The 57671-nt window shown below is 51.2% G+C and carries 51 protein-coding genes (1 of these 51 cut by a window edge); 25 read left to right on the top strand and 26 right to left on the bottom strand.

The genetic code is table 11. The annotated features are described in order from the left end of the window. Positions 1-196 carry the beginning of a YaiI/YqxD family protein gene (locus OGY01_RS12175; RefSeq protein ID WP_045440426.1) on the bottom strand. It extends 260 nt beyond the left edge of the window, so the window shows 196 of its 456 coding nt (coding positions 1-196); its start codon is at positions 194-196; its stop codon lies beyond the left edge, outside the window. A gap of 148 nt (positions 197-344) precedes the next feature. On the opposite strand from OGY01_RS12175, the gene proC reads away from it, so the two are divergent. Then, the gene (gene proC / locus OGY01_RS12170; protein ID WP_048221961.1) at positions 345-1154 is read left to right on the top strand and encodes a pyrroline-5-carboxylate reductase; all 810 of its coding nucleotides are present in this window, start codon (positions 345-347) and stop codon (positions 1152-1154) included. 15 nt (positions 1155-1169) lie between these two features. On the opposite strand, the gene adrA is transcribed toward proC, so the two are convergent. From adrA to OGY01_RS12145, 5 genes are all read right to left on the bottom strand, one after another. Further along, positions 1170-2285 (bottom strand): diguanylate cyclase AdrA, encoded by a 1116-nt coding sequence (gene adrA / locus OGY01_RS12165; protein ID WP_286493383.1) that lies wholly within the window; start codon positions 2283-2285, stop codon positions 1170-1172. A 91-nt stretch (positions 2286-2376) separates the two neighbouring features. Further along, positions 2377-2697: a phosphate starvation-inducible protein PsiF gene (gene psiF / locus OGY01_RS12160; protein ID WP_045440421.1), complete on the bottom strand. Its 321-nt coding sequence runs from the start codon at positions 2695-2697 to the stop codon at positions 2377-2379. 130 nt (positions 2698-2827) lie between these two features. Continuing rightward, a complete protein-coding gene (phoA, locus tag OGY01_RS12155) occupies positions 2828-4243 on the bottom strand; it encodes an alkaline phosphatase (protein ID WP_286493165.1) in 1416 nt (471 codons plus the stop codon). 106 nt (positions 4244-4349) lie between these two features. Continuing rightward, the gene (locus OGY01_RS12150; protein ID WP_045440415.1) at positions 4350-4592 is read right to left on the bottom strand and encodes a sigma-S stabilization anti-adapter protein IraP; all 243 of its coding nucleotides are present in this window, start codon (positions 4590-4592) and stop codon (positions 4350-4352) included. A gap of 210 nt (positions 4593-4802) precedes the next feature. Further along, complete coding sequence (locus tag OGY01_RS12145) at positions 4803-5999, bottom strand: multidrug efflux MFS transporter (RefSeq protein WP_286493163.1); 1197 nt, start codon at positions 5997-5999, stop codon at positions 4803-4805. A gap of 300 nt (positions 6000-6299) precedes the next feature. Between OGY01_RS12145 and ddlA the strand changes: the two genes are divergently transcribed. Then, entirely contained in the window at positions 6300-7394 is a 1095-nt protein-coding gene (ddlA, locus tag OGY01_RS12140) for a D-alanine--D-alanine ligase (RefSeq protein WP_286493162.1), read from the top strand. A gap of 154 nt (positions 7395-7548) precedes the next feature. On the opposite strand, the gene OGY01_RS12135 is transcribed toward ddlA, so the two are convergent. Beyond that, the gene (locus tag OGY01_RS12135; protein WP_045440413.1) at positions 7549-7767 is read right to left on the bottom strand and encodes a DUF2754 family protein; all 219 of its coding nucleotides are present in this window, start codon (positions 7765-7767) and stop codon (positions 7549-7551) included. Between the two features lie 261 nt (positions 7768-8028). Here OGY01_RS12135 and OGY01_RS12130 point away from each other — a divergent pair, with 261 nt between their 5' ends. Then, positions 8029-8352, top strand: coding sequence for a DUF2755 family protein (locus OGY01_RS12130; protein WP_045440411.1), 324 nt, complete (start codon positions 8029-8031; stop codon positions 8350-8352). Here OGY01_RS12130 and OGY01_RS12125 read toward each other — a convergent pair. Together OGY01_RS12125 and sbmA are read right to left on the bottom strand one after the other, a co-directional pair. Further along, positions 8337-9440 (bottom strand): DUF1615 domain-containing protein, encoded by a 1104-nt coding sequence (locus OGY01_RS12125; RefSeq protein WP_286493161.1) that lies wholly within the window; start codon positions 9438-9440, stop codon positions 8337-8339. The two genes, OGY01_RS12130 and OGY01_RS12125, sit on opposite strands and share 16 nt — an antisense overlap. Positions 9441-9453: 13 nt before the next feature. Then, positions 9454-10674, bottom strand: coding sequence for a peptide antibiotic transporter SbmA (gene sbmA / locus OGY01_RS12120; RefSeq protein WP_045440405.1), 1221 nt, complete (start codon positions 10672-10674; stop codon positions 9454-9456). 375 nt (positions 10675-11049) lie between these two features. Here sbmA and ampH point away from each other — a divergent pair, with 375 nt between their 5' ends. Beyond that, positions 11050-12207 (top strand): D-alanyl-D-alanine-carboxypeptidase/endopeptidase AmpH, encoded by a 1158-nt coding sequence (gene ampH / locus OGY01_RS12115; protein WP_045440403.1) that lies wholly within the window; start codon positions 11050-11052, stop codon positions 12205-12207. A 156-nt stretch (positions 12208-12363) separates the two neighbouring features. Further along, entirely contained in the window at positions 12364-13338 is a 975-nt protein-coding gene (gene hemB / locus OGY01_RS12110) for a porphobilinogen synthase (RefSeq protein ID WP_045440399.1), read from the top strand. A 77-nt stretch (positions 13339-13415) separates the two neighbouring features. Here hemB and tauD read toward each other — a convergent pair whose 3' ends face one another. From tauD to tauA, 4 genes are read right to left on the bottom strand one after another with little or no spacing between them, the layout of a single operon-like run. After that, on the bottom strand, positions 13416-14267 hold the full coding sequence (gene tauD / locus OGY01_RS12105) for a taurine dioxygenase (RefSeq protein WP_045440398.1): 852 nt from the start codon (positions 14265-14267) through the stop codon (positions 13416-13418). Beyond that, on the bottom strand, positions 14264-15091 hold the full coding sequence (tauC, locus tag OGY01_RS12100) for a taurine ABC transporter permease TauC (RefSeq protein ID WP_045440395.1): 828 nt from the start codon (positions 15089-15091) through the stop codon (positions 14264-14266). The genes tauD and tauC overlap by 4 nt, the downstream gene beginning before the upstream one ends. After that, a complete protein-coding gene (gene tauB / locus OGY01_RS12095) occupies positions 15088-15855 on the bottom strand; it encodes a taurine ABC transporter ATP-binding subunit (RefSeq protein WP_045440392.1) in 768 nt (255 codons plus the stop codon). Before tauB ends, tauC begins: the two co-directional genes overlap by 4 nt. An 11-nt stretch (positions 15856-15866) precedes the next feature. After that, positions 15867-16829 (bottom strand): taurine ABC transporter substrate-binding protein, encoded by a 963-nt coding sequence (tauA, locus tag OGY01_RS12090; RefSeq protein WP_045440390.1) that lies wholly within the window; start codon positions 16827-16829, stop codon positions 15867-15869. Positions 16830-17084: 255 nt separating this feature from the next. Between tauA and OGY01_RS12085 the strand changes: the two genes are divergently transcribed. The 6 genes from OGY01_RS12085 to fbpC all read left to right on the top strand — a co-directional run bounded on the left by OGY01_RS12085 (position 17085) and on the right by fbpC (position 24883). Next, on the top strand, positions 17085-17714 hold the full coding sequence (locus tag OGY01_RS12085) for a response regulator transcription factor (RefSeq protein ID WP_048221969.1): 630 nt from the start codon (positions 17085-17087) through the stop codon (positions 17712-17714). Further along, positions 17714-19255 (top strand): MASE1 domain-containing sensor histidine kinase, encoded by a 1542-nt coding sequence (locus tag OGY01_RS12080; RefSeq protein ID WP_048221970.1) that lies wholly within the window; start codon positions 17714-17716, stop codon positions 19253-19255. The genes OGY01_RS12085 and OGY01_RS12080 overlap by 1 nt, the downstream gene beginning before the upstream one ends. A gap of 88 nt (positions 19256-19343) precedes the next feature. Further along, a complete protein-coding gene (uhpC, locus tag OGY01_RS12075) occupies positions 19344-20648 on the top strand; it encodes an MFS transporter family glucose-6-phosphate receptor UhpC (RefSeq protein ID WP_048221971.1) in 1305 nt (434 codons plus the stop codon). Beyond that, complete coding sequence (locus OGY01_RS12070; RefSeq protein ID WP_045440378.1) at positions 20645-21676, top strand: ABC transporter substrate-binding protein; 1032 nt, start codon at positions 20645-20647, stop codon at positions 21674-21676. Before uhpC ends, OGY01_RS12070 begins: the two co-directional genes overlap by 4 nt. Positions 21677-21746: 70 nt before the next feature. Next, on the top strand, positions 21747-23825 hold the full coding sequence (locus tag OGY01_RS12065; protein ID WP_045440374.1) for an ABC transporter permease: 2079 nt from the start codon (positions 21747-21749) through the stop codon (positions 23823-23825). A gap of 11 nt (positions 23826-23836) precedes the next feature. After that, positions 23837-24883 (top strand): ferric ABC transporter ATP-binding protein, encoded by a 1047-nt coding sequence (gene fbpC / locus OGY01_RS12060; RefSeq protein WP_045440372.1) that lies wholly within the window; start codon positions 23837-23839, stop codon positions 24881-24883. Positions 24884-24914: 31 nt separating this feature from the next. Here the strand turns inward: fbpC and mmuM are convergent, their stop codons facing one another. Both mmuM and mmuP read right to left on the bottom strand, forming a co-directional pair. After that, positions 24915-25847: a homocysteine S-methyltransferase gene (gene mmuM / locus OGY01_RS12055; protein ID WP_286493160.1), complete on the bottom strand. Its 933-nt coding sequence runs from the start codon at positions 25845-25847 to the stop codon at positions 24915-24917. Next, on the bottom strand, positions 25834-27237 hold the full coding sequence (gene mmuP / locus OGY01_RS12050) for an S-methylmethionine permease (RefSeq protein ID WP_045449469.1): 1404 nt from the start codon (positions 27235-27237) through the stop codon (positions 25834-25836). The genes mmuM and mmuP overlap by 14 nt, the downstream gene beginning before the upstream one ends. 407 nt (positions 27238-27644) lie before the next feature. Here mmuP and OGY01_RS12045 point away from each other — a divergent pair, with 407 nt between their 5' ends. Together OGY01_RS12045 and OGY01_RS12040 are read left to right on the top strand one after the other, a co-directional pair. Beyond that, the gene (locus tag OGY01_RS12045) at positions 27645-28148 is read left to right on the top strand and encodes a GNAT family N-acetyltransferase (RefSeq protein WP_200012145.1); all 504 of its coding nucleotides are present in this window, start codon (positions 27645-27647) and stop codon (positions 28146-28148) included. A gap of 164 nt (positions 28149-28312) precedes the next feature. Then, a complete protein-coding gene (locus tag OGY01_RS12040) occupies positions 28313-29101 on the top strand; it encodes a hypothetical protein (protein ID WP_200012143.1) in 789 nt (262 codons plus the stop codon). Between the two features lie 162 nt (positions 29102-29263). On the opposite strand, the gene OGY01_RS12035 is transcribed toward OGY01_RS12040, so the two are convergent. Further along, positions 29264-29740, bottom strand: coding sequence for a cold-shock protein (locus OGY01_RS12035; protein ID WP_045440360.1), 477 nt, complete (start codon positions 29738-29740; stop codon positions 29264-29266). A gap of 87 nt (positions 29741-29827) precedes the next feature. Then, on the bottom strand, positions 29828-30073 hold the full coding sequence (locus OGY01_RS12030; protein ID WP_045449467.1) for a DUF2543 family protein: 246 nt from the start codon (positions 30071-30073) through the stop codon (positions 29828-29830). 396 nt (positions 30074-30469) lie between these two features. Between OGY01_RS12030 and OGY01_RS12025 the strand changes: the two genes are divergently transcribed. Together OGY01_RS12025 and OGY01_RS12020 are read left to right on the top strand one after the other, a co-directional pair. Continuing rightward, complete coding sequence (locus tag OGY01_RS12025; protein ID WP_286493159.1) at positions 30470-31246, top strand: MBL fold metallo-hydrolase; 777 nt, start codon at positions 30470-30472, stop codon at positions 31244-31246. Positions 31247-31264: 18 nt separating this feature from the next. Continuing rightward, positions 31265-32215 (top strand): GlxA family transcriptional regulator, encoded by a 951-nt coding sequence (locus OGY01_RS12020; protein ID WP_045440355.1) that lies wholly within the window; start codon positions 31265-31267, stop codon positions 32213-32215. Here OGY01_RS12020 and OGY01_RS12015 read toward each other — a convergent pair. Further along, the gene (locus OGY01_RS12015; RefSeq protein ID WP_045440353.1) at positions 32212-32820 is read right to left on the bottom strand and encodes a class I SAM-dependent DNA methyltransferase; all 609 of its coding nucleotides are present in this window, start codon (positions 32818-32820) and stop codon (positions 32212-32214) included. The genes OGY01_RS12020 and OGY01_RS12015 overlap by 4 nt on opposite strands. A 175-nt stretch (positions 32821-32995) precedes the next feature. Between OGY01_RS12015 and OGY01_RS12010 the strand changes: the two genes are divergently transcribed. From OGY01_RS12010 to OGY01_RS11990, 5 genes are all read left to right on the top strand, one after another. Next, positions 32996-34075, top strand: a complete 1080-nt coding sequence (locus OGY01_RS12010) for a LacI family DNA-binding transcriptional regulator (RefSeq protein WP_200012134.1) — start codon at positions 32996-32998, stop codon at positions 34073-34075. Positions 34076-34228: 153 nt separating this feature from the next. Next, complete coding sequence (locus OGY01_RS12005; RefSeq protein ID WP_286493158.1) at positions 34229-37306, top strand: beta-galactosidase; 3078 nt, start codon at positions 34229-34231, stop codon at positions 37304-37306. 59 nt (positions 37307-37365) lie between these two features. Next, complete coding sequence (locus tag OGY01_RS12000) at positions 37366-38619, top strand: MFS transporter (protein ID WP_286493156.1); 1254 nt, start codon at positions 37366-37368, stop codon at positions 38617-38619. A gap of 29 nt (positions 38620-38648) precedes the next feature. Continuing rightward, positions 38649-39260, top strand: a complete 612-nt coding sequence (lacA, locus tag OGY01_RS11995; protein WP_045440344.1) for a galactoside O-acetyltransferase — start codon at positions 38649-38651, stop codon at positions 39258-39260. A gap of 225 nt (positions 39261-39485) precedes the next feature. Then, positions 39486-39758 (top strand): YceK/YidQ family lipoprotein, encoded by a 273-nt coding sequence (locus OGY01_RS11990; protein ID WP_045440341.1) that lies wholly within the window; start codon positions 39486-39488, stop codon positions 39756-39758. A 59-nt stretch (positions 39759-39817) separates the two neighbouring features. On the opposite strand, the gene prpE is transcribed toward OGY01_RS11990, so the two are convergent. The 4 genes from prpE to prpB all read right to left on the bottom strand — a co-directional run bounded on the left by prpE (position 39818) and on the right by prpB (position 45392). Beyond that, complete coding sequence (prpE, locus tag OGY01_RS11985) at positions 39818-41704, bottom strand: propionate--CoA ligase (protein ID WP_045440339.1); 1887 nt, start codon at positions 41702-41704, stop codon at positions 39818-39820. A 40-nt stretch (positions 41705-41744) separates the two neighbouring features. Continuing rightward, the gene (locus tag OGY01_RS11980) at positions 41745-43196 is read right to left on the bottom strand and encodes a bifunctional 2-methylcitrate dehydratase/aconitate hydratase (RefSeq protein WP_048221978.1); all 1452 of its coding nucleotides are present in this window, start codon (positions 43194-43196) and stop codon (positions 41745-41747) included. 38 nt (positions 43197-43234) lie between these two features. After that, the gene (gene prpC / locus OGY01_RS11975) at positions 43235-44404 is read right to left on the bottom strand and encodes a bifunctional 2-methylcitrate synthase/citrate synthase (RefSeq protein WP_045440334.1); all 1170 of its coding nucleotides are present in this window, start codon (positions 44402-44404) and stop codon (positions 43235-43237) included. Positions 44405-44513: 109 nt separating this feature from the next. Then, the gene (gene prpB / locus OGY01_RS11970; RefSeq protein WP_045440332.1) at positions 44514-45392 is read right to left on the bottom strand and encodes a methylisocitrate lyase; all 879 of its coding nucleotides are present in this window, start codon (positions 45390-45392) and stop codon (positions 44514-44516) included. A gap of 250 nt (positions 45393-45642) precedes the next feature. Between prpB and prpR the strand changes: the two genes are divergently transcribed. Further along, a complete protein-coding gene (gene prpR, locus OGY01_RS11965) occupies positions 45643-47238 on the top strand; it encodes a propionate catabolism operon regulatory protein PrpR (protein WP_225760566.1) in 1596 nt (531 codons plus the stop codon). 48 nt (positions 47239-47286) lie between these two features. Here the strand turns inward: prpR and yahO are convergent, their stop codons facing one another. Then, the gene (gene yahO, locus OGY01_RS11960) at positions 47287-47562 is read right to left on the bottom strand and encodes a DUF1471 family periplasmic protein YahO (protein ID WP_045440330.1); all 276 of its coding nucleotides are present in this window, start codon (positions 47560-47562) and stop codon (positions 47287-47289) included. A gap of 358 nt (positions 47563-47920) precedes the next feature. Between yahO and OGY01_RS11955 the strand changes: the two genes are divergently transcribed. The 4 genes from OGY01_RS11955 (at position 47921) to OGY01_RS11940 (ending at position 52059) form a co-directional block, all read left to right on the top strand. Further along, positions 47921-48553 (top strand): LysE family transporter, encoded by a 633-nt coding sequence (locus OGY01_RS11955; protein WP_045449464.1) that lies wholly within the window; start codon positions 47921-47923, stop codon positions 48551-48553. Between the two features lie 81 nt (positions 48554-48634). After that, positions 48635-50020, top strand: coding sequence for a diguanylate cyclase (locus OGY01_RS11950; protein ID WP_286493155.1), 1386 nt, complete (start codon positions 48635-48637; stop codon positions 50018-50020). Between the two features lie 229 nt (positions 50021-50249). Next, positions 50250-51344 (top strand): 4Fe-4S binding protein, encoded by a 1095-nt coding sequence (locus tag OGY01_RS11945; RefSeq protein WP_286493154.1) that lies wholly within the window; start codon positions 50250-50252, stop codon positions 51342-51344. 205 nt (positions 51345-51549) lie between these two features. After that, a complete protein-coding gene (locus tag OGY01_RS11940; protein ID WP_225760564.1) occupies positions 51550-52059 on the top strand; it encodes a hypothetical protein in 510 nt (169 codons plus the stop codon). 53 nt (positions 52060-52112) lie between these two features. On the opposite strand, the gene foxA is transcribed toward OGY01_RS11940, so the two are convergent. The 3 genes from foxA to OGY01_RS11925 form a co-directional block, all read right to left on the bottom strand. Then, positions 52113-54221, bottom strand: coding sequence for a ferrioxamine B receptor FoxA (gene foxA, locus OGY01_RS11935; protein ID WP_286493153.1), 2109 nt, complete (start codon positions 54219-54221; stop codon positions 52113-52115). A gap of 121 nt (positions 54222-54342) precedes the next feature. Beyond that, positions 54343-55326 carry a helix-turn-helix transcriptional regulator gene (locus tag OGY01_RS11930; protein ID WP_286493152.1) on the bottom strand — a complete coding sequence of 328 codons (984 nt, stop codon included), beginning with the start codon at positions 55324-55326 and terminating at the stop codon, positions 54343-54345. Between the two features lie 190 nt (positions 55327-55516). Then, positions 55517-57109 (bottom strand): methyl-accepting chemotaxis protein, encoded by a 1593-nt coding sequence (locus tag OGY01_RS11925; RefSeq protein ID WP_286493151.1) that lies wholly within the window; start codon positions 57107-57109, stop codon positions 55517-55519. Between the last annotated feature and the right edge of the window lie 562 nt (positions 57110-57671).

Raw genomic sequence — 57671 nt, 5'->3', positions numbered from 1 at the left:
TACACTGGCGCACAATCTCATTATCTGCGACGTCAAACCCGGCAGGAACACGTAAAGTACGGATTAAACGCGAAGGCGGGACGCGCAAACTCTGATTTGCCACCAGAATCAGCGGCATCTGCATACGTTCAGAAGCACGGTATAATATTTCTTTAATCACATTAGGACACGCATCCGCATCCACCCATATTGTCATATCACCTCCCGACTCATGTGCAATCGCGTATTGTCTCGTGCTTTTACTTTCCAGCAAAGTGCTGTTTCTCCTTCTGAACACATTCATTCCGCGCTAAGCTTACCTTTCCCAGGTAAAACAACGAATATCACGTATAGGGAGTGACACAATGGACAAGAAAATTGGGTTTATCGGCTGCGGTAACATGGGCAAAGCGATTCTTGGCGGCCTGATCGCCAGCGGCCAGGTTCTCCCCGGACAAATCTGGGTCTATACCCCTTCCCCCGAAAAAGTCGCCGCCCTGCACGACCAGTACGGCATTAATGCAGCACAATCTGCGCAGGAAGTCGCGCAAATTGCCGACATTGTTTTTGGGGCCGTGAAACCAGGCATCATGATTAAAGTGCTGAGTGAAATTACCTCCAGCCTGAGCAAAGATTCACTGGTCGTATCTATTGCGGCTGGCGTCACCCTCGATCAGCTCGCCCGTGCATTGGGTCATGACCGCAAAATTATTCGCGCAATGCCAAACACTCCGTCACTGGTTAATGCCGGTATGACATCTGTGACACCAAACGCGTTGGTTACACCAGAAGATACCGCTGACGTGTTGAATATTTTCCGCTGCTTTGGTGAAGCGGAAGTCATCGCAGAATCAATGATTCACCCAGTCGTTGGGGTCAGCGGTTCAGCACCGGCATATGTTTTTATGTTTATCGAAGCAATGGCGGATGCAGCTGTTCAGGGTGGCATGCCGCGCACACAGGCGTATAAATTCGCGGCACAGGCGGTGATGGGATCGGCCAAAATGGTCCTCGAAACGGGTAAACATCCTGGTGAGCTGAAGGATATGGTGTGTTCGCCTGGTGGAACCACCATTGAAGCTGTCCGTGTCCTGGAAGAACGCGGCTTCCGTTCTTCGGTGATTGAAGCGATGGTTAAGTGTATGGAACAATCGGAGAAACTCAGCAAATCCTGAGTGGATAACCGGACGTCAGGCCGCCGCTTCAGTGCGGTTACGTCCGGAATTCTTTGCTTTGTATAACGCCATATCCGCCGATTTTAACCATTCTCGATAATGTTCAGTCTCTGCGGTCAGGGGCGCCACACCCACGCTAATCCGCAGGGCAACCTGCGGAGCGCATGATAAGCGTAACTGGCTGAGCCGTTCGTGGACCCGCGACATTGCTGCAATAGCGTTGGCTGCCGGCGTTCCGCACATAATCACAGCAAACTCATCACCGCCAAAACGCCCTATGACATCACTGCCGCGTAATGTCATCTGCAATTGACGAGTCAGAGCGACGATAGCCTCATCCCCGACGTCATGTCCCCAGGTATCGTTGATGCTCTTGAAGTGGTCGATATCAATAATCAGTAACGTGGCATCACGCTGATAGCGACGACAATTATCAAATTCATTGCGCAGTAAAAATTCCCAATGGCGTCGGTTATACACCCCGGTCATACCATCCCGCGTACTCATCACCTGCAACCGACGTTTATGCTCCGCCAGCTTTATTACCGTTTGATAGCTGACCCAAGCAAACAGCAACGGATAAATAACCAGCACCGGCAAAGATAGCAATACGCTCAATTGTGTACTGCTAAAAGCAACGGAGATAGCCGTTAACTGCAACGTGACAAGGCATGAAACCACCAACAACACGGCACCCGCGATGAATAATCGCACACCACCTGCGCCCATCAGGTTGATGCAGATAATCATCAGCAGTGCCGTGGATGGCAGCAGGTTAACCCCCATAATCCCCGTCCACATACCCGCCAGGATCGCATCCGCTTTTAAATTAGTGAATTCACCATGTTGAGGATCTTCTGCTTTGCTCGCCAACTGCCACGCCAGGTGTGGCCAGACAAAGGCCCATCCCACCAACAACAGCCACCAGCCGCCGGTAATCGGCTGTGAAACTAATACAGAAGCAATGGGGAAAAACATTCCCCCCAGCCCTACCGCACGCGGCAGCCTGATCCGTCGGGCAAATCGCAGTCCGGAGCGCTGATGGTCATTTCGATGAAGTGATAATAACGCTTCATTCTGTACGACCTTTTTTTGATAGAAATTTTCATCATTCATCGTATTTGGGAATATTCTGAAACAAATTTCCCAAATTATAGGAAGGGGTCTGGCGGTGAAAGTATGATATTTCGGGTGAGCGATTTTCTCTGCTCACCCGTATGTATTACGCAGCTTTTTTCAGACAGGCACTCATAAACTTATTACGATCATCGCCTTTCAGAGACTGCTCTGTCGCCTGGACATTGCACTCACGCATTTTCTGCTGCTGTGGCGTCAGGCTCTTTTCCTCTGGAGCAGATTTACTGTTTTTCAGGCAATCACTCATGTACGTCTTACGGGCATCCCCTTTTAAGGTTTGCGCCGTCGCTTGCTGGTTGCAGGTGGTCATACGCTGTTGTTGCGGGGTTAATGTCTTCTCGGCAGCACCGACGGTAGTTAAGAAAATCAAACCAAATAGCAACGTAACCAGTAATGTTATTTTCATAGCACCATCCTTTTATAAGCATGCAACTCTAAACGCCGCCCTATTCTGAACGACAGCATGTAGGTATAAGTCTGGCTGCTAAACACAAAAAAACCACCCGACAGCAAAAGTATTGCCGCCGGATGTCTGCTTATTTAAGCCCTAATACGGCTTTCATGGTGTAGAACAGATCGGTTTGGTCGGTCAGACCGACAACATTCGCAGCATGTGGTCCATAGGCCGCAATACGCAACTGGCTGCCGGTATGCTCCTGGGATTCTTCCTCGGAGTTGCCGTAGCTTATAACCATTACCGCGCCATCTTTGGTGTTCAGCGCCTGGGTTAAACCCGGAGCCTTCGTATCCGGCGCAACAATCTGGCTGGAATGGGCGTGATCGGCGGTAACTACAACCAGGGTGTTGCCATCTTTCTTCGCAAATGCAAGCGCACGCTGCACCGCCTCATCCAGATCGACCGTTTCTCCAATCTGCCCACATGGGTTAGCGGCGTGATCCTGCTTATCGATTGACGCCCCTTCAACTTGCAGGAAGAAGCCTTTCTCATTTTTGCTCAACAGCTCAATCGCTTTATCCGTCATCTGTGCCAGCGTGGGCACGGTATCGTTACGCTTTGGGTTCGGCGCACAAGTCACGACGGGTTGATCAATGTTGCCGTGATATGACGCTTTCGGACCTTCCCAGCGTACCGGCATGTTGCCCTCGGAGAACAGACCCAGCAACGGTTTATCCTGATTGGCTTCAGTGATTGCTGCAAGCGTTGCGGCATCGCTCACCAACTGATATCCACGCGCCTGTGCCTGTTCACGCAGCGTTTTCCCCTGCCAGTCACCTGCTGCCGCGGTCTCTGCAAAGGTTTTTGCCCCACCGCCAAGCGTAACATCGGCGCGGGCGTTCAATAATTGTTCCGTGATCGACCCTTTACCACCTTTTTCCAGCGCATTGGTCGGGCATTTTTCAGCGGTTACACTCGGACCGTAGCATTTACGTGAGGTCACATGCGCCACCAGGGCAGCCGGAGTCGCATCCTGCAACTCAGCAGTAGAAACGTTGCCTGTCGCCAGACCTGCGGCTTTCGCCATTTCCAGAATCGTGGTGTGATTTTTTTCGTGAATATCAACACCCAACGCACCATTGTAGGTTTTAACGCCGGTCGTCCACGCCGTTGCTGACGCCGCAGAATCCGTTACATAATCAGGTTTACCCGTTTTTTTATCCAACGCGTAATGTGTGTATTGCCCGGTCAGAGGTAATGCATCAATACCTTTAAAAAATCCACCTGCGCCTTCGGCATAATTGCGAGCTGCTGTAATTTCTGAATCCCCCATGCCATCACCGATCAATAAAATAATATTCCGGGCAGGTTTATCAATCAGTGAATCACGCAGAGCCGCCGTTTGATCAGAGGTTAATCGGCGCGCCCCACCTGGCGTGGTGATATCCCCCTGAGCGGCACGATTATCCATAACCGGTACAGCAGATGATTCAGCATAAATAACCGGGGTAAACAGTAATGGTAACAGGGCAATAGCGAGTGCACTTTGTTTCACTTTATTTTCTCCATGTATAAATACAGTAAAATTAAAACAAAGTGACTATAAGTATTTGATGTGACACTTTTATGATGTCAGGGGGTAGTGAATTTCTGGAGATCGCTCAATACGTTTTTGGTAGGCTTTCACCCGGATTATGCAGAGTTGTCAAAAATGCCGGCATACGGCTTACGCCCGCCAGCGCCCCCTCAATTTGACGAATCAATATTTGCTGATCATTTTTCGCCATATTGCTTAGCATCTCCATGATAACCCACTCTAACGTTTCTACCTGGGCAGCCAGCTCCTGCGACTCTTCTTCTTTTTGGGCAAGCTTAAGTAGTAACTCAGTGACGAGATTTTTCATTTTCGTATTCCCTTTACAAAATATGGGTCACGTTAGCATTATGGCTCACGACTGCCTAGGGGATGAAAGTTGTATTTTTATAAATAATAAGACGTTTTGCGAAAACAATCACAACACAAAATAATGTGCAATGCCCCTTACTCCAGAACTATTCAATATTAAAGAGTAAGGGGATGAATAATCACACAGATATACAATACCTACGTGAGCTTAGTGCGCATGACGCCGGCGTCGTAACGCGATGGTCAGTTGCCAGATATTAATAAGTACAATACATGCGGTCGCGATAAAAACCCAGCGGAAACCCGCCATTGCCGATACCGTTGCGCCCATTAATGGCCCTGCGACGTTACCCAGATACATAAACGACTGATTATACCCAAAGATGCGACCGGTAATCTGATCGCTGGAATATTTGACCAGCAACGTCTGCACAGCAGGTAGCATCGCGCCATCGGCAAAACCAAGCAGGAAACGCAATATTCCCAACTGCAATGGCGTAGCAACCCAGGACATGGCGAAAAAGAGCACCACGGCGAAGATTAACGTCGCCATAAGAATTCGCTCCGTGCCAATTCGATCGCCCAGTTTTCCAAGTCGGGGCGCCGATATCAGCGCCGATACGCCAGGTACCGAAGCAATTAAGCCGCTGAGAAAAGCAATGTTTGTGCTGTCTGGCACCATAGATTTGATAAACAGTGCCAGAATGGGACCTATTGAGCCGTTACACAGCTGAATAACCATAGTGGTAAAAAACAGGCTAATCACCAACGCCGGATAAGGCAGTGAGGCGAAAACCGCCTTGCCGCTTAAACGTTCACTTTTTTTAATCGTCGGACGCACGCCCTCTTTAATTAAAAACAATGTGACCAGAAAACTTACTACCAGCAGCGCCGCAGTAATACAAAATACCGCCCGTAAGCCGATATGATCGGCAATAAACCCACCCATCAGCGGCCCGCCAATAACACCGCTAATTTGCGCCGTAGAGAGCGTACTCAGCGCCCAACCGCTGCGTTCACGCGGTACCTGTGACGCGACCAGCGCCATCGCATTGGGGATATATCCCGATGTTAACCCCATCACGCCACGGAGCAGGAAAAGCTGCCAGACGTTAGTCGCAAATGCCTGCAGTAAAATCGCGATGGCCATCCCTAACGAAGCGCGCAATAGCATTAATTTGCGCCCTTTGCGATCGGCTAAGCTACCCCACATCGGTGCAACAATGGCAGAAATAAGAAAAGTGACACTAAACGTTAAGCCGGACCACATCGACAGCGCTTCATGCGAGGTCACCCCAAGCTGGGAGATATAGAGCGGTAAAAAAGGCAGGATTTGACTGATCGCCAGTCCGGTAAAAAAGCACCCGAACCAAACGGAAATAAGGTTAACTCTCCAGGATTCCATAAGACTCATAACGATAAGCAGCTGAAAACTGCGAGCAGCTTAACAAATTACGTATCCAGACGGAGGTTCAGCGGTGCGATGTATCACAGTTTAGTATTTTATCTCCCCGCTCATCATAATTGTGATATCCATCACATCAAATCCACACTTTATACAGGTGATTATGCTTTAACCAGCGCACTCGTGTTTAAACAAATTTGTTCCCCTGTACTTCACGAAAACATTCTGCCAGAAGCCGAGGAATCCTGCGTTTTGTCGTGGTAATGTATGTGCTTTGCATTCATGGAATGGGTTTTTAAGATGGCAAAGTTGCGGGTAGGAATCGTATTTGGTGGTAAGTCAGCAGAACATGAAGTGTCATTGCAATCGGCTAAAAATATTGTCGATGCCATCGACAAGACTCGCTTTGATGTTGTGTTGTTAGGTATTGATAAACAAGGGCAATGGCACGTCAGCGATGCCGGTAATTATCTGCTTAATGCAGACGATCCGGCTCATATTGCGTTGCGTCCTTCACTAACCAGCCTCGCTCAGGTACCGGGTAAACAAGAGCATCAACTGATCGACGCGCAGAATGGTCAGCCGCTGCCAACGGTGGATGTTATTTTTCCAATCGTTCACGGTACGCTGGGAGAAGATGGTTCTCTGCAAGGCATGCTACGCGTAGCGAACTTACCGTTCGTCGGCTCCGATGTGCTTGGTTCCGCAGCCTGTATGGATAAAGACGTGACCAAACGTCTGCTGCGTGATGCCGGGTTAAACATCGCACCATTTATTACGCTCACCCGCGCAAACCGCCACACCATCAGCTTTGCCGAGGTTGAATCACGCCTGGGTCTCCCACTGTTCGTGAAACCTGCCAATCAGGGGTCATCCGTTGGCGTTAGCAAAGTCACCAGCGAAGCACAGTACAACCAGGCCGTCACGCTGGCATTTGAGTTCGATCATAAGGTGGTTGTGGAACAAGGGATCAAAGGCCGCGAGATCGAATGCGCGGTACTGGGGAACGATCACCCCCAGGCCAGCACCTGTGGCGAGATCGTTCTGAACAGTGATTTTTACGCTTACGACACCAAATACATTGACGACAACGGGGCAAAAGTTGTCGTTCCTGCAGCGATTGCGCCAGAAATTAACGATAAGATCCGCGAGATTGCGATTCAGGCATACCAGACGCTGGGCTGCGCCGGCATGGCCCGGGTGGATGTATTCCTGACTGATGAAAACGACGTGGTGATCAATGAGATCAACACGCTGCCAGGCTTTACCAATATCAGTATGTATCCAAAACTGTGGCAGGCGAGCGGTTTAGGCTATACCGATTTGATCACCCGTCTGATCGAACTGGCGCTGGAACGCCACGCTGCGGATAGTGCGTTGAAAACCAGTATGTAAAACTGACCATAATGCCTGATATACCCTAAATATTTCGGGTTACAGAAAGGCGGCCACGCCGTGAATCCCCAGGAGCTTACATCAGTAAGTGACTGGGGTGAGCCAGGAAAGCCAACACACCTGCAACTTGAAGTATGAGGGGTATAACAAAACGTTATTGGGTATCTTTCACATCATCAGCTTCCACACGACGGCGAATAATGAGTCCGGCGAGCCAAAAACTGATCACCCATGTGACCAGCCCTACCGCATAGGTTTGCCATCCCTTAGCTTCAAAACCCAGTAATCCCACCACACCATTCAGAATAAAGATAAGCCCAATGGCGAACGCATAGTAGTGCCAGTCACGGCGAATTTTAGCAGGCAGGTTCATAGCAGCTCCGGAGAAACACACATTAGGCGCATCCTCGCACATTTTCCCTGAGACGTCTGTGGCGTATGCGGAATTTCTTAAATGTCACAAAATTTCACTTAAGGTTAAAGATTTGTGACCATCTGCAAAAAACTTAAATCCAGGAATAATCCCTGGCTGAAATTACCATCATTCTGATATTGACAATGGCGATCACCTGTCAGACTCACTGTCAGTTGTTGGCATTACGTCGAAAGAAGCAGGTTATTTCCGGAGGTCTTTATGGCTGATTTTACGCTCTCTAAAACCCTTTTTAAGGGCAAGTATCGGGATACCTCCTCCCTGACCGGCAATATTGCGTATGCCGTATTTGTACTGTTCTGTTTCTGGGTGGGAGCACAGATTTTAAATCTGTTAGCTCACGCACCCGGAATTTACGAGCAACTGATGCAGCTACAAATGCAGGAAACCGGACGTCCACGAATCGAAATCGGTTTTGGCGTCGGTACGATTTTTGGCGTGATCCCCTTCCTGGCCGGAGGCTTGATCCTTGGCATCGTCGCTGGCTTTATGCGCTGGCGCCAACGCCATCATAAAGCAGACTGAGCCATACATTTCGCCCGGCGCTCGTCCACCCGTTTAGCAAACCACGCAGTGGTCAGGTTGCGGGTGATCTTCGGACTTTCCAGTTGAATACCCGGCAGCATTTCACGGGGTAACGCTTTGCCCACCTTCGCTTCAGCCAGCTTATAGACCTTCTCATAAAGCGCGGTCTCTTCAAAAGCAAGGCTGTCGCCCTTTTGCAGTTGACGCCGAATATCGCTCTCACTCATATTCAGCTTCCCAACCAGTTTACGTACTGCCAGCTCCGTTTTACCTGGATCTTTGCTGTCGTAGCGAATCAAGTCACCATCCAGTTCCAGCTTCACACCGCTGGCTTTACTGACAGCGTTCTGGAAAGCGGCATTCCGGCTGGCGTACCAGCCCGCATTAAAGTCAGCGAAACGGAAAACAGGTGCACTATAGTTCGCCGGATAGTTCAGCAAATGATAAGTTCCGAACCACAGCCCACCACGGCGACTGAACACTTCCTGACGCACTGTTCCTGCCATTTTCCATGGGTATCCCGTCGTGTGCTGTTCCGCAAACGCAATGCTGACCTGCATCGGACCGCCGGTATGAACCGGATTTAGTGAACCAAACAGCGTCTGTCCCATCGGCACCATATTGATAAAATCATCAAAGATGGCGCTAAGCTGCTTTTCCGTCTTCACTGAATCCAGGCGCTCACTGTAGCTTTTTCCTGTCGGGGAATTAATCTTCAGTGCGGTATGAACCAGAAACACCGGAATATGCATACGCTCAGCACGACGGTCGATCTCTTTCCAGGCAATTTTACTTAAGCCAGGAACGACCGGATCGGCCTGATAGTTGGACTCCTGCTGCGCCACTGCCAGCACCGAACAGACGTTCTCGACCGTCGGTGCCAGCTTCTGGCTTTCAAACGTCTTCGCCAGATCCTGCGCCCAGGCGTCTCTGTCCTTCACACTGGACGGCATTTTCTGACGCACGACGCTCGCCACATCGACGGCTTTCTCCCCTTTTTTTAACGGCAGCGAGGGTTGGCTGCTACACCCCACCAACACCAGTACAGCCAGACAAGACCAGGGGTAAAGACGGGAAACCGTCGACATAACATCTCCTTTGTTAACTAAGTGTATTGGTAACTACCTGAATTTCCTGGCCATCTAGCTCACGTTCAAAGCTGCGCAGACGCTTATAGATAGACATCAGTTCGACTAACGTCGTCCAGGAGTTAATCAGATACTGGAACGATCCTCGCACCTGTCCAAACACGTTGGTAATTTGCGTCATCAGACCGAGCGTAATCGTACCGGCAACAATCGATGGAAACAGCAGGAACAAGCCGAAAACGTTATCAACCTGCAGGTAAAGAATGCGGGCGATATTGAAGTACATATAGTGAAAATAGAGGCGGAAATAGTTCTGACGCACCGCGTGAAACAGTTCGCGAACGGTAGGTGGCGTCGCGCGGTTGGCATCGTCTTCACCGTACACCAGTTCTTTACGATAAGCCGCTTCCACACGTTGGTTTTTGAACTCCAGACCCGGAAGTTTTATCCCCACTACCGCCAGCATCCCGGTTCCCATCAGCGACCAGACAATCGCAGCAATCACCAGACCATAAGGCACATGTCCGACTATTGGCAAATCAGGGACATGCGCAGAAAGCGTAACCAGTACCGGCAAGAAGGCAATCAGCGTCATGATGGCGTTGATAAAACTGACGCCCATATCTTCCAGCGTCGAGGCAAAACGCATAGTGTCTTCCTGCACACGCTGCGCGGCACCTTCGATATGACGCAGATGCTGCCAGTGCGCCATATAATGTTCGTTCATTGCGGTACGCCAGCGGAAAACATAATGGCTGACGAAGAAATTGTTCATCACGCCAATGACGACGGCAATCAGCGCAATACCAAGAAAGATCCCCACTTCATGATAGAACTGCTCAATTTTCACCTTATGGGGAGCGCTGAGTGCAGTTTGAATCAAATCATAAAATGGCGCATACCAGGCGTTAACGGCGACCCCGACTTCAACCAGAAACCAGGTCACAAAGATAATCAACGACGTGCCGAGTATGGACCAGTACTGCCAGCGATGTGGACTGTAGATAAACCAGAACAGCGCGAACAGGCCGACGCACAAAATGTAGTAAGCATAAAAAATCAGATAATCCAGCGACCAGAATCGCGCTGCGCTAATCGGTACGTCCCCCGATGCGCCAGTAATGCGCGCCACCCAGGCTCCCCCACCTGCCTGCCAAAATACAACGGCAACCAGTGCCCAAATAAATGCCGAAATAAAGAACGGCCCCGGCTTTGGGAAAAAAGACTTAAACATAGTGCTCTCCTGCTAACTTCTTATCGTTATGACGACTGCTGTGCATTTGCCACAGACGGTGGCAAGACGGCTAACGCCCAAAAACACAAGCTGAAACCGACCATTGTGACCAGAATCAGCGAACTTAGTTCGCTACCCGGTTCTGAAGAATTGTTTCTGTGGTTTTCACCTAACACTGCGTTCCAGCATATTCAGATTATCACAGCGTAAGATCACAAAAGCGAACATCCACTATCAGGGAAAAGCTCACGTTTACTCATCGTTACGTTTTTCACACTATCATTGGCGTATTAGCGCTTTGCAATATGCCGTTCAGTAGTATAAATACGCATACGCACGTCACCTTTTACTTCCTCTAACTCATGGACACCACCGTTGAAACGTAGTCTGCTTTTTTCTGCCGCGCTGTGTGCGGCGTCATTGACATCTGTCCAGGCGGCACAGCCTATAACCGATCCGGTCTTCGCCTCCGACATCGTTGATCGCTACGCCGATCATATTTTCTACGGCAGTGGGGCTACGGGGATGGCACTCGTGGTGATTGATGGTAATCAGCGCGTATTTCGCAGCTTTGGTGAAACGCGCCCCGGCAATAATGTTCACCCGCAACTGGATTCCGTGATTCGAATCGCCTCGATTACCAAATTGATGACCAGTGAAATGCTGGTTAAATTACTCGATCAAGGCACGGTAAAACTCAACGATCCGTTGAGTAAATATGCACCTCCCGGCGCACGCGTCCCCACATATCAGGGAACGCCAATCACCCTGGTGAATCTGGCAACGCATACCAGCGCCCTGCCGCGCGAACAGCCTGGCGGTGCAGCAAAGCGTCCGGTATTTGTCTGGCCTACGCGCGAACAGCGCTGGAGCTACCTTTCTACCGCGACGCTGAAAGCCGCACCAGGATCGCAGGCTTCGTATTCAAACCTGGCATTCGACCTGCTGGCCGATGCGCTGGCAGCGGCGTCCGGTAAGCCTTATCCGCAACTCTTTGAAGAGAAAATCACCCGACCGCTCGGGATGAAAGACACCACTTTCACCCCCTCACCCGATCAGTGCAAACGTCTGATGGTCGCGGAAAAAGGGGCCAGCCCGTGTAACAATACGCTGGCGGCGATGGGCAGCGGCGGCGTCTATTCTACACCTGGTGATATGATGCGCTGGATGCAACAGTATCTCTCATCTGACTTCTATCATCGTAGCCAGCAGGCTGACCGGATGCAGACACTGATTTATCAGCGTACACAGCTGACCAAAGTGATCGGAATGGATGTACCAGGCAAAGCCGATGCGCTTGGTTTGGGTTGGGTGTATATGGCACCGAAAAATGGTCGTCCGGGGATTATTCAGAAAACCGGTGGCGGCGGTGGATTCATTACTTACATGGCGATGATCCCGCAGAAAAATGTCGGTGCTTTTGTCGTGGTCACCCGTTCTCCGCTGACCCGATTTACCAATATGAGTGACGGTATCAATAATCTGGTCACAGAATTAAGCGGTAATAAGCCGCTGGTCATTCCCGCGTCCTGATTGAGTGCTCAAAAGGCAAACGGTTGATGCGGACCCGTTTGCCTGATTCACCCAGCCGCATTCTCCGGTATGCCACAAGAAAGCAACTTTCATAAACTCCCTTCACTCTGGTTCGGGTATACTACGGCCTTCGATTCCACAAACATCAGGCATACCATGACAGACCTAATCCAACGCCCTCGCCGCCTGCGCAAATCCCCTGCGCTGCGCGCTATGTTTGAAGAGACAACACTCAGCTTAAATGACCTGGTGTTGCCGATCTTTGTTGAAGAAGAACTCGACGATTACAAAGCCATCGAGGCGATGCCCGGCGTGATGCGCATTCCGGAAAAACATCTGGCTCGCGAGATTGAACGCATTGCCAATGCCGGTATCCGCTCGGTGATGACCTTTGGTATTTCCCACCACACAGATGACACCGGCAGCGACGCCTGGAAAGAAGACGGGCTGGTAGCGCGCATGTCTCGTATCTGCAAGCAAACTGTCCCGGAAATGATCGTCATGTCCGATACCTGCTTCTGTGAATACACCTCGCACGGTCACTGCGGCGTGTTATGCGAACATGGTGTTGATAACGATTTGACCCTTGCCAACCTCGGCAAGCAGGCAGTCGTCGCCGCTGCTGCGGGTGCTGATTTCATTGCCCCTTCCGCTGCGATGGACGGCCAGGTACAGGCTATTCGCCAGGCGCTGGACGCCGCGGGTTTCACCGATACCGCCATCATGTCCTACTCCACCAAGTTTGCCTCATCGTTCTACGGCCCGTTCCGTGAAGCCGCAGGCACTGCGCTGAAAGGCGATCGTAAAACCTATCAGATGAACCCAATGAACCGTCGCGAGGCGATCCGCGAATCGCTGCTTGATGAAGCGCAGGGCGCAGACTGTCTGATGGTAAAACCGGCTGGTGCATACCTTGATATTCTGCGTGATATCCGCGAACGCACGGAACTGCCGATTGGCGCCTATCAGGTCAGCGGTGAGTACGCGATGATCAAATTTGCGGCGATGGCCGGAGCAATAGATGAAGAGAAAGTGGTGCTGGAAAGCTTAGGGTCGATCAAACGCGCGGGCGCGGATCTGATCTTCAGCTACTTCGCACTGGATCTGGCAGAGAAAAAAATACTGCGTTAAGTTATTTTGCCAGATGGCGCTTCGCGTTATGCGGTCAGCCACATTGTTGGCCAGGTCAGCGAAGCGCCAGCAGGCAATCAGCCCGCACGGAAGTATGGTTTGTCCCCCAGAATCGTAGCCCGATGCATAATGCGTCGCTGCGGCAGATAGTCAGCATTAGCATAATGCTGCGTCACACGGTTATCCCAAATCGCCACATCGTTGGGCTGCCAGCGCCAGCGCACCTGAAACTCCGGTTTAGTGATGTGGGCAAACAGGAATCCGAGCAGCGCTTCACTCTCTTTCTCCGTCACATCGACAATCCGTGTCGTAAATCCCTCATTCACAAACAGTGCCTGTTTACCGCTCACCGGATGCGTGCGCACGACCGGATGCAACAACGGCGGATGCTTTGCTACCGCCTCCAGCCAGCGCTGGTGCTCCTCTTCAGTCTTACGATATTTAAACTCCTGAAATGACTTACGGAAATCATGTTCAGCCCGCAGGCCGCTTAGCAGTTGGCGAAACGGCGCAGATAGCGCCTCATAGGCGGCAATTCCGCTGGTCCACAGCGTGTCACCACCGGTTGAGGGCAGCTCTTTAGCTGCAAGAATCGCCCCGGCAGGCGGCGTCTCAATAAACGTCACATCGGTGTGCCAGTTGTCATTATCCGGCGGATTATCATTATGCGTATCCAGCACGATAATCTCCTCCACTCCCTCAGCATGGGGATAGACCGGATGAATATGCAGATCGCCAAAACGCAGCGCCAGCGCCCGTTGTTGCTGCGGCGTAATAACCTGATCGCGCAGGAATACCACCTGGTGGCGCAGTACCGCATGGTACAACTGTTCAAACTGGTTATCGCTCAGTGGACGGGTCAGATCCGCACCTGTTATCTGTGCCCCAATATACGGCCCCAGCGGGCTAATACTCAGACGTTCACTCATTGTACTTCTCCATGCCAGGGCGTCAGACGGCGCTGGAGCGCACGCAGACCCAGTTCTAAAATAAAGGCGATAACGGCAATCACCGCGATCCCCGCCAGCACCACATCCGTTGCCAGAAATTCACCGGCTGACTGCACCATAAAACCTAAACCTCGCGTCGCGGCAATCAGCTCTGCTGCCACCAGCGTCGACCAGCCCACGCCCAGTCCGATGCGCAATCCGGTAAGAATTTCCGGCAATGCCCCCGGTAAAATAACAAACCACAATACCTGTATACGGCTGGCCCCCAGCGATTGCGCGGCCCGAATCCTCACCTGCTGCGCGCTTTTAACACCCGCCAGTGCCGACATTGCAACAGGTGCAAAAATGGCCAGATAGATCAGCAAGATCTTGGAGGTTTCACCGATCCCAAACCAGATGACCATCAGCGGCAAATAGGCCAGCGGTGGAACCGGACGATACAGTTCGATAATCGGATCGAGAATACCGCGCACAGTCGGACTCAACCCCATCGCGATCCCCACAGGAACACCAAGCAACACCGCTGCCAGCAGAGCTATCACAATACGCGTCAGACTTGCCGCCAGGTGCTGCCACAACGTGGCATCCATAAAGCCTTGCGGACCGGCAATGGTAATAAGTTTTTGTAACACCAGCCCCGGCGAGGGTAAAAACAGTGGACTGATCAATTGCAGAGCTGCCACCGTCCACCATATCGCCAGGATAACGGTCAACGTACCGAGACTTAACGTAATCTGGCGAGAGAACGGCCAGCGCCAGCTCAGCGCGCGCTGCCGGGGTTTATCGTTAATCACCACACTCATGAAAAAGCCTCCCGTTGTTCAAAGACGCGGCTTAACACATACTCACGCATCGCGATAAACTGCGGATCGGACTTAATACTGCGGCTGTCTTCTCCGGCCACAAAGCGGCGGGAGAAATTGAGCGGCAAACGTTCAAGCACCCGGCCAGGACCTGGGGACAGCAGCACCAGTTCCGTTGCCATAAACACGGCCTCTTCGATATCGTGGGTGATCAGCAGCACCTGTTTACCCGTCTCATACCAGAGCTTAAGAAGCAGGGTTTGCATCTGTTCGCGGGTAAACGCATCCAGCGCCCCAAACGGCTCGTCCAACAGCAACAATTGCGGATTCGCCGCCAGCGCCCGGGCAATACCCACGCGCTGACGCTGACCGCCAGAAAGCTGCCAGATAAAGCGTTTTTCTGCGCCCTCTAATCCAACTTTCTTCAACATTTCCAGAGCGACACGTTGACGCTGCATTTTCTCTACGCCAGCCAGTTGCAGACCGAACCCGACGTTATCCTGCACGTTACGCCAGGGCAGCAGACCTTCGTTCTGGAACACAACGCCACGTTCAGCCCCAGGACCTTCGACCTTTTTCCCTTCCAGCAAAATACTGCCGTGCTGATAAGGTACAAATCCGGCAATCAGATTCAGCAACGTGGTTTTCCCGCAGCCTGAAGGCCCAAGCACCACCAGCAGTTCACCGCCATCCAGGGTCAGATTGATATCGTCCAGCACAGGTTTTCCACCGTAACTGGCGGCAAGATGAGAGATTTGCAGCATCAGCGCCCCCTTTATTGCACAAAGCGATCGGTGACGTACTGGCTGTAGTCCGTCGCTACGGCAGGCACTTTCCCCTGCTCTTTGAGGAACTGTGCGGTGTCGATAATCGCTTTGTTTACCGGCCCGGTCAGTTCAGCGGTTTGCTGTTGCGGTGTCAGATAGGTATTACCCTTCACCAGCGCAGGAATATCTGCCTCCGGCACTCCGCTTAAGCGCGACAGCTTGCTGATATTTTCCGGCTGCTTCAGCCACTCATCGGGGTTAGCGATATAGGGCTGCTGTGCAGCAATCGCGCTTTTGGCAAAGGCTTTCACTACCTCAGGATGCTTCTCGGCAAAATCTTTACGCACCACCCACACATCCAGCGTCGGCGCCCCCCATTCCCCCACTTTTTCGGAGTCGGTTAATACTTTGCCGTCTTTTTCCAGTGCATTTACCGCAGGCGCCCAAACGTAAGCACCATCAATGTCTCCGCGCTGCCAGGCGGCAATAATCGCCGGAGGTTGCAGATTCACAATCTCCACCTGGCCAGGCTTAATACCCCAGTGTTTGAGTGCAGCCAGCAGGCTGTAGTGGGTCGTGGAGATAAACGGCACGGCGATACGTTTACCAATCAGATCCTGCGGTGTGCTGATATTTTTCTTTACCACCAGCGCTTCGGAGTTACCCAGTTTTGAGGCCAGCAAGAAAACCTCAATCGGCACCTGCTGACTGGCGGCGACCGCCAGCGGGCTGGAACCGAGATTGCCAATCTGCACATCGCCGGAAGCCAGCGCCCGCACGATGCTCGCGCCACTATCGAACTTACGCCAGTCAACGGTGGCCCCGCTCTCTTTGGCAAAGGTGTTGTCCGCCTGCGCCACTTTGGCGGGTTCGGCGGAAGTCTGATACGCGACGGTGACATTGACCGCCTGCGCCTGAAATGCAACCAATGCCAGTACGGCAAGGAGTGTGTTACGCGATGAAATACCCATGATTGTCTGCTCCCCTGTCTTGTTATGGAGGCAGTATTTCGTTGCGGCTGAATTTGATAAAGGAATTAAAAATTCTGGCTAAGAACAAAGCGTTTTTAGAAAAAAACCGGCAAAGGTTAGTGATTTTCCACAAAAACCGCGCCACGCCTTTTTATTGCGATTTTGTTACATCCGTTACATAACTATACCTGATTGATTGCCAGCACAGCCCTGGCAGGCATCATAGACGTCATTGTCAGGCAAGAGAGCAATATCATGATTCATGTTGTGCTGGTGGATGACCATGTGGTGGTGCGTTCCGGCTTTGCGCAATTACTCAGCCTCGAAGATGACATTGACGTCATCGGTCAGTACAGCAGCGCGGCACAAGCCTGGCCTGCATTACTGCGCGATGACGTCAACGTGGCGGTAATGGACATCGCCATGCCGGATGAAAATGGTCTGAGCCTGTTAAAACGACTGCGGTCGCAGAAACCCGGCTTTCGCGCCATCATTCTCAGCATTTACGACGCGCCTACATTTGTTCAAAGCGCACTGGATGCCGGAGCCAGCGGCTACCTGACCAAACGCTGCGGCCCCGAGGAATTAGTACAGGCTGTACGCTCAGTGGGTATGGGCGGGCATTACCTGTGTGCCGATGCCTTACGGGCGCTACGCGGTGGTGAACAGCCCGCGCAGGTTCTGGAAGTACTGACCCCACGCGAGCGGGAAGTCTTTGATCTGCTGGTCAAAGGCGATAGCGTGAAAGAAATCGCCTTTAAGCTCGATCTCAGCCATAAAACTGTCCATGTCCACCGCGCTAACGTACTGGGCAAGCTGCAATGTCACAGCACCATCGATCTGGTGCATTTCGCCCTCGACCACCAGTTGCTGACGGGGCATTAATGTCACGATCGGCTCGCCATGGGGTGATCTCACTTTTTATCCTGTTGGCCTGGGGATCGGGCTGGCTAATGCTGTGGACGCTAGGTTTTTACCTGACCCATAACGGCCAACAGGCGGCGTTATTTCTGCCTCACGGCGTCTACCTTGCTCTGCTGATCCTGCTTTCGCGCCGGTACTGGCCCGCGCTGGTGCTGCCGCCGGTGCTGATGCTGTTGTGGTTGCACAGCGAGCAGTTGTTGAATGGCTACATCCTGCTGGCAGCGCCGTTTATCAGCCTGATCCCAGCGAGCATTGGGCAATCCTACTGGCACCGCTTCCCCCTTTACTGGCAGCGATTAACGCTGTTACTGGCCGCGGTGACCGTGACGTCATTACTCAACACCGCCCTGCTTTCGCCCTTTATTCAAAGTCCGGCTATGTTGACGGGTCTGGCATCGTTTACCGGTGGCGTGTTGCTGACGCCATTTGTCTATCTGATCTACGAGTTTCTCCGCCAGCAGCACCGGTATCATTTGCTCGGTCTGGATACCACCAATCCACCGCTGCGCACGTCGCTTATTATCTGGTGCAGCCTGTTTTTTATTATCGGCATCGGTACGCAAATGGTTCTGTCACCGGATATCGAGCGCCTGCTGCTGATCGTGGTATTCCTGCCAAACGTGGTGATGGCGTGGAAATTTGGCTGGCAGGGGGGCGTATTGTCCGGGCTACTCGGCAGCATGATGATCACCATCGCCCGGCAGATAGGCGTAGGATTCAGCAATCTACTCGAACTGGAGATTTTTCTCGCCACCCAGGCACTGCTGGGCATCGGGCTGGGGATCGCCATCAGTCGCCAGCAGCATCTGGCGCAGAACCTGCATCATTATCGCCAGCGTCTGGAATCTGAACTGACAGCGCGGCGAGCGTTGACCGAACAACTGATCCGCACCGAAGAAAATACCCGCAAGAACCTGGCGCGGGAACTGCATGACGAAATTGGCCAGAACATTACCGCGATTCAAATCCAGTCGCAGTTAGTCAAACGGGCGCACAATCCACAACAAACACTCGAGGCCGCCAATCAGATCAACGATCTTGCCCGACGTATTCACCACTCTACCCGTCAGTTGTTGCGCCAGTTACGCCCTCCCGCTCTCGATGAACTGTCCTTTAAGGATGCGCTACATCATCTGGTGAACGAATTTGCGTTTGCCGAACGGGGTATTCGTTGTCGGTTTGAGTATCAGATGGAAAATACGCCAGAAAATGAAACGGTCAGATTCACCCTTTATCGTCTTTTGCAGGAATTACTCAATAACGTCTGCAAACATGCTGACGCCAGCGAGGTGTCGATTGCGTTACGCCAGCGAGAAAACAGCCTGCATCTGGAAGTTGATGATAACGGCGTCGGTATTCTGCCCGAAAAAATCCCTGGCTTCGGTATCCAGGGAATGCGTGAGCGCGTTAATGCACTCGGCGGCGAGTTGACGATCGAATCGCAGAATGGTACGCGGGTAATTGTTAACCTGCCCACAAATTTGCAACAAACCCGCCATTAACCAGGAAAAAGTCTTAGTCAGTCCGGACTTTCTCTCATCCCCTTTCGGTTTCACTTTCATATAGTCAGCAAAACGGAGACGGCTATCTATGCACGCACGCTCAGCCAGCAAAACAGACCAACAATATCGGGCACTACGCCCCCGGCTGCTAATGTGCATGGTGATTGGCTACGCCGCGTTTTACCTGACGCGCAAAAGCGTCAACTACGTACTTCCGGCGCTGCAAACCGATCTTGGGCTGGATAAAGGCGATATCGGCCTGCTGGGATCGCTGTTCTATCTGACGTACGGCCTGTCGAAATTCACCGCCGGATTATGGCATGACAGCCACGGGCAGCGCGCGTTTATGGGCATCGGCCTGTTCGCCACCGGCATATTAAACGTGGTGTTTGCGTTTGGCGAATCACTGCCCCTGTTGCTTGCTGTCTGGACGTTAAACGGTTTTTTCCAGGGTTGGGGCTGGCCGCCATGCGCCCGACTGTTGACCCACTGGTATTCACGCAACGAGCGCGGCTTCTGGTGGGGCTGCTGGAATATGTCGATCAACATCGGTGGAGCGGTGATCCCACTGATTAGCGCCTTTGCCGCCCACTGGTGGGGCTGGCAGGCCGCCATGCTGGCACCTGGGATCATCAGCATGGCATTAGGCATCTGGCTTACTCTGCAACTCAAAGGCACGCCACAGGAAGAGGGATTACCCACGGTTGGAGAATGGCGACATGACCCGCTGGAGTTGCGCCAGGAGCAGCAAAGCCCGCCGATGGGACTGTGGCAAATGTTACGCACGACGATGCTGAAGAACCCGATGATCTGGCTGCTCGGCGTGTCGTATGTACTGGTCTATTTGATCCGCATTGCCCTCAATGACTGGGGCAACATCTGGCTGACGGAAAGCCACGGCGTCAACCTGCTCAGCGCCAATGCCACAGTGATGCTGTTTGAAGTCGGTGGTTTACTCGGGGCGCTGTTTGCCGGATGGGGATCAGATTTGCTGTTCAGTGGACAACGCGCGCCAATGATTTTGTTGTTCACGCTGGGGCTGATGGTCTCTGTCGCTGCCCTGTGGCTGGCACCGGTTCACCACTACGCACTGCTGGCGGTCTGTTTCTTTACCGTGGGCTTTTTTGTTTTTGGCCCACAAATGTTGATTGGCCTGGCAGCTGTCGAATGCGGACACAAGGCGGCGGCAGGTTCAATCACGGGTTTTCTCGGATTGTTCGCCTATCTGGGGGCCGCGCTGGCGGGTTGGCCGCTGTCGCTGGTCATAGAACGTTACGGCTGGTCGGGAATGTTCAGTTTGCTCTCGGTAGCCGCTGTCTTTATGGGTTTATTGCTGATGCCGCTACTTATTGCAGGCATTACCCCTTCTCTCAGTCAAAGGATAAAACAATGAAACTGACGCTTACCTCTACCCTGATTGCATCCGGCATTGCGCTGGCTGCCTTAAGCAGCGTTGCACAAGCAGAAGGTCGCCTGGTGGTCTATTGCAGTGCCACCAACGAGATGTGTGAATCCGAAACCAAAGCTTTCGGCGACAAATATGACGTGAAGACCTCGTTCATCCGTAACGGATCGGGCAGTACGCTGGCGAAAGTCGATGCCGAGAAGAAAAACCCGCAGGCGGATGTCTGGTACGGCGGTACGCTGGATCCGCAATCTCAGGCCGGTGAAATGGGTCTGCTGCAGCCCTATAAATCACCGAACCTCAGCCAGATCATGGAGAAATTCCGCGATCCCGCCAAGGTTAAAGGTAACCTCTCCTCGGCGGTTTACGTCGGTATTCTGGGCTTTGGCGTCAATACCCAGCGTCTGAAAGAGAAAAACCTGCCAGTACCAAAATGCTGGAAAGATCTGACCAAACCAGAATACAAAGGTGAAATTCAGATTGCCGACCCGCAAAGTTCAGGCACGGCTTACACCGCACTGGCGACCTTTGCCCAGCTATGGGGTGAAGATCAGGCCTTTGATTATCTGAAGCAACTCAACGCCAACGTCTCCCAGTACACCAAATCCGGCATAGCCCCGGCACGTAACGCCGCCCGTGGCGAAACGGCTATCGGCATTGGTTTCCTGCACGACTATTCGCTGGAAAAAGAACAAGGCGCGCCGCTGGAACTGATCTCTCCTTGCGAAGGTACCGGCTATGAAATTGGTGGCGTCAGCATTCTGAAAGGCGCTCGTAATATTGACAACGCCAAACTGTTCGTCGACTGGGTGCTGTCGAAAGACGCCCAGGAGCTGGCATGGAAGAAAGGCAAATCCTATCAGATCCTGACCAACACCACTGCCGAAACCTCGCCAAACTCACTGAAACTCGATGATCTGAAACTTATCAATTACGACATGGATAAGTATGGTTCTACCGATGTGCGTAAAGCCTTGATCAACAAGTGGGTCAGCGAAGTGAAGATGGGTAAATAAGCCCACATTTTGCGGTTAATGCCCGGTGGCGCTCGCGCTTACCGGGCCTACATACAACACCGGAACGCTTATGTCACACACACTTGCACTCCATCCCGTGAAAAAACGGGATGCGATATTCCTTTGGGTTTTGCTGGGCTGGCTGGCATTTGCCCTGCTGCCAAGCTGGAGTCTGGACTACGGCCTGCTGGAATCGACAAGCGATGAAATTATCGCTGCTTACAGTTGGTCGCATTTCAATATCAGCTGGTTATGGTATCTGCTGCCGAGCCTGCTGCTGGTGCGCCCGTTCCAGGAAGCCAGACGCGAACAGCGCAGCCGCCACTATCTCGATGCGGGCTGGGCGTTTTTCTGCATGGCCTTTATTGTCGCCAGCGCCACACTTGAAGGACGCGGTTTAGGTTATGCCACTATCGTACTGTTTGTGGCCCTGGGCGCGATCATGACCCTGGCGCTCACCCGCCTCGAATGGCTGGGCGGCGACCGTTTCGTCATCGGTTCACTTACGGCTATTGTCGCGCTGATCGGTATTTTTATCGTCTGGCCAAGCATCGCCATTTTCATTCCGATGTTTACCAACGACACCGGAGAGTTTGCGCCACTGGCGTTTATGAATGTGCTGTCACAGGCGCATATCATTCAGGTGATCCTCAACTCCATTATGCTGTCGATTGCTGTCGGCGTCGGCTGTACCTTCTTCGGTCTGGTGCTGGCGATTTACACCACCCGTATCGCCAGACGCAGCGCCATCATTGGTCGTATTTTCTCGATTCTGCCGATCGTTACTCCGCCGTTTGTCGTCGGCTTAGGCGTCACTCTGATGATGGGACGCTCCGGCTACATCACCGAATTTATGGTGGAGTGGTTCGGGCTGACGAATACCAACTGGCTGTATGGTTTTACCGGCATCTGGCTGGCGCAAGTGCTGGCTTTCACCCCAATGGCATTTATGATCCTCGACGGGGCGATCAAGACTATTCATCCCTCGCTGGAAGAGGCCTCATACACCCTACGCGCCAGTCGCTGGCAGACCTTTAACGGTGTATTTGTCCCGCTGCTGAAACCGGCGCTGGCTAACGCCTTTTTGATTGTCGTGGTGCAATCGCTGGCCGACTTCAGTAACCCCCTGGTCCTCGGCGGTAACTTTGACGTACTGGCAACACAAATCTACTTCTACATCACCGGCTCACAGCTCGATTACCAGGCCGCCAGTACGCTTGGTGCATTCCTGCTGCTGTTCTCGTTGCTGGTGTTCTGCGTGCAGTACATGTGGATCGGTAAACGCTCGTACGTCACCGTTTCGGGTAAATCCTATCGTGGCGACGTGCAGCCGCTGCCGGTGACCCTGGTGTGGAGCGTCGTCGCCCTACTGGCCGTGTGGATTGCCTTTAACGCCCTGCTCTACGGCAGCATTTTCTACGGTAGTTTTACCGTTAACTGGGGCGTGGACTACACCCTGACGCTGGCGAACTTTACCAAGCTGTTCGGCCAGGGCATGAGCGACGGAGCATGGCCTTCACTGCTCGATACCCTGCTTTACGCAGGTATTGCCGCCCCCATCACCGCCATCTTCGGCCTGTTGATTGCCTGGGTAGTGGTGCGCCAGCAGTTCAAAGGCAAGAAGACCATCGAGTTCACTACCATGCTGTGTTTTGCAGTACCCGGCACCGTGGCTGGCGTATCGTACATTCTGGCCTTTAACAGCGCACCGGTGTATCTCACCGGAACGGCGGCGATAGTCATTATCTCGATGGTCATGCGTAACGTACCGGTCGGGATCCGCGCGGGAATCGCCGGACTCGGACAGATCGACAAATCACTGGATGAAGCCTCACTCAGCCTGCGCGCCGGTTCGCTGCGAACCATCACGCACATCCTGTTGCCGCTGCTGCGCCCGGCGATCCTCTCGGCGCTCATCTACAGCTTTGTCCGTGCCATTACCACCGTCAGCGCCATTGTGTTCCTCGTGACGCCGGATACCCGCGTGGCGACCGCCTACATCCTGAACCGCGTGGAAGACGGCGAATACGGCGTGGCGATTGCCTACGGTTCGATTCTGATCGTGGTGATGCTGGCGATTATTTTCATCTTTGACTGGCTGATCGGTGAATCACGTACCTCCCGTTCAAAAGCCAAAAACCAGGCGTAATGGAGCGCACTATGAGTCAGAAAAATTTTGTTGAGCTGCGCAACGTCACCAAGCGATTCGGCAGCAATACGGTTATCGACAATATCAACCTCACCATCCCACAAGGGCAAATGGTGACGCTGCTGGGGCCGTCAGGCTGCGGAAAAACTACCATTCTGCGTCTGGTCGCCGGGTTGGAAAAACCGAGCGAGGGGCAGATTTACATTGATGGCGAAGACGTCACCCATCGCTCTATCCAGCAGCGCGATATCTGTATGGTGTTTCAGTCCTACGCTCTGTTCCCGCATATGTCGCTGGGAGAGAACGTCGGCTATGGTCTGAAAATGCTCGGTATCTCACGCGCGGAAGTGAAGGCCCGCGTAAAAGAAGCGCTGGCGATGGTCGATCTGGAAGGATTCGAAGACCGTTATGTCGATCAGATCTCCGGTGGACAGCAGCAGCGTGTGGCGTTGGCGCGCGCGCTGATCCTCAAACCGAAAGTCCTGCTGTTCGATGAGCCACTCAGCAACCTTGATGCCAACCTGCGTCGCAGCATGCGCGATAAGATCCGTGAGTTGCAAAAGCAATTTGATATCACCTCTCTGTACGTGACCCACGATCAGAGTGAAGCCTTTGCCGTTTCCGACACCGTACTGGTAATGAACAAGGGACATATCATGCAGATCGGCTCGCCGCAGGATCTCTACCGTCAACCTGCGTCACGCTTTATGGCAAGCTTTATGGGTGACGCCAACCTGTTTCCGGCAGCATTCAGTCAGGAATATGTTGATATCTACGGTTACCGACTGCCGCGACCACTGCATTTTGCTACTCAGGGCGAAGGCACGGTCGGCGTACGACCAGAAGCAATTACGTTGAGCGATCGCGGTGAAGAGAGCCAGCGCTGTGTGATCCAGCACGTCGCCTATATGGGGCCGCAGTATGAGGTGACCGTCGTGTGGCACGGGCAGGAAATCTTACTGCAGGTTAACGCAACCCGCCTGCAGCCGGACGTCGGTGAGCACTACTATCTCGAAATCCACCCGTACGGGATGTTTGTATTAGCGGATGCGGCGTGATGATTTACCGGGCCTTCCGGCCCGGTAACGCTCAAAAACAGGCTTTTAACCCGGCAATATCCTCTGGCGTGGTGCGACAACACCCGCCAATCAACCGCGCACCGGCAGCCCGCCACTGAGGCAGATAATCCGCCAGCCGCGCACAACCTTCACCATGATGATGCCAGGTTTTGCTCTGCGCATCGTAATGCTCCCCCGAATTGGGATAGACCACCAGCGGCAGCGTCGTTAATCCATGCAGATGCTGTAGCGCAGCGGTCGTGTCTTCCAGCGCAATACAGTTGATACCAATCGCCACTACCTGCGGATAGTGAGCCAAAAACGCGACAACTTCGCTCAGCGGCGTACCATCGCTCAGATGTTCGCTGTCACGCAGAGTAAAAGAGAACCATGCCCGCGCTCGCGGGTACGCGCTCAGCAACTCCGCTAGCGCTTTAATCTCAGCAAAATTCGGCATCGTTTCACAGGCCAGCAGATCGGCCCCGGCATCAAGCAAGGCTTCTACGCGCGGACGATGGAACGCCTGAAACTGTTCCTGACTTCGCTCGTAATCGCCGCGGTACTCTGAACCATCCGCCAGATACGCACCATATGGCCCCACGGAGCCAGCCACCAGCAGTCCCCCTGCCAGCGGATTCTCCGCCAGATACGCCTCGCGCGCCTTACGTGCCAGCTCCACGCTTTTGCCAATCAGCGCTTTTGACTGCGCTTCATCCAGTCCGAGCGTGGCAAAGCCTGCAGGCGTTGCCTGATAGCTGGCGGTGATCGCGCACTGCGCCCCCGTCCGATAGTAATCAAGGTGAACTTCGCGGATAAGCTGCGGATCTTCTACCAGCACTTTGGCTGACCACAGGCTATTGGCTAAATTACAGCCACGTGCTTCCAGTTCCGTCGCCATTGCGCCATCCAGCAACAGGAAGTCCTGTTTATCAAGGAGAGCGCTTAACGGATTATTCTGCGACATGTTCTGGCTCCTGTTTTGCTTTACGGGGTTGAGTAAGGAAATAAGCACCATAACACAGCGCAACAAACGGTAACCCGCACCACAACGCAATTCTCTGCGCCGGATCGAATGCCAGTCCCACACAAGCCACCAGACACAGCACAAACCCCAGTACAGGCACCAGCGGATACCACGGTGCTCGATAATGTAATTCACTCAATGCCTTACCTTGCTGCAGATGCCGGCGGCGAAAAACAAAGTGCGAGGCGCAGATGCTAAGCCACACCGCGACAACCGCAAACCCGGAGATCGCCGAGAGTGCGACAAATACTGTATCCGGGGCAACCACACTGGAAAACAGCGCCAGCACGCCGCCAAGCATACTGACCGACAACGCCGTCAGCGGCACACCGTTTTTCGTCACCCGCGCAAAACAGGCAGGTAACGTGCGCTCATTCGACAGCGACCACAACATACGCCCGGAGGCGTACAGTCCGGAGTTCGCCGCAGAAAGAATGGCCGTCAGGATCACGAAATTAAAAATATCGGCGGCATACGGAATCCCTACCTTCTCAAACACCAGCACAAACGGGCTTTTCTCCACGCCAGCCTGCTGCATCGGGATCAACGCTGCCAGCACAAATACGGTGCCGATAAAGAAAATGATCAGTCGCGCGATAGTGGTACGAATTGCCACCGGAATGACCTTGCGTGGGTTTTCCGTTTCACCTGCAGCAATACCGATAAGCTCAGTACCAGAGAAAGCAAAATTCACTGCCACCATGGTCATCAGGATAGGTAAACCACCGTGCGGGAACCAGCCTTCTGCCGTGATATTACTCAGCCCCGGCGCGGGCGAACCGTCATGCATCGGGATAAAGCCAAAAATAGCCGCTCCACCGAGAATAATAAACGCGATGATGGTGACCACTTTCACCAGCGAGAACCAGAACTCCCCTTCGGCAAAAAAGCGCGTAGAGATAACGTTCAGGCCAAAAATAATGACGCAGAAAACCACGCACCAGATCCATACCGGTACCTGCGGAAACCAATACTGCATGCAGAATCCGGCGGCGGTAAAGCTCGAACCAAGTGCCACGGTCCAGGTCAGCCAGTAGAGCCAGGCGACGGTGTAACCTGTCGCCGGACCAAGATAGCGCGCAGCATAGACGTGAAACGCTCCGGTTTCCGGCATCGCCACCGACAATTCTCCCAGACACTGCATGACCAGCCAGACCACCAGCGCGCCAATCAGGTAGGCCAGCAACGTCCCCGCCGCGCCAGTGGTGGAAATGATGTACCCGGTATTGAAGAATAATCCTGTGCCAATAACGCCACCTAAGGAGAGCATAATCAGGTGACGCGTTTTCATCGTGCGCTTCAGCGGCGCATTTTGTTGTGTTGTTTGCATATAACCTTCCAAACGTATGGACATCTAAACATCCAAAGAAGGTTTGTTATATCGTGTTTGTTAACAGAATGCAAAGTCATCCCTGTACCAGACGCAGATGCCCGCGCCGGGTGCTCAATACCGGATGAGGATTAATAATAAGATATAAAAAAGGCCGCCAGCTCATAACGCCTCCATTGCCAGGCTTTATGTAAACTCTGGCAATGGAAACACTCAGTGGCGTTCACACTGAAGTGGGAACCTTCTGGCCACACTCATACGTCTGGATGAGGTTCCGGGTGGTAAAATCGACCACATTTATTCTCTGCATGCACAGAGCTGAGTCCAATTAACTCAATTTGACAGATTCTACAGGTGTATCATGGCAGTGGAGTATTGCATCTGGCACCGCGGTTCAAGAGGAATTGATGGAGATTCGACGTTTCAAAAATGGGGATGAGGCCGCATTATTTCGCGTCTTTTTATCGTCCGTACATAACATCGCGTCACGCGACTACACGCCAGAACAAATCGATGCGTGGGCTCCAGCGGATATTGATCAAGAACTTTGGGCCAGTCATATGAGGACGTTACGACCCTTTGTCGTTGAGATTGATGGTGAAATAGCCGGGTATGCTGATGTTCAGCCCAATGGATATATTGACCATTTTTTCGTATCGGGAACCTGTCCAGGGCAAGGCGTTGGTACTTTGCTTATGAATCGCATTCATCAAGAGGCCAGATTACTCGGTTTGAACGAGCTCACATCGCACGTGAGCAAAACCGCGGAGTCTTTCTTTTTACGTCATGGTTTTTATTTGGTGAAGCGAAAACATCCTGTTCGACGTGGCGTGACGCTGCAGAATGCAGTGATGCGAAAAGAACTTAATCAGGAAGCGGTGTCAGGGGTGAAAAAAACCACTGAGGGTTGATTGCTGTATTTCAATCGAAATGTAACCCGATAATTATGGATTTTCTTATATATCCGGTAAGACTTAGTGATCCTCATACAATGCGTGCTACATAGCGAGTCAATGTAAGTAGTCACAAGATCATTAATAATTCGTGATAAACATCTCAGAAACAGATGGATCTAATGGATCTAAATGCGGTAATGGCGCTAATCTGGAAATCGCTAATTTCGGAGATTATGATGATACGGCTAGTAAACTCAAAAGAAGAAATCGTTGATAATATTTTTTCTTTTACTCAAGCACTTAACGAAACGCCTAGAAATCCAATATTTGAACAGTCTGGACGATTTAAATGCTGGTATGCTTATAAAGATGAACTCAATAATCAATGGTGCTTTGGTCCAAGCAAATATATAGGCTACGCTGAAATAAGCATTGACATTTATAATAAGACATATCCTGAACTGGATGGAAAGATAACTGAAAAACAGTTATCAAAATTCAGCTCAGACATTGATGACGTTACTTATTCATATCTCCAAAATGAATTATTTAAGTTATTAAGCCATGCCGGAAGAATTCCATCTAAAAGCGCAAAAATAAAAATCATTGAAGGCGTCAAAAAAAACATGCTAACTAAAAAAATTAACTATGAAACATCTGATGAATGTCGTTTCTATTATGAAGATGAAAAACCTTCTATTGTTAACATTTCAAACTTTATTCGCTCTGATGTAGGAATAAAATTTGATCTGCAATGGGGCGATAGCCGCTATTTTGTCTCGCTAAATAAAAAAACAGACTTTTGGTATTGCGAAGGAATTGCTTCTTATATAAAAACCGGAGAAAAAATTGATATAGCGGCTTTTGTTAAATTTCATGACAATGGAGATATTGATATTCTTGGGGATAAATGGTTTGAGAATGGATACAATGCGTTATGGACAGCATCTGTTTGTGTCAGCCGTTAAGATAGTACCTTAAATAGTATCCCATGGCGTATTTCCATAGCGATATTACTCTCAGACTTCGAACAAAAGCCATCTGTCACAGAGTTAAAAGAACAAAAATACCCCCCGAAATTCTGCACCTGAACGGCGCAGAATTTCGGCTCACAGTCAGTCCAAAAGATTTCAGACCTTGAGGAGTTTCACCGTGGCGTCGATGTCTATCTCATCTTCCGAGAAGATCAGCGTTGTTCCCTGGAAGGTGGTGATTGCCAACTTTTTCAGCGTACGCATTTCTCCGGGCTTCACATCTGATTTCGGTTTGATGCTGTTCATCAGTACGCCCACAGACAACACCGCATTTTCTTTATCAATGCGAGTCTCAACAGGCACTTCTTCACTGTATACCAGGTAAGACTTGATCGCCGTGAGCTTTAGTCGCTCGCCCGCGATATAAATGTACTTGCTCTCTGGTACGACTTTCACCGCATAAGCTGACAAACCCTTGTTATTGGTCGTGGGTTCGAAAGTCACCGCCGCATCTTTCTTGATCAGCTCAGGGTTAGCAACCTTAATCACATGAAAATAACGGTTATCTCCGTTTTCATCTTTGATAAATCCAAAGCCTTTATCTTTAAACCACGTTGTGATTGTTCCGTTCATTGCTTTACCGCCTGGTTAATCGTTAATCTACTAAATTATTGCTGTGCGCAGTGTAAAACACAATGCCAGTGCAGGCTACGCCTTTGGTTACTCGTTACCCCAGCGATTGAGAAACTCCGCTATCTCATCGATACGCTGTTCGTCGATGCCAGCAACACCAGCCATCTCCTGCTGCGCTTCTTCGCTGATCTCCTCGTTGTTCATTAAACGGGTGATCAGTAGCTGGAAGTAATGCGCCAGGGAGTCGCGTTCCGGCTCGTTCACCGGCTTTGTCGTCTCCGTCGCGTACTCGTCGGCAATATCATAATACTTCAGCGAAATTTCGTTGTTCATCAGTTGCTCCGGGGTGAATGCCGTGTGCCAGCGGTTGCCTGCATCGTCTGGTGCGAATGATAGCATTCTTATTTCACCGTTAGCGATCTGTTTTATTGGCGATAATACATTGAATATATCAAAATATTCTCTGCAGCCGTTTTTCATTTAATAAAATAACTTACATTTAATTCACTCTGATTTATTCAGCACGGTATCATTGTCTGGTATTAAATAAATATTAAGCAGGTTGGCTATCATTTAATTTACTATCGCGGCATACACTTTACGTCACGGCGTCGGTAATCATAGCATCCGGTTGGCCCAATCCCATCGCTAATCGCCCATTTGCCCACATTTATCTTCTGGACAACACTCTACGATGACACCACTGACCCAAAACGTGGAGCAAACACCATGAACATCACGCAAATACGCAATGCCACGCAACGCATCACCTTTGGCGGCAAAACCTTTCTGGTCGATCCTATGCTGGCGCCAAAAAGTGCTTATCCGGGTTTTGCCGGAACAGCGCGCGCAGAGATCCGTAACCCAACCGTCGATCTGCCCATCGACATCGATACCCTGCTTAACGTCGATGCGCTGATCGTGACCCATCTGCATGAGGATCACTGGGACGAGGTTGCCACTCACGTCGTGCCGAAAGATAAACCGATCTATGTGCAAAATGAGCAGGATGAGCACGTGCTGCGGGAGCAGGGTTTCACACAACTGACCGTACTGACGCACAGCACTACGCTGGGCGACATCACCCTGCGTAAAACCGGCGGCCAGCACGGCTCGGATCGCGCTTACGCCATCCCGCAAATGGCGGAGCGTCTGGGTGATGCCTGCGGGGTTATCTTCCAGCATCCGGCGGAAAAAACGCTGTATCTGGTCGGGGACACCATCTGGCGCAACGAGGTGGAAACCAATATGCAGACTTTCCAGCCAGATGTGGTTATTTTGAACGCAGGCTTTGCCCACGTTATCGGTTTTGGGCCAATTATTATGGGTGCTGAGGATGTGCTAAAAACCCACTTCACGCTGCCGCAGGCACAGATTGTCGCGACCCATATGGAAGCGATTAACCACTGCCTGCTCTCCCGTTCAGCTCTGAAAGATTATGCCCACGACAACCAGATTGCGGAATTCGTCAACGTGCCTGAAGATGGTGAAACCCTGACGTTTTAATGCCAACAGAGGAATCGTATGCTCCCGCTCACCGTCGCTATCGTCGCCGTTGAAGATTTCAGCCCGTTTCACTTCTCGGTGCCGTGCATCATTTTCAGTGACAAAGTGGCGGCGAAAAAACGCTTTGAGGTGCAACTGTGCGCCGAGAAACCTGGCATCATCGCTTCTCAGGACGGCTTTTCCGTCACCGCCTCTCACGGTTATGAAGCCGTGGAGGCGGCCGACATTGTGGTGATCCCATACTGGGGCACCACGGCCCATCGCCCGGCACAAAGTCTGCTTGATGCACTCAATCGCGCGCGGCAAAACGGCGCCCAAATTGTCGGATTGTGCCTGGGTGCATTTGTTCTCGGCTATGCCGGATTGCTGGACGGCAAACGAGCGGCCACGCACTGGGAGTTTGAACAAGACTTTCAGGCACGTTTTCCCGCCGCTCGTCTGGATATCAACGCCTTATATGTGGATGACGACGGCATTATCACCTCGGCAGGCACCGCAGCCGCACTTGATTGCTGCTTGTATGTGATCCGCCAACGCTTTGGCAGTACGGTCGCGAATCAGATTGCCCGACGGATGATTGTGCCGCCACATCGCGAAGGAGGACAGGCGCAGTTTATCGAACAGCCAGTGGCGAAAAGTACCCAGGATCAGCGCATCAACGCTCTGCTCGACTATTTGCGCCAGCATATCCACGAACAACATAACCTCGACGGGCTGGCGCAGCGGGTAATGATGAGTCGGCGAACTTTAACCCGCCATTTTATGAAAGCTACCGGGTCGAGCGTGGCAGAGTGGCTGATTGCCGAACGCCTGCGTCGCAGTCAGGAACTGCTTGAGTCCAGCCCGTTACCCGTTGAAAGAATTGCCGAACAGGTTGGCTTTCTGTCGCCGGTAACCTGGCGCCAGCATTTTAAATCACACTTCGGTGTCAGTCCCGCTGAGTGGCGCAAAACTTTTCGCGGCGTTTAACCCCTTTTCTTCGCCAGCCAGACCGTATGCCCGGCGCATTGCGGATCTTCCATCACCATATCAATCACCTCAAAGCCGTGCGCTGACAGCAGTGCGCGGTACTCGTCGGGCGCCAGACTGGCGTGAAACAACGGTTCGCCTTCAAACTGTCCCATGGCGATGCCGTTACTGGTGCCGCTGGTAAACATGAGTGCGCTACCGGGATGGCTGAGCCGGTCAAAAATCGGGAACATGTTTTGTTGGTCCTGCTGGGTTAAATGGAAAAAACTGTCCCAGGCAAGCAAACCCTCGAAAGTTTCATTCAGCGTTAATTCGCGCATATCCTGCTCCAGCCAGCGCTGGTCGGGAAAAGCTTGCCGGGCGCGCGCCAGCATCGCCGCTGAACCATCCACACCGGTAAGCTGAAAACCTTGCTGGATAAAATAGTCGGCAATCGGCTGACCGTTCCCACAGCCAATATCTACAATGCTGCCCAGCCCGCCCATTGCCGCAATGAATTTATCCAGCCAGTGTTTTTCAAAAAGCGTGCGCGAGCGCTGGCAGGCAAACGCAGCTGCGTGGCGTCGGTAAATGGACAGAATGTTCTTTGCCTCCAGATCACTCACAATTTCCTCACTATTTTTTGATATATCATTATGTTAAATATGGCAACCATAGACCACAGGGAGCGATTTGCTGAAAGCTTCTTTCTCCGAAATGAGCCTCGCAGAACAATGCCACAAATGACGAAAAACCTTTCATGGTGTGGCATGATAGCGCGTGGATAACATGGAAATCAGGGTGGTAAATGTGAAACCGGTAACGCTATACGATGTTGCAGACCATGCAGGAGTCTCTTACCAGACCGTCTCCCGCGTCGTGAATCAGGCCAGCCACGTTTCCGCGAAAACCCGTCAGAAAGTTGAGGCCGCAATGGCGGAACTTAACTATATCCCCAACCGCGTCGCACAGCAGCTTGCGGGCAAGCAAACGCCGCTTATCGGCGTGGTGACCGCAAACCTTGCTCTACATGCACCCTCGCAAATTGTTGCCGCCATTAAATCTCGCGCCGACCAGTCCGGGGCCAGTGTGGTGATTGCGATGGTTGAGCGTAGCGGTATGCAAGCGTGTAAATCGGCGGTACATAACCTGCTGTCACAGCGTGTGACCGGGCTTATCATCAACTATCCGCTTGATGAAGAGGACGCCATTGCCGTTGCCGCCTCCTGCGCCCCGGTGCCGGTGCTGTTTCTTGATGTCTCGGATCAATCCCCAATTAACAGCGTGATTTTCTCCCATGACGATGGCGCGCGACTGGGCGTAGAACATCTGGTACAGCATGGCCATCAACGTATCGCTCTGTTAGCCGGACCGAATACATCAGTCTCGGCACGGCTCAGACACGCGGGCTGGCATAAGTATCTGGCGCACTACCAGCTACAACCGACGGTGGAAATGGAAGGCGACTGGAGCGCTATGTCCGGTTTTCATCAAACCATGCAGATGCTTAACGACGGTAACATCCCTACCGCTATGCTGGTCGCCAATGATCAAATGGCACTGGGCGCGATGCGGGCAATAAGCGAATTTGGCCTGCGGGTCGCTACTGACATCTCGGTAATTGGCTATGATGACACCGAAGACAGCTCCTGTTATATCCCGCCGCTGACCACAATAAAGCAGGATTTCCCGATGCTTGGACAAACCAGCGTCGACAAACTATTACAGCTTTCACAGGGTGGATCCGCCCCGGGTAACCAGCTTCTGCCCGTTACGCTGGTTGAGCGAAAAACCGTTCTGCCGCCGAATACTCAGACCGCTACCGCTCAGGGACTCGCGGAGTCTTTAATGCAGCTGGCCCGCCAAATTTCTCGTCTTTAACACTCCATGGGGAAGTTATCACCTTTATCTCGCATACCTGAATTTATGTGATTCAGTTCAATTATTATCCGCCCTCCCCTTTACAAAATAATCGACTCCCACGTATGTTCAATAAAATTGTGAGCGGATAACAAACTTAACCAGGATACTGCCATGACCCTGAACACGGATTCACTCGCCGCCGTACTGAAACGCCGCGACTGGGAAAACCCCGGCGTGACACAACTCAATCGCCTGGAGGCTCACCCGCCTTTTTGTAGCTGGCGCTCAGCGGATGATGCCCGCAGGAACAGTCGCTCTGCGCAATTGCGTTCACTGAATGGTGAGTGGAAATTTGCCTGGTTTGCTTCGCCAGAAGCGGTACCTGAAAGCTGGCTTGAAAACGATCTGCCGCAGGCGGATACCATCGTGGTGCCTTCTAACTGGCAGATGAGCGGCTATGACGCACCAATCTACTCCAACATTACCTATCCGTTTCCGGTCAATCCCCCGTACGTTCCGGCTGAGAACCCAACTGGATGTTACTCGCTCACATTTAGTGTAGATGAAGGCTGGCTACTTGAGGGCCAGACTCGCGTTATTTTTGATGGTGTTAATTCTGCATTTCATCTGTGGTGCAATGGTCGCTGGGTCGGCTACGGTCAGGACAGTCGTCTGCCTTCCGAATTTGATCTCAGCAATTTCCTGACTCGCGGTGAAAACCGTCTGGCGGTGATGGTGCTACGCTGGAGCGATGGTAGCTATCTGGAAGACCAGGACATGTGGCGTATGAGCGGTATTTTCCGCGACGTTTCTCTGCTGCACAAACCCACGACGCAAATCCGCGATCTGCGTGTCAACACCCGCTTTAACGATGACTTCAGTCGCGCAGTGCTGGAAGCGGAAGTCAGGGTGGCGGGCAACGAGAGCGAAGATTTACGCGTCACCCTACAATTGTGGGATGGTGAAACACTGATCAGCGATACCACCGCCCTGTTAGGCAGCGAGATCATTGATGAGCGCGGGGCTTACAACGATCGCACTTCGCTGCGTCTGAATGTTGAAAACCCGGCGCTGTGGAGCGCAGAAACACCCAATCTGTACCGCGCTGTTGTACAGTTACATACAGCCAACGGCACACTGATTGAAGCAGAAGCCTGCGATGTCGGCTTTCGTCAGGTGAGCATTGAAAATGGTCTGCTCCTGTTAAACGGCAAGCCACTATTGATTCGCGGAACCAACCGGCATGAACATCACCCGAAAAACGGTCAGGTGATGGACGAAGCGACGATGCTGCAGGACATCATCCTGATGAAGCAGAACAACTTCAATGCCGTACGCTGCTCCCATTATCCGAATCATCCGCTGTGGTACACCCTGTGCGATCGCTACGGGCTGTACGTAGTGGATGAAGCCAATATCGAAACCCACGGCATGGTGCCGATGAATCGCCTGACCGACAATCCAGACTGGCTGCCAGCCATGAGTCAGCGCGTCACGCGTATGGTGCAGCGCGATCGCAACCACCCCAGTATTATTATCTGGTCGCTGGGAAATGAATCCGGTCACGGCGTGAACCACGATGCCCTCTACCGCTGGATTAAATCAGAAGACCCGTCCCGCCCGGTGCAGTACGAAGGCGGCGGCGCGGATACCGCAGCAACAGACATCATCTGCCCAATGTATGCCCGCGTCGACCAGGATCAGCCTTTCCCGGCTGTGCCAAAATGGTCAATCAAAAAATGGCTGTCGATGCCCGGTGAGCAGCGCCCGTTAATCCTTTGCGAATACGCCCATGCGATGGGCAACAGCCTCGGCGGTTACGCTAAATACTGGCAGGCGTTTCGCCAGTACCCTCGCTTACAGGGCGGTTTCGTCTGGGACTGGGTGGATCAGTCGCTCATCAGATACGATGACGAAGGTAAGCCCTGGTCTGCCTACGGCGGTGACTTTGGCGACACGCCGAACGATCGTCAGTTCTGTATGAACGGTCTGGTGTTTGCCGATCGCACACCGCATCCATCACTGTACGAGGCTAAACACGCGCAGCAATTTTTCCAGTTCACGTTGCTCCCTGGCGCGCAATGGAAGATTGAGGTCACCAGTGAATATTTGTTCCGTCGCAGCGATAACGAAGTTTTGCACTGGTCTATAGCTCAGGACGGTAATCCACTGGCCAGTGGAGAGCAGGCACTGGATATCGCTCCGCAGGGCAGCCAGATAATCACCCTGCCGGAAATCCCGATGCCTGAAACCGCGGGCCAGCTGTGGCTGACGGTGCACGTTTCTCAGCCCCAGGCGACCGGGTGGTCAGAAGCTGGACATATCAGTGCCTGGTATCAGTGGAAACTGGAAGAAAAATTCAGTCTGACGCTTCCATCGCATGCCAGTGCAACGCCAGAGCTGACCGTCAGCGAGGGCGCATTTACAGCGGCAGTCAATAACAAACGCTGGGAATTCTCCCGTCAGTCAGGTCTGCTAACACAATACTGGATGGATGATACGCCGCAGTTATTAACCCCGTTAATCGATCAGTTCATCCGCGCACCGCTGGATAACGACATTGGCGTCAGTGAAGTCACCCGTATCGATCCCAACGCCTGGGTCGAACGCTGGAAGGCGGCAGGTCACTATCACACAGAGCCAAAGCTACTGGTTTGTGAAGCCGAAACACTGTCCAGCAGCGTACTGATTACCACCGTACATGCCTGGCAGTACCTTGGTAACACACTGTTTATCAGCCGAAAATCCTACCGTATTGACGGACACGGTGAGATGCAAATGACAATAGATGTCGATGTCGCCAGCGGAACGCCGCATCCGGCGAGGATTGGTCTTAGCTGTCAGCTTGCGTTGGTCGCTGAGCGGGTAAACTGGACAGGTCTCGGTCCCCACGAGAACTACCCGGACCGCCTGAGCGCGGCCTGTTTTGGCAAGTGGGATCTTTCGCTGGATGAGATGTATACCCCTTACGTTTTTCCGAGTGAAAACGGCCTGCGCTGTGGAACGCGCGAATTGCGCTACGGTGCTCATCAGTGGCGCGGTGATTTCCAGTTCAACATCAGTCGCTACAGTCAGAAACAACTGATGGAAACCAGCCATCGCCATCTGCTGCAACCAGAGGCGGGGACCTGGCTCAATATTGATGGTTTCCATATGGGCGTCGGCGGGGATGACTCATGGAGTCCTTCCGTTTCGCCGGAATATCAACTGAGTGCCGGACACTATCACTACCAGGTCAACTGGCGCTAAAAATAATAAATAATTGGGCAGGTTGCGACCTGCCATTATTTTGCGTAAGGAAATCCATTATGTATTATTTAAAAAACACTAACTTTTGGATGTTCGGTTTTTTCTTCTTCTTTTACTTTTTTATTATGGGGGCTTATTTCCCATTTTTCCCTATCTGGTTACACGATATAAACCATATCAGTAAAGGTGATACCGGCATCATCTTCGCCTGCATCTCTTTATTCTCACTGCTTTTTCAGCCCATTTTTGGTCTGCTCTCCGATAAACTCGGACTGCGAAAACACCTGCTATGGATCATTACCGGGATGCTGGTAATGTTTGCCCCGTTCTTTATTTACGTTTTTGGTCCACTACTGCAGTTTAATATTTTACTCGGCTCTATTGTCGGGGGAATTTACCTGGGTTTTATTTACAACGCCGGGGCTCCGGCAATCGAAGCCTATATTGAAAAAGCGAGTCGCCGAAGTCATTTTGAATTTGGCCGCGCACGTATGTTTGGTTGCGTGGGCTGGGCATTGTGCGCCTCAATTGCCGGGATTATGTTTACTATTAACAACCAGTTTGTCTTCTGGTTGGGATCGGGTTGCGCGATAATTCTGGCAATACTGCTGTTCTTTTCGAAAGCTGAAGTGCCTTCTTCTGCAAAGGTTGCGGACGCAGTCGGCGCCAATCATTCAGCTTTCAGCCTGAAACTGGCACTGGAGTTATTTAAACAACCTAAACTATGGTTCCTTTCACTATATGTCGTCGGTGTTTCCTGCACTTACGATGTGTTCGACCAGCAGTTCGCCAATTTTTTCACCTCATTCTTTGCCACTGGTGAACAAGGTACTCGCGTATTTGGTTACGTCACCACCATGGGAGAGCTACTCAACGCTTCCATCATGTTTTTTGCCCCGCTAATTGTGAATCGCATCGGTGGGAAAAACGCCCTGTTGCTGGCAGGCACTATTATGTCAGTGAGGATTATCGGTTCCGCGTTTGCCACCTCCGCGCTGGAAGTTGTTATCCTCAAAACGCTTCATATGTTTGAAATCCCCTTCTTGATCGTCGGCTGCTTCAAATACATCACCAGCCAGTTTGAAGTTCGTTTCTCCGCCACTATTTATCTGGTGTGCTTCTGTTTCTTCAAACAGCTGGCAATGATTTTCATGTCCATACTGGCCGGTAATATGTACGAAAGTATCGGTTTTAAGGGAGCTTATCTGGTACTGGGAATCATCGCCCTGAGCTTCACGCTGATTTCAGTCTTTACGCTTAGCGGCGCAAAACCATTCTCTCGTTATGTCACGCAAATGGACAGACAGGTCTGAATTTAACATACAAGGATGGAGTCGCATTAATGAGCACCGCCATGAGAGACAGAATAAAAGCAGGAAAGCTGTTTACCGATATGTGTGAAGGGTTACCGCAAGAGAGATTGCGCGGAAAAGAGTTAATGTATGAATTTAATCACACGCGTCCATCAGAAGTTGAAAAGAGAGAGAAACTGATTCATGAAATGTTTGGCACCGTGGGAGAACATGCGTGGATAGAGCCCCCCATTTATTTTTCTTACGGTAGCAATATTCACATTGGTAAAAACTTCTATGCCAATTTTAACTTCACCATTGTAGATGATTACACGGTTACCATAGGCGATAACGTTTTAATTGCACCCAACGTCACGATCTCTGTAACCGGGCATCCTGTTCATCATGAGCTGAGAAAGTTTGGCGAGATGTATTCTTTTCCGGTAACGATCGGCAATCATGTCTGGATTGGCAGTAATGTTGTTATCAATCCCGGAATTACGATTGGCGAGAACACGGTCATCGGCGCGGGTAGTGTCGTGACTAAAGACATCCCACCCAATGTCGTTGCGGCTGGCGTTCCCTGTCGGGTCATCCGAGAAATCAGCGACAGAGACAAGCAATATTATTACAAAGACTACAAAACGGAGCTGTCCATTTAAACAGATTACTATCCAATAAACGTAAAGGGGTAGACTTATACCCGTCATACTTCAAGTCGCCAGGGTATTGGCTGCGCCTTTACGGGCCACAGCTTCGCAGCGTTCAACTCTGTTCCTGACAGATTGTCACTCCCTCTTACCACTTACCTGACAGCTTAAGTTTTGCGGACAAAAAGCCGCTTTTCTACTGTTATGGTAAAACAAGGCGGTAAGCCAGGTCAGAGCATGAGCAGAAAGACAGTTGCGGTAATAGCGCTATTTATCAGCACATTACTTTCGGGATGTGGCAGCATTAATGCACGCACGGAAGGTAAAGAGTCAAATACATATTACGTGGGTATGCATCACGACATTGATAAAATAAAAAACCCGGGTGCTTACGATTATAACTATTTCGATTTAGCGTTGTTATTTGTTGATGTGCCGTTATCTTTTGTGGCGGACACTGTATATGCGCCATTTGATAGCGATCACGGACCGTATAAGAAGGCGAATTAAGATGTAGTGCCGGATTCATCGCTGATGCGACTTATCCGGCCTACGGTTAAAATGCCTGGTTATTCTTCAATTACCTGACGGATTTGCTGTAACGACGCGGGATCGTCAATGGTGGTCAGATCGCCGGGATCGCGACCTTCACAGATCGCCTGGATCGTTCGCCGCAGCATTTTTCCGGAGCGAGTTTTGGGGAGTTGAGAAACAAACCAGACATGTGCCGGGCGACCAAAGTTACCAATCTGACTGTCCACCAGCGCCATAATCGCCTTCTCTTCTGAATGCGCGATATCGCGATCTTCCAGACTGTCGCTCTGCTTCGGAATAACAAATGCCACAGCCACCTGCCCTTTCAACGCATCTTTTACGCCCACTACCGCCACTTCCGCAACGTTAGGATAGCTGGAAATACTCTCTTCGATCTCGCGCGTGCCAAGTCGATGTCCGGCAACGTTAATCACATCATCCGTCCGGCCAAGAATAAAGTAATAACCATCGGCATCGCGGATCCCCCAGTCAAACGTGGCGTACACCTGACGAGAAAACAGCGACCAGTAGGTATTCACAAAGCGCGTGTCATCGCCCCAGATAGTTTGAATACACCCCGGCGGCAGAGGCCCTTCAATCACCAGCATTCCCTTCTCATTTGCCTCACAGGGTTCACCGGTCACTTCATTCAGCAACTGTACGTTGTAGCCATACATCGGCACGCCAGGACTACCCAGACGCGAAGGCCGGTCATCCAGTCCACGAGCAATCGCCATGATCGGCCAGCCGGATTCGGTCTGCCAGTAGTTATCGATAACCGGTACGCCCAGCGTTTCCGTTACCCAGCTCGCCGTCGGTTCATCCAGCGGCTCACCCGCCAGATACAGCACCTCAAGCGAGGAGAGATCGTGGTTGCGGATCTGCGCAGTCGGGAATTTCTTCAGCACGCGGATAGCGGTCGGCGCCGAGAACATCCGGCTGACCTGATATTTCTCGACGATTTTCCACCATACCCCGCAGTCCGGATACGTTGGTAACCCTTCGTAGACAATAGTCGCCATCCCCGCCAGCAGCGGGGCGTACACGATGTAGGAGTGTCCAACCACCCAGCCGATATCCGAGGCACAGAAAAAGACGCCACCAGCTTTGCCGCCGAAAATGGTGTCCATTGAGGTCGCCAGCGCCACCGCGTAGCCGCCGACATCACGCTGTACGCCTTTCGGTTTGCCGGTCGTACCGGAGGTGTAGAGAATGCAGGATGTTTCGTTCGACTCCAGCCAGGTTACCGGCACACGCGCCCCGAGATGCTGCTGGCGCAGCGTGGCAAAATCGAGGTCACGCCCCGCCACCTGCGCCATTTTCGCCAGACCGCGATCGACCAAAATCACATGGCGTGGCTGGTGCTGCGCCTGATTGATCGCATCGTCGAGCAACGTTTTATACGGCAGTATTTTGCCACCACGCGCTCCGGCATCTGCTGATACGATAACCGTTGGTCGGGCATCGTCGATCCGCGCCGCCACGCTATGTGAAGCGAATCCACCGAACACAACCGAATGGATCGCCCCAATACGTGCACAGGCCAGTAGCGTAATGTGCGCCTCGGCAATCATTGGCATATAGACCAGCACCCGATCGCCACGTTGAACGCCCAGCGACAATAGCATCGCTGCTGTTACGTTAACTTCGTCATACAACTGGCTAAAGGTAAACGTGCGTTCTTCTTCGGTTTCCGATGAAACGGCAATCAGCGCCAGCGCATCAGGTTGCTTATCCAGCCAACGGTCGATGGCGTTATGGCACAAATTCGTCGTCCCGCCGCAAAACCAGCGGGCAAACGGCGGATGGTTGTGATCCAGCACCTGGGTAAACGGCTGCTGCCAGTCAATACGCTGGGCCTGCTCGGCCCAGAACGACTCTGGTTGGGTAATCGAACGCTGATAAAAATCGCTATAAGACATAACGCTCTCCTGTTGAACTTACGCCTTGCCGCACGCAGGTTTAAATAATGAAAAGATCCATATACTCATTGACCGGCATCTGCTCCAGGCGTGTTCTGTCCAGGGAGACATCCAGGATGCGCTGCTGCTGGCGAGTTGGGAACTGACGCGCCAGGTTGATTTTGAATTTTTCGACCAGCTTTGGCATACCGTCATGACGACGACGCGCGTGGCCAATTGGGTACTCCACCACCACCTCTTCGAAACGTGAGCCGTCGGTAAACTCGAGAGTGATGGCGTTAGCGATAGCGCGTTTTTCCGGGTCGTGATAATCAGCGGTAAAGGCAGGATCTTCGAAGCAGTTGATCTTCTCGCGCAGGGCATCAATGCGTTTATCCTGCGCCACCCCGTCTTCATAATCTGCTGCCGTCAAACGTCCAAACAGCAGAGGGATCGCCACCATATACTGAATGCAGTGGTCGCGATCCGCCGGGTTATTTAGTGGGCCTTTTTTATCGATGATACGAATACAGGCTTCGTGAGTACGAATCGTCACTTTTTCGATATCCGCAGCAGTTTTCCCTGCCGCCTGCAACTTCTCATAAAGGGTCATCGCCGCTTCTACCGCAGTCTGTGAGTGGAACTCTGCCGGGAAGGAAATTTTAAACAACACGTTTTCCATCACGTACGAGCCGTATGGACGCTGGAAGCGGAACGACTCCCCTTTGAAAGAAACGTCATAAAAGCCCCAGGTTTTTGCCGTCAGCGCCGACGGATAGCCCATCTCACCGGTCTTCGCCATCAGTGCCAGACGTACCGCGCGGGAAGTCGCATCGCCTGCCGCCCAGGATTTACGCGTGCCGGTATTCGGAGCGTGGCGGTAGGTACGCAGCGACTGCCCGTCGACCCACGCCAGTGATACCGCATTGAGGATCTCGTCACGAGTCAGCCCCAGCATCTCGGCCACCACAGCGGTCGACGCGACTTTAACCAACAGAACGTGATCCAGCCCGACGCGGTTAAAGGAGTTTTCCAGCGCGATGCAGCCCTGAATTTCATGGGCTTTGATCATCCCGGTCAGCACTTTTTTCATGGTTAACGGCGCTTTTCCAACAGCCACCGCATTGCGAGACAGCCAGTCTGCCGTCGCCAGGATACCGCCGAGGTTATCGGAAGGATGACCCCATTCAGCGGCCAGCCAGGTATCGTTGAAGTCCAGCCAGCGGATCATCGCGCCAATGTTAAATGCCGCCTGCACCGGATCAAGCTGAAACTGAGTACCCGGTACGCGAACACCGTTCGGCACTACCGTCCCCGGAACGACCGGCCCTAACAACTTTTTACAGGCCGGATATTCCAGCGCTTCCAGGCCACAGCCGAGGGTATCAAGCAGACAATAATGCGCAGTGTCATACGCCACTTTCGAGGTGATTTCGTAGTTCATGACGTAATCCACGATATCAACGATTTCACGGTCAAATTCTGGGCGAACATTCGAAATTTGTGCAGACATAACAAGAGTTCCTGAGTTTTATAATTTGAGGAATTGAATTAGCAACGCTGATCAATCGGGACAAAAACGCGATCTTCCGGGCCGGTATAATTGGCAGAAGGACGGATAATTTTATTATCCTGACGCTGTTCGATAATGTGTGCCGCCCAGCCGGTAACGCGGGCGATAACAAATAATGGGGTGAACATTTCGGTCGGAACGCCCATCATGTTGTAGGAGACCGCCGAGAACCAGTCGAGGTTGGGGAACATCTTTTTCGACTCCCACATCACGGTTTCCAGGCGATCGGCAATGTTGTACATCTTCAGCGAACCACCTTCCTGAGAAAGCTGCTTCGCCACGCGTTTGATTACCTGATGACGTGGATCGGCAATGGTATAAACCGGGTGGCCAAAACCAATCACCACTTCTTTATTTTCAATACGCTTGCGGATATCGGTTTCGGCTTCATCCGGCGTTTCGTAGCGCTGCTGGATCTCCAGCGACACTTCGTTCGCGCCGCCGTGTTTTGGGCCACGCAGAGCACCAATAGCACCGATAATCGCTGAATACATATCGGAGCCAGTACCCGCAATCACCCGGCTGGTGAATGTGGAGGCGTTAAATTCGTGTTCGGCGTAAAGCACCAGCGAGATGTGCATCGCTTTTTCCCAGCTTTGCGACGGCTTTTCGCCATGCAGCAAATGCAGGAAGTGACCGCCAATAGAATCATCGTCGGTTTCGGGCTGGATCCGCTCACCGTTGTGGCTGTAGTGATACCAGTAAAGCAGGATCGAACTGAGCGAGGCCAGCAGCTTGTCGGCAATATCACGTGCGCCAGAAACGGTATGCCCTTCTTTTTCCGGTAGCGTGCAGCCTAACGCGGAGACACCGGTGCGCATCACATCCATAGGGTGCGATGCTGCGGGCAGCGCTTCCAGCACGGTACGTACGTTAGCCGGTAAACCGCGCAGCGCTTTTAATTTGCTTTTATAGGCATTGAGTTCATCACGGTTGGGTAATTTTCCGTGGATCAGCAGATGTGCAACTTCTTCAAATTCGCACTGTTGCGCCAGGTCGAGAATATCGTAGCCACGATAGTGTAAATCGTTACCGCTTTTACCGACGGTACACAGGGCGGTATTTCCGGCTGGCACGCCTGACAGCGCGACTGATTTTTTAGGCTTAATGACATTGGTATTATTTTGCAGGATCGTTGTGTCGCTCATGTTGTCCTCGTCATTATTTTAATGTGTAGGGTATTGAGGGTGTACGCCGTAGACCGGATAAACGTAGTGCCATCCGGCAGTGCCGGATGGCGGCTGCGCCTTATCAGGCCTACTTGAGATTCAGGGCGTCGAGCTTCTCCTCGTACTGGTAATAATTGATGCTTTCGTACAGCTCGTTACGCGTCTGCATAATGTCGATCACGCTCTTTTGCGTGCCTTCCTGGCGCAGCACGTTGTAAACCCTTTCTGCGGCGCGGTTCATAGCACGGAAAGCAGACAGCGGATAGAGCGCCATTGCGACGTTAGCGCTACGCAATTCATCGGTGGTAAACAGCGGCGTGGCGCCAAATTCGGTAATGTTGGCGAGGATCGGTACTTGCACCGCATCAGCAAACTGGCGGTACATAGAAAGCTCGGTGATGGCCTCCGGGAACAGCATGTCAGCACCCGCTTCGACATACGCCCGCGCACGATCGATTGCCGCTTCCAACCCTTCCACCGCCAGCGCATCGGTACGCGCCATGATCACAAAGTTCGGATCTGTGCGCGCATCCACTGCGGCGCGAATACGATCAACCATCTCTTCTTTGGAGACGATCGCTTTATTCGGACGATGACCGCAGCGCTTAGCGCCGATCTGATCTTCAATATGCAGCGCAGCGGCGCCAGCTTTGATCATTGATTTCACAGTACGCGCCACGTTAAATGCCGAGGATCCGAAACCAATATCTGCATCCACCAGCAGCGGCAGCGGGCAGACATCGGTAATACGGCGAATATCGGTCAGAACATCATCCAGAGTGGAGATGCCGAGATCCGGCAAGCCCAGCGATCCGGCAGCGACACCACCACCCGACAGATAAATCGCCTGATACCCGGCACGCTGAGCCAACAGCGCGTGATTGGCGTTAATGGTGCCAACGATTTGTAATGGATTTTCTTTGGTGAGCGCGGCGCGAAACGCCAGCCCTGGGGAGTGTAGAGACATATCCCATCCTCTTGTTATCAACTTGTTATCGTTCGTTGATTAACTAAAGCAAGGGGTATGCCAAAGACCTTAATTTTTATTCATTTTCTATTTTTGTTTTTAAAAACAATAAATTAAATTCAATCTTTATATCTTTGTTGCACAAAAGCGTGTCAGCTATCGTTTCATGAAACTGGTTTAAGTGTTTCATTGCAACATTTATGAAACACAACTAAACCCAATATTCGGTTCCTGACTTTTTGGGTTAGCTATGGCTGATACACATCTTCCTCCACGGGTGAACGACGACAAACCGGTTATCTGGACGGTCTCCGTCACGCGTCTGTTCGAACTTTTCCGCGACATTAGCCTGGAGTTTGATCACCTGGCGACTATCACCCCTATTCAGCTTGGTTTTGAAAAGGCAGTGACCTGGATCCGTAAAAAGCTGGCCACTGAGCGTTGCGATGCCATCATCGCCGCAGGCTCCAACGGTGCCTATTTGAAGAGCCGCTTGTCCATTCCGGTGATCCTGATTAAACCCAGCGGATTTGATGTGTTACAGGCGCTGGCGAAAGCGGGAAAACTCACTTCGTCGATTGGCGTCATCACCTATCAGGAAACCATCCCCGCGCTGATGGCCTTTCAAAAAACATTCAATTTACAGCTTGAGCAGCGCAGCTATATCACTGAAGAGGATGCCCGTGGACAAATCAATGAGCTGAAAGCCTGCGGTACACAAGCGGTGGTCGGCGCGGGACTGATTACCGATCTGGCGGAAGAAGCCGGTATGACCGGCATCTTTATCTATTCGGCATCCACCGTGCGCCAGGCCTTCAGCGATGCGCTGGATATGACCCGAATGACGCTACGGCGAAACGGCCAGTATGCTTCTGGTGAGACGCTGCGTACCCGCTATGCCTTGGTGGACATGCGCGGCCACTCTGCGCAGATGGAACAGATGCGGCATACGATTATGCTGTACGCCCGCTCCCGCGCGCCGGTATTGATTCAGGGCGAAACCGGAACCGGTAAAGAGCTGGCGGCGCAGGCCATTCATCGTGAATATTTCACCCGCCTGGAGAATCGACGCGGGAAGCCCTCACCGCCGTTTGTCGCCGTCAACTGCGGGGCCATCACCGAATCATTACTGGAAGCTGAGCTGTTCGGCTATGAGGATGGCGCATTTACCGGCTCGCGCCGGGGAGGACGCGCGGGTCTGTTTGAAATCGCCCACGGTGGAACGCTGTTTCTCGATGAGATTGGCGAGATGCCGCTGCCGCTACAAACCCGACTACTGCGCGTGCTGGAAGAAAAAGAGGTTACGCGGGTGGGCGGACATCAGCCAATCCCGGTGGATGTGCGGGTGATTAGCGCCACGCATTGTCATCTTGAGCAGGAGATGAAACAGGGAAAGTTTCGTACCGATCTGTTTTATCGCCTGAGCATTCTGCGTCTGCAGTTGCCGCCGCTGCGCGAGCGTCTGCCCGATATTTTGCCGCTAGCAGAAGGATTTTTAAAACAGTCATTGGCGGAATTAGATGTGCCGTTTTCAGAGACAGTGCGCAAGGGATTGAGTCTGAGTCAGCATACTCTGCTGAATTATGGCTGGCCGGGGAATATTCGTGAACTGCGCAATATGATGGAGCGTCTGGCGCTATTTTTAAGTGAGGATCCACAGCCGGAGCTGAACGTCCATTTCTTACAGCAGTTAATGCCGGAACTGACCAATGTCGCCGAAATCCCCCTGATATCACCATCGCTGACGCCACAGCAGGTACTGGCACAATTCAATGGCGATAAAACAGCGGCAGCACGATATCTCGGTATCAGCAGAACCACATTCTGGCGCAGGCTAAAAGAATAACCCACCAGTACAAGGACTGGCGGGTATTTTATCTTTCAATACAGCGCATTATTTTTTCTTGTAAATATTGGCAGTGCCATGGATTTTATTATCCGTTTGACCGGATGTTAATACCACAACGTCAGCACCTTTCTCTTCTGCTTTCTTTAGAAGTTCTTCTTTGGCATCTGCAACGGAAACTTCATTACTTGTTGAGATATCACCAATTTTTGTATATTGCGACTCAACCTTTTCAAACTCAACCTTTGTCATAAATTCTGCTGCATACACGTTGGTCACGACAAAAGCTAACGCACCAATTAATAACTTATATCCAGTTTTCATATAAAAACTCCAGGTTTTGTTTTACGCCATTATCGACCCCTGAGCATCCATCGTGCGAGTCAAGGATGATTAATAAGTAGTTCAGCCCGAATAAAAAATCCAGAGCTAACAGAAATATAAAGATATTTTGCAAAACAATGGCGGCAGAGATTCCTGTAGCGCTGCGTGCGCCACCCCGCCCGGTCTATTGAAAACACCCCAGACGCCCGTTTGCAACATCGGCGGCGTTTCATAAAACAGTGTGAGTACATACTCAGAATCATGCTTACACTAAAACTATAGTATGGGTTAATTCAGAACGACCTCAATTACGATTGAAGGTAAAACGCCAATTTTTTCACAGATGGAAGCGCTGTTTATGGAACCTCTACACGCCGTCGTACTTACTGTCAGTTTATTTGTTTTAACCTTTTTTAACCCCGGCGCGAATCTGTTCGTGGTGGTGCAAACCAGCCTGGCATCAGGGCGGCGAGCAGGCGTAATGACAGGACTGGGCGTTGCATTAGGCGATGCCTTCTATTCCGGTCTGGGACTCTTTGGGATGGCGACGCTTATCACCCAGTGTGAAGAGATATTTTCGCTGATAAAAATTATCGGTGGCGCCTATTTGCTGTGGTTTGCGTGGAATAGCATACGGCATCAGGCCACACCACAAATGCCCACATTACAGCAGCCTCTCTCCGCTCCCTGGTATGTTTTCTTCCGTCGTGGATTATTAACGGATTTGTCCAATCCACAGACCGTGCTGTTTTTTATTAGTATCTTCTCAGTAACGTTAAGTGCAGAAACCCCGACCTGGGCCAGGTTAATGGCGTGGGCAGGAATAGTCTTTTCTTCCGTTATCTGGCGTATTTTTCTCAGCCAGGCGTTTTCTCTACCCGCAGTGCGTCGTGCATACGGACGTATTCAACGGGTTGCCAGTCGGGTGATTGGCGCCATTATCGGCGTCTTCGCTTTAAGGCTGATTTATGAAGGTATTAGCCATCGTTAAGAGAGTTTAACTTGACCATCGTGACGTAATTGTCCGTAATACCGCCTGAATTTTTCAATCGTATTTTTGAGTGGCTGTGAGATGGAACAGGTTGATCCGGTAAACGACACATTACTCCTTTCGGAATGGCAGGCGCTGTTGCGCCAGACACCTCCTGAAGTTCACACGCTCCTGACATCATTAACCGATCAGGAGATCCGCCATTTAGTAACTGTTTTTTATGACTACATGCTCTCCCATGCTGAGAGCGCGTTATTCCTTAATACCGAACAGGTCAGCACTCGCCTCAGCGGCAGTATGTTTGACTGGCTTCGTAGCGTACTCGGCAGTGCGCAGGAAGATATTTCACAGTTGCTGGCGAAACAACGCAATATTGGCGTGGTCCATGCGCGAATTGGCCTGCCAATCGATCTGGTTAATCGCGGCGCACGTAAGCTGAAAGATGAGCTGTATCGGGTACTTAAAAAGAAAGCAAACTACCCACCCGGCCTGTTAAGCGATGCCATCTGTTTCAGCAGCCTGGCAATGGATACCGCTCTGGAGGCCATGACGGTCTCCTACTCCCCAAGTTATCAAAACTCGATGCATACGCAGGAGCAGTATCGCCTGCAGACAATTTACGATGATGTCAACGTAGAGCGCGAGCGGCAAATCCGTTCATTTACCGACTGGGAAAACCAGTTTATCTACAATATAGCCACGGGGTTGCCCTCCGCGGAGATAGTTTTTCTGTCGAACTCTGATTTTGGCATGTGGTTTTCGCATAAGGGAAAACACATTCTTGGCAACAGCAATCTGCTGGCTGAGATGGAGTCGCTGATCGTAGAAATCGACGATCGCCTGACGCAGACATTGTCGAATCAGCAGCCGACAGAAGCCCAACGGATGAGTCTTTTACAGGATGTTCGACAGCTTTCTGCAAAAATGCATTTCCTTCTCGCCTCGATGTTTGAAGCGCTGGTCAAACAGGAAAATGGTAAAGACTCGCTGACTCAGTTGCTTAACCGTCGCTTTATTCCGACCATCATGCGCCGTGAAATCTCGCTGGCATTACATTCGCGTAAGCCTTTTACTCTGGCAATGCTGGATATCGACTACTTCAAGCAAATCAACGATCGCTATGGGCATAACACCGGTGATATCACGCTGAAGAACGTAGCGGCCATCATTTATGAACATATCCGCAGCAGCGATTATGTTTTTCGCTACGGTGGCGAAGAATTTATGATCCTGCTGGTTGAGTCGGATATTTCACAGGCGAATATTATTCTGGAAACCCTGCGTAAGAAAATCGCTGAGCTACAGATGGTGGCCTCTGCCGCTGAGTCGTTCTCTATTACCGTCAGTATTGGTATCGCCGAATATGACTATCATCCGGACTACAAGCAACTGGTTGATAAAGCCGATCGTGCGCTCTACCTGGCGAAAAGTAATGGACGTAACCGCGTAGAGACTTATCAGGAATGACCCCAGGCATCCAGCTAAAGTAAGTGCCAAATAATAAATACCTCGAACGAGGTATTTATTTGACCTGCGATAACTATCGGCTGTTATTTTTATGAAGGCATTTTAACGCTATAAAAATAACAGTCACTTAATAAGATGCAAATCAAATACACTATATCTATCTGGCGTTAGCATATCCCGGTGATGCATCCTCCTGTGTGGAGGAAATAAAGAGGGATAATACAACACCATGAACGGGAAAAAGAGAACTCGCTGGCAGCGCCGCCCCGGCACGACCGGAGGAAAACTACCGTGGAATGACTGGCGCAATGCCACCACCTGGAGAAGAGCCACCCAGTTTCTCCTGCTGTCCATCAATATCTACATTGGCGTAACGTTCTATTATTGGGTCCGCTATTTCGAAACCGCCGGCACCAGCGTTTATATTCCAAGACCTGGCGGCATTGAGGGATGGCTCCCCATCGCAGGGTTGATGAATATCAGATACACCCTGGAGACCGGTTATCTTCCGCCTGTTCATGCAGCCTCAATGTTGCTGTTAGTGGCATTTATCCTGATAAGCCTGTTGTTAAAAAAATCATTCTGCTCGTGGCTATGCCCGGTGGGTACGCTTTCAGAACTGATTGGCAATGTAGGGAAAAAGCTATTTGGACGCCATTTCAGGTTACCACGCTGGCTGGATATCCCGCTGCTCGGTCTGAAATATCTGCTGTTGAGTTTTTTCCTGTATATCGCCCTGTCAATGCCCGCACAAGGTATTCAGTACTTCCTGATGTCAGCTTATGGAATGATCATCGACGTTAAGATGCTCGATTTCTTCCGCAATATCGGCAGAGCTACGTTCATCTTCGTGATCGTTATCAGCGTCATGAGTTTATTTATCCGCAATGCCTGGTGCCGTTATCTGTGCCCCTATGGCGCACTGCTCGGCCTCTTCTCCTTGCTTTCTCCGTTTAGAATACGACGTAATGCAGACAGTTGTATAGACTGCGGAAAATGCGCGAAAAACTGCCCGTCAGCGATTCCAGTCGATCGTTTGATTCAGGTCAGAACCGTTGAATGTACCGGTTGTATGACCTGCGTAGAATCCTGTCCGGTGGCTTCAACGCTTACATTTTCACTAAAAACGCCGCCAGGATCGCAAGAAAACAGTAAACCCTTGTGGCGTCAAACTGCGCTTTCCGGTGTAGTCATGGCAATGCTGGTACTGAGTATCCTCTTCTCAGCTATCGGTTTTGCGGTCTATGCGAAGGTCTGGGACACGCCAATTCCTGAGCATATGTATTTCCAACTGATACCCAAAGCCAGGATGATTGGGCACTAATAATCTGCACCACCACACCCGCTCCCATACCATACAAAAACCCTGCTAATTCTGGCAGGGTTTTCTGTTTATCATGCCACTTTAAGACTAATGAACTTGTGCCCCCGTCGCCCTGTTTATACAACCTTAAATATCAACTGTAATAACCCAATTTTTATTTCATTACAGGCAATAAGGGACCACAATAATGTTCGGGAATAAAATCGTGACTAAAATAAAACTGACGCTGGTATTACCTGTTTTTCTTGCTGGCTGTACGATGAGTGACGGGGAATTAAGAAACGCCTACGCTAACCATTATCAGCAACCTGCCACTTATGTTGAAATCTATAAGCAAAAAATAGCCGGGATGGATATCGATGCGTTAACCCAATATGCCGCAGCTGAAGAGAAGAAAAAGATGCGTGGACAGCCGAGGCTGAAAGTTGACGACTCTATTACGGTTGAAAATATTCAGGCTAAAGGCAATCGGGTGGTGTTTGATTACTCTCTGTCAGAAATCTGGCTGGCGCTGCCCACAAATAAGCAGCTGGAACAACAAGCAATCATGAAAAAAGATCTGATTTATCGTACCTGCTCACTGGAAACGGTACGCCTGGCCCAGGCGAAGGGGCTGGAAGAAGAACATAACTATTACAGCCAGTATCCCAATAAGCTCTCCTTTACCCTGAGAACCAACGCCCAGATTTGTATCGATAACGGCTTTACTCAGTAATCTCGCTGATCCCTGGATTGCCCGGCGAGACTCACGCCGGGCCATTTATGCTATCAGAACTTCCAGGACACGCTGCCGACAATACTACGTTCAGCACCAAAGTAGCAGTAAGACAGTGAGTTACAGGCCGCAACGTAACGTTTATCGGTCAGGTTATTGACGTTGAGCTGCGCGCTCACCCCTTTCAGGCCGATATGCGTTAAGTCGTAGCCAATCGCCATATCCACCAGTGTGTATGAAGGTAGAGTGTGGGTATTCAGACGATCGCTGGTAATGCCATTGACATAACGCACGCCAGAACCCAGCGTCAGACCATCCAGCGGGCCGCTTTTCACATCGTAACTCAGCCAGCTACTGGCCTGATTACGCGGCGCATAAACAGCGCGCTTACCTTGCTCTTCCGGACTGCTTTTCTTATAGCGAATATCGGTGTAGGTATACGCCGCCTGCAAACGGAAGTTATCTGTTAGCTGACTAATCGCCTCCAGCTCCACACCCTCGGATTCAATTTCCCCAATTGAACGGTACGGATCGGTCGGCTCTTCTTTGGTGGCGATATTGGTCTGATTGATGCGGAAAACCGACGCACTAAACTGGCTGTTCAGCCCTTCTGGTTCATATTTCAACCCGGCTTCCCACTGTTTGCCCTTCATTGGATCCAGCAGGTTACCGTTTTCATCAGCAAAACTGGTCGGCGTGAAGGCGGTAGAGTAGCTCACGTATGGGGCTAAACCGTTATCAAACAGATAGAGCAGAGCGGCGCGGGTGCTGAAGTTGTTTTTATCCAGATCGCTACGCGAGTCGTTGATCTTATCAATATTTGACACACTGACCTGATCGTAACGACCGCCCAGAGTAATACGCCAGCGATCCCAGGACATCTGATCCTGCAGATAATAGCCCGTCTGGCGCAGTTTGTGTTTTTCACGCGCATACATACTGATGTAATCCGGCTTCGCCCCATACACCGGATTAAAGGCATCTATTGGCGGGAATGCGCCGTAGTAGCCAGTGGTATTATTGCTGCGATCCTGATAGTCGATCCCCACCAACAGACGGTGGTTCACCTGCCAGGTATCAAAACTACCATCAAGCTGGTTATCCAGCGTAATTGCCGACATTTTCTCATCGGATCCAGAATAGCCGCGATTGAGTTCAGTCTCATTCAGCCAGCCTGCCGCATAAACCTGGTTCAGTTCGACATCGGTATGTAAATAACGCAGCTTTTGCCGCACCGACCAACCGTTGTCAAACATGTGTTCAATGTTGTAACCCACCATGTTTTCGCGGCGATCGTATTTGTCGTAATCATCTTCACCTTCGAAGAAGGTGTTAGAGATCTTCTGACCATAGTGGGGAACCACGGTGCCATCATAAGGCAAACCTGAGTGGCTGCCACCTTCCGGATCACGATGCAGATAGGCCATCAGATCGAGGCGTGTCTGGTCGGTGATCCGCCAGGTCAGGCTTGGCATCAGCGCATAGCGCTCTTCTTTCAATGGACCAAACTGCGAGTCCGCGTAGCGCGTCATTCCGCTCAGACGCGCTGCCACACGATCGTTATCATCCAGAGCGCCAGTCACATCAAAGGCTGCGCCGCGCTGATTGTTGTTCCCGGCAAATAACTTCACTTCCCCGCCAGGGTCAAACGAGGGTTTACGTGATGTCAGCGCAACAATACCGCCCGGAGAAGAGCGACCATACAGCACGGATGCCGGACCACGAACCACTTCGATGTTTTCAAGGAACCAAGGATCGACGACCAACGAGCTGTGAGAGTTGGTATCGCCCATCATTTTCAGGCCATCGAGATAGACGTTGTCGAGGCTACCATCAGAAAAACCGCGCAGCACAATGTAGTCAAAACGGTTCGAAGCGCCAATCTGGTTGCTGTACACCCCTGGTGTATAGCTCACAGCCTGACGCACACTGGTTGCCCCTTGCTCTTCAAACTGTTCGCGGGTGATGATAGACACCGACTGCGGGGTTTCAATATCCGGCGTGGCAAGCTTGGTTGCACCACTTTGCATCTGCGAGGTGACAACCACCGTATCGTTTTTTGTTGTTTCCTGCGCCAGCAGAGGAAAAGCCACGCTGCCGGTTACCCATCCCACCAACAGCGCCAATCGAGTCTTAGCGAACATGAACATCTCCAAAGGCATTTCTAATTGTAAATAAGAATTATTACCTTTTTGGTGGCGAAGATAGCTATGCCGGATGCCAGGTTGCGTATGCGCAGTGCCAAAATGTTAGTCTCGACTTCGCACAAAGCAGAAAAATGGATTAGCAAAGTTTGAGTACATCGCCAGGCGGAAAACCATAGCGACGACGAAAGGCGGTAGAAAAGTTAGTGGCGTGCTGATAACCCGACATCCATGCCGCCTGCTGAACGCTGTACCCTTCCAGCAAATAGCCGCGCGCACGTTCCAGACGACAATCGCGCAAATAGTCAAAAACCGAACAGCCGTAGGCTGCCCGAAATTTACTGCGCAAACTGCTGGGACTCATCGCCGCTCGCTGGGCCAGATCGTTTAGCGTGTAGTCATTCTCCGGCGTCTGTTCCAGCAGACGACGAACGATCTCCAGCCGTTGTTGTTCACCATTGGCAGGCTGATATTTACCGCTCTCCATCTGGCACACGCTCAGGCCGTGACCGAACAGCTGTAAAATAAGTCCTTCCAGCATCAGTTGCCGGGGCACGCTACCGAGCGTACTCTGCTGCGCATACTGTAATCCGCTAAGCAAAAAGCCCGGAACCTGCCAGATAAGCGTTGGCGTCTGGCATCTTTCCCACTCACGCATCAACGACTCGAGCAATCCTGTGCCCCATGCGCCGTCGGGATACAGTCCCAGCGATAACGTACGCAGTTTGCAGTCAGCATGGTGGCGGGCACTCATCGTTTGATGTTCACTCAGCCGGGAGCTAAATGCCATGCCGGAACGCACCACATGCTCCTGCCCGTTGAGCGTCAGTATCACGCACCCTTCCAGTACCACCAGCATATACAGGGGACTGCTGTGGCGGGAGGTTGTTTCATAAGGTTGCAGCACCTGTACGTCGGAATGGGTCACGCACATACCGCAAGGAAGTGTCATCTCCTCAACTTCCCCTTGCAGCACGGCGCAGGAATGCGGTAAATCCGGTTTTTGCTTCAGCATCGGAAAGCGGTAATCAATACCGTAGCGCTCGCCAAAATCCATAAATTCACTAACGGAGAAAATTCGTGCTAAGCGTCCGGAAGCATTTTGGGCGGTGGTGTTGTTCATGCTGTCTTATGCATAGGAAATGGGATTAACTCGTTGTGCAACATTACCATTACCCGCAGGGCACAACAACAATAATGAGAATTATTATCAATAATGTTACAACATGAGTCCCCTGCCAGGTATCGTTTCGGGCGTTGCCCCGAGCATCTCACCAGACTGAATAACTGCTGATGAGATGATCATTTCCCGACTAACGTATGCTGTCGCTCCCGTTGAGGCTCTCTTCTTGATTTACCTCTACCTGAAATACAGCCACTGCCTGCGATAGCATTGCCGACTGTTCTTCCACACTGCCTGTCGTTGCGGCAATCTCTTCCACCAATGATGCGTTTTGCTGGGTTACCTGCTCCATTTGAGTGACAGCTACCCGGATTTGCTCTATGCCGCTATTTTGTTCGCCTGAAGCACCGGATATATCTTCCATCAATATATTGATGTTACGTATTGCCTCCGCAATATTCGCCATCATGACACCACTGTTTTCGGCTATTTCCACACCTTCTTTGACGCTGATTGCCGCTCTGGCAACTAAGTCCGTAATTTCCTTTGCTGAAGCAGCGCTGCGTTGGGCAAGAGTCCTGACTTCGCTAGCCACAACAGCAAATCCACGACCTGATTCGCCTGCACGAGCGGCTTCCACTGCTGCATTTAGTGCGAGGATATTGGTCTGAAAAGCAATACTATCAATAACATTCGATATTTCGCTTACGTTCTGCGCATTGCGGCTAATCAGATGGATCTTCTCAACCATTTCACTCATTAAGCGTTCGCCACGCAATGCCATTTCGGTACTTTCATTCGTCATGGCGGATGCCTGGTGTGACTTATCGGTATTATTCTTTGTTGTTGCGGATATCTGTTCCATACTGGCAGCCGTCTCGACGACAGCTGCAGCCTGCTGTTCCGTTCTGGTAGACAAGTCTGTATTACCTGTCGCTATCTCCTGCATACCGATATTAATAGACTCGACACCATCACGAATCGTTGTGACAGTTTCCCGAAGGCCATTCTGCATATTTTGTAAATTCAAACATAACAGACCAATTTCATTGTTACTCTGTACCTTAACAGGATGACTCAGATCGCCTTTACCAATCCGTGAAAAATGTTCAGATACTGTTCGTAATGGTAGGATGATTGTGCGGTTCAACCAGATATTACAAATAAAAAAGATGAAAATCGTAAACGCCAGGATCACCGATATTTTAATTATTGATGAATTAAACTGGGAGTGTGTTTGCCCTACGATCTTCTCACTGATCAACATTGTTGATTTATAATAGCTAGCCAGTTGGCTATCAAAATTTTTACGCGAAGCGAGCAATTCATTATTTAAATTTATTGATGCATCAGCGATACGTCCGCTCGATATAACTTCATTTAACTGATCGATATGTTTTTTTTCAAAATCCATTTGTTGTTCAAAGGCAGTCTTGATGATTTTTCCTGCCTGCGGATCATCCGTCGTCAATCCAGGTATGTCCCAGAAAACATTGAACTCTTGTCTTGCATAAGCAATCTCATCCTGTGCTTGTTTTAATGTCTGTTGCACATCAGCAGAATCATGCAATTGAATATTATCAAGCATGCCCCTTAATTTATTAATAGATCCAGTGATACTATGCAGTGAATCCTGCTCTCTTACTATATTATGTAGTAAAAGCGTACTTTTCTGTGTGTTTTTGAGATCTAATAACTCCAGTCCATTAGAAAAAAACTGCATAAATGTAAATAACAACAATAGTAATAACAGGCTGGTTTTAACCTTCATATTTTTTAACATTTAAACATCTCCATAACAATAAAAACATCTTCTATGACTTAATTGTTATCGACTCAGCCCGTAATACCTTAACCTGTAAAATGGTTAATTATTAGAAAGTTTCCCACTATTTACACTATGATATAGTAAAGTACACAGGTATACACACTGCGGCATACAGTATACTTCTGGTACCTGAAAGAATAAAATTAAAGCAAGTGAACATTAATATCATTTATGTATTAAGCAACGGCACCTAATTTGAATACTTTGAGACACTAAGAATGCCTGAGCTGTTTGTATTGATTTAAACGAAGGTGATGTCAGAATCAGAGAATATAGACGATAACACTTCCCGGACTGCCTGGTGGAACCCTTAGCCAGGATAACGAATCAACAGCGATCGGTGCCATCTCATTCTCAAATCTCAACAAGGGTGTATTATCATCCGGGACCGATGTGCTTTCACATATTTCAATAATCCCCCTAAAGGATATAGACACACTGGCAGGAATATCAGATAACTTTACCCATTCATCAGTAACCACTAACTTTCGCGTAAACATCACTTGGTCCTTTACTC

Origin of the sequence: Citrobacter sp. Cm038 (assembly GCF_030333105.1) — a bacterium.
GTDB classification, from domain to species: Bacteria; Pseudomonadota; Gammaproteobacteria; order Enterobacterales; family Enterobacteriaceae; genus Citrobacter; species Citrobacter murliniae.
The sequence above is the reverse complement of the archived record's forward strand: the minus strand, read 5'-3'. Positions and strand labels throughout refer to the sequence as shown.

Excerpts from the sequence above, each read along its gene's own strand:
- proC (WP_048221961.1), top strand. The coding sequence starts at position 345 with ATGGACAAGAAAATTGGGTTTATCGGCTGCGGTAACATGGGCAAAGCG.
- psiF (WP_045440421.1), bottom strand. The coding sequence starts at position 2,697 with ATGAAAATAACATTACTGGTTACGTTGCTATTTGGTTTGATTTTCTTA.
- OGY01_RS12150 (WP_045440415.1), bottom strand. The coding sequence starts at position 4,592 with ATGAAAAATCTCGTCACTGAGTTACTACTTAAGCTTGCCCAAAAAGAA.
- OGY01_RS12145 (WP_286493163.1), bottom strand. The coding sequence starts at position 5,999 with ATGGAATCCTGGAGAGTTAACCTTATTTCCGTTTGGTTCGGGTGCTTT.
- ddlA (WP_286493162.1), top strand. The coding sequence starts at position 6,300 with ATGGCAAAGTTGCGGGTAGGAATCGTATTTGGTGGTAAGTCAGCAGAA.
- OGY01_RS12135 (WP_045440413.1), bottom strand. The coding sequence starts at position 7,767 with ATGAACCTGCCTGCTAAAATTCGCCGTGACTGGCACTACTATGCGTTC.
- OGY01_RS12130 (WP_045440411.1), top strand. The coding sequence starts at position 8,029 with ATGGCTGATTTTACGCTCTCTAAAACCCTTTTTAAGGGCAAGTATCGG.
- OGY01_RS12125 (WP_286493161.1), bottom strand. The coding sequence starts at position 9,440 with ATGTCGACGGTTTCCCGTCTTTACCCCTGGTCTTGTCTGGCTGTACTG.
- sbmA (WP_045440405.1), bottom strand. The coding sequence starts at position 10,674 with ATGTTTAAGTCTTTTTTCCCAAAGCCGGGGCCGTTCTTTATTTCGGCA.
- hemB (WP_045440399.1), top strand. The coding sequence starts at position 12,364 with ATGACAGACCTAATCCAACGCCCTCGCCGCCTGCGCAAATCCCCTGCG.
- tauD (WP_045440398.1), bottom strand. The coding sequence starts at position 14,267 with ATGAGTGAACGTCTGAGTATTAGCCCGCTGGGGCCGTATATTGGGGCA.
- tauC (WP_045440395.1), bottom strand. The coding sequence starts at position 15,091 with ATGAGTGTGGTGATTAACGATAAACCCCGGCAGCGCGCGCTGAGCTGG.
- tauB (WP_045440392.1), bottom strand. The coding sequence starts at position 15,855 with ATGCTGCAAATCTCTCATCTTGCCGCCAGTTACGGTGGAAAACCTGTG.
- tauA (WP_045440390.1), bottom strand. The coding sequence starts at position 16,829 with ATGGGTATTTCATCGCGTAACACACTCCTTGCCGTACTGGCATTGGTT.
- OGY01_RS12085 (WP_048221969.1), top strand. The coding sequence starts at position 17,085 with ATGATTCATGTTGTGCTGGTGGATGACCATGTGGTGGTGCGTTCCGGC.
- OGY01_RS12080 (WP_048221970.1), top strand. The coding sequence starts at position 17,714 with ATGTCACGATCGGCTCGCCATGGGGTGATCTCACTTTTTATCCTGTTG.
- uhpC (WP_048221971.1), top strand. The coding sequence starts at position 19,344 with ATGCACGCACGCTCAGCCAGCAAAACAGACCAACAATATCGGGCACTA.
- OGY01_RS12070 (WP_045440378.1), top strand. The coding sequence starts at position 20,645 with ATGAAACTGACGCTTACCTCTACCCTGATTGCATCCGGCATTGCGCTG.
- OGY01_RS12065 (WP_045440374.1), top strand. The coding sequence starts at position 21,747 with ATGTCACACACACTTGCACTCCATCCCGTGAAAAAACGGGATGCGATA.
- fbpC (WP_045440372.1), top strand. The coding sequence starts at position 23,837 with ATGAGTCAGAAAAATTTTGTTGAGCTGCGCAACGTCACCAAGCGATTC.
- mmuM (WP_286493160.1), bottom strand. The coding sequence starts at position 25,847 with ATGTCGCAGAATAATCCGTTAAGCGCTCTCCTTGATAAACAGGACTTC.
- mmuP (WP_045449469.1), bottom strand. The coding sequence starts at position 27,237 with ATGCAAACAACACAACAAAATGCGCCGCTGAAGCGCACGATGAAAACG.
- OGY01_RS12045 (WP_200012145.1), top strand. The coding sequence starts at position 27,645 with ATGGAGATTCGACGTTTCAAAAATGGGGATGAGGCCGCATTATTTCGC.
- OGY01_RS12040 (WP_200012143.1), top strand. The coding sequence starts at position 28,313 with ATGGATCTAAATGCGGTAATGGCGCTAATCTGGAAATCGCTAATTTCG.
- OGY01_RS12035 (WP_045440360.1), bottom strand. The coding sequence starts at position 29,740 with ATGAACGGAACAATCACAACGTGGTTTAAAGATAAAGGCTTTGGATTT.
- OGY01_RS12030 (WP_045449467.1), bottom strand. The coding sequence starts at position 30,073 with ATGAACAACGAAATTTCGCTGAAGTATTATGATATTGCCGACGAGTAC.
- OGY01_RS12025 (WP_286493159.1), top strand. The coding sequence starts at position 30,470 with ATGAACATCACGCAAATACGCAATGCCACGCAACGCATCACCTTTGGC.
- OGY01_RS12020 (WP_045440355.1), top strand. The coding sequence starts at position 31,265 with ATGCTCCCGCTCACCGTCGCTATCGTCGCCGTTGAAGATTTCAGCCCG.
- OGY01_RS12005 (WP_286493158.1), top strand. The coding sequence starts at position 34,229 with ATGACCCTGAACACGGATTCACTCGCCGCCGTACTGAAACGCCGCGAC.
- OGY01_RS12000 (WP_286493156.1), top strand. The coding sequence starts at position 37,366 with ATGTATTATTTAAAAAACACTAACTTTTGGATGTTCGGTTTTTTCTTC.
- lacA (WP_045440344.1), top strand. The coding sequence starts at position 38,649 with ATGAGCACCGCCATGAGAGACAGAATAAAAGCAGGAAAGCTGTTTACC.
- OGY01_RS11990 (WP_045440341.1), top strand. The coding sequence starts at position 39,486 with ATGAGCAGAAAGACAGTTGCGGTAATAGCGCTATTTATCAGCACATTA.
- prpE (WP_045440339.1), bottom strand. The coding sequence starts at position 41,704 with ATGTCTTATAGCGATTTTTATCAGCGTTCGATTACCCAACCAGAGTCG.
- OGY01_RS11980 (WP_048221978.1), bottom strand. The coding sequence starts at position 43,196 with ATGTCTGCACAAATTTCGAATGTTCGCCCAGAATTTGACCGTGAAATC.
- prpC (WP_045440334.1), bottom strand. The coding sequence starts at position 44,404 with ATGAGCGACACAACGATCCTGCAAAATAATACCAATGTCATTAAGCCT.
- prpB (WP_045440332.1), bottom strand. The coding sequence starts at position 45,392 with ATGTCTCTACACTCCCCAGGGCTGGCGTTTCGCGCCGCGCTCACCAAA.
- prpR (WP_225760566.1), top strand. The coding sequence starts at position 45,643 with ATGGCTGATACACATCTTCCTCCACGGGTGAACGACGACAAACCGGTT.
- yahO (WP_045440330.1), bottom strand. The coding sequence starts at position 47,562 with ATGAAAACTGGATATAAGTTATTAATTGGTGCGTTAGCTTTTGTCGTG.
- OGY01_RS11955 (WP_045449464.1), top strand. The coding sequence starts at position 47,921 with ATGGAACCTCTACACGCCGTCGTACTTACTGTCAGTTTATTTGTTTTA.
- OGY01_RS11950 (WP_286493155.1), top strand. The coding sequence starts at position 48,635 with ATGGAACAGGTTGATCCGGTAAACGACACATTACTCCTTTCGGAATGG.
- OGY01_RS11945 (WP_286493154.1), top strand. The coding sequence starts at position 50,250 with ATGAACGGGAAAAAGAGAACTCGCTGGCAGCGCCGCCCCGGCACGACC.
- foxA (WP_286493153.1), bottom strand. The coding sequence starts at position 54,221 with ATGCCTTTGGAGATGTTCATGTTCGCTAAGACTCGATTGGCGCTGTTG.
- OGY01_RS11930 (WP_286493152.1), bottom strand. The coding sequence starts at position 55,326 with ATGAACAACACCACCGCCCAAAATGCTTCCGGACGCTTAGCACGAATT.
- OGY01_RS11925 (WP_286493151.1), bottom strand. The coding sequence starts at position 57,109 with ATGTTAAAAAATATGAAGGTTAAAACCAGCCTGTTATTACTATTGTTG.